The organism is Streptomyces sp. Tu 3180, assembly GCF_009852415.1.
Classification (GTDB): Bacteria; Actinomycetota; Actinomycetes; order Streptomycetales; family Streptomycetaceae; genus Streptomyces.
The window spans coordinates 7,911,128-7,968,798 of the sequence record NZ_WOXS01000002.1 but is presented as its reverse complement, the minus strand read 5'-3'; the positions used below and the strand labels follow the sequence as shown (position 1 = coordinate 7,968,798).

Here is a 57,671-nt window from a genome sequence, read left to right as displayed (position 1 = left end):
GAGCAGGATCGCCGCCGGCACGGCGGAGAGCACGGACGCGGCCATCACCGAGCCCCAGTCGCCGACGTGGGCCCCGATGTACTGGTAGATGCCCAGGGTGATCGGCTTGACGTCGTCCGTGGTGTTCAGGGTGAGCGCGAACATGAAGTCGCTCCACGAGAACAGGAACGCGAACAGGCCGGAGGTGATCAGGGAGTTGCGGCTCATCGGGAGGACCACCCGCAGGAACACCCGGACCGGGCCGGCGCCGTCGATCTCGGCGGCCTCGACGACCTCGCCCGGGATGGACACCATGAACGAGCGCATGAGCACGATGGAGAAGGGGATGCCGAGCGAGGCGTCCGCGAGCATCAGGCCGAAGTAGGAGTTCACCAGGCCCAGGTCGACGTACGAGTTGTAGAGGGCGTTGGCGATGACGATGCCCGGCACCATCTGCGTGATCAGGGTGCCGAACACGATCGTGCGCGAGCCGCGCAGACCGAACCGGGCCAGCCCGTACGCCGCCGGGGCGGAGACGGCCAGGCAGATGGCGACGGCGCCGAAGGAGACCACCAGCGAGGTCAGCAGGTGGCCGCCCTGGTCGTCGAGGGCCTTGGAGAACCCGGACAGGTCGAGGCTGCCGGGCACCGGGTCGACCTGGAGCAGGCCCGACTCGGGCTGGAGCGCGGTGTTGAGCATCCAGTACAGCGGGAAGAGCATCACGCCGAGGACGAGCACACCGGCGACGGTGGAGCCCCAGCGGCGCCGGGACGCGGTGGGTGCGTGGGCGGCCATGTCGGTCACTTCCCCTCGGTGCGGTTGGCCCGCAGGTAGAACACCGCGAACACCGCGGAGATGAGGATGAGCACGTTGCCGACGACCGCGCCGGCGCCGAAGTCCAGTTCCACGAAGGAGTTCTGGTAGGTGAGCGTGCCCAGGGTCTGGGTGGCGTCGGCGGGGCCGCCGTCGGTGAGGGCGAGGATCAGGTCGAGGATCTTGACCGTCGACATGAAGCCGAGCACGAGGACGACCGTGATCACCGGCCTGAGCAGCGGCAGGGTGACGGAGCGGAAGGTCCGCCAGGCCGAGGCGCCGTCCAGGGAGGCCGCCTCGTACAGCTCCCCGGGTATCTCCTGGAGTCCGCCGTAGAGGATGACCATGTTGAACGGGACGCCGATCCAGATATTGACCAGGACCACCGAGAGCAGGGCCATGTCGGGGCTGGTCAGCCACGGGGTGCTGCCGTCCAGGCCGAGTGCGCCCAGGAAGGTGTTCAGCACGCCGGTGTCCTGGTCGAGGATGCGGCGCCACACGATCCCGGACACCACCATGGGCACCAGCCAGGGCAGCAGGATCAGCGACCGCAGGACGCCGTTCAGGGGAACCTGCGGTTGAAGAAGACGGCGAGGGCGAGGCCGATGCAGAACTGGCCGAGCAGGGAGCCGGCGGTGAAGACGAGGGTGTGCCACAGGGCCTTGCCGAACAGGACGTCCTGGAAGACGGACGACCAGTTGTCGGTGCCGTTGAAGGGGGCCTCGCCGGTGAAGAACGTCTTCGGCGTGTAGTGCTGGAAGCTCATCACGACGTTGCGGACGAGCGGGTAGCCGAAGAACAGCAGCATGAAGACGACGGCGGGGGCGACGAAGCCCCACCGGGCGATCCCGCGGCGCAGGCGCTGCCGGGCCGGGTCCGGCGCTGCGGCCTTCCCGGGGGTCCGCGCGGACGCCGGGGCGGTGACGGTGGACGTGGTCATGGGCGCGTACCTCAGTTCCCGCTCGTCGCGCGCTGCTGGGCGCGCTTCAGGGCGGCCTCGCTGGACTGGCCGGTCAGGGCGGACTGGAAGGCGCTCTGCAGGGCGAGCGACACGCCCGACCAGCCGGCGCCGAGCTGGGCGGTGCGGGACCGGGCGGCGGCGACCTGGTCGGCCAGCGCGTCCAGCTCGGGCACCCGCTCGCGCCACTTCGCGGCGGCCTTCTCGTTGGCCGGGACCATCCAGCTGTTCAGGGCGTAGGTGAGCTGTTCCTCCTCGCCCGCCAGACAGGCGACGATCCGGCCGGCCGTCCTCTCGCGCTCCGTGTCACCGGTGCGGGGCACGGTGAGCACCGCGCCGCCGAGCGGTCCCACCGACTCGGCGCCCGCCTCGGGGACGGGGATCTGCGCGATCTCCCAGTGCAGCGACTTCTCGGTGTTGAGGGTCTCGACCTGCCACGGGCCGTTGATCATCATCGCGGCGTTCCCGGCCATGAACTGGTCGTTCACATCGGCCTGCGTCCAGTTGACCGTGGACTTGGACAGCGACCCGTCCTGGAGCAGCGCCTTCCAGTAGTCGAGCGCCTCGACGACCTGCGGGCTGTCGAGGTCCGTCTCGTCACCGCCGTTGGACCACATGAACGGCGTGAACTGGAAGACGCCGTCCTCGGCGCCGCCCGCGCTGAGCGCCAGGCCGTACCGGTTGCCCTCGGTGAGCCTCTTCGCCGTCCGGCGCAGCTCGTCCCAGGTGGTGGGCACCCGCACGCCCGCCTCGTCCAGGATGTCCTTGTTGTAGAAGAGCGCGAGGGTGTTCACGGAGCGGGCCGCGCCGTAGTACGTGCCCTCGTAGGAGCCGAAGTCGACGATGCCCTCGGGGATGCCGTCGGTGGCGAGACCCAGGGTGCGCAGGTCGACGAGCCCGCCGGCGTCGGCGAAGGTCGGCATCTCGGAGGCGTCGAACTGCACGATGTCCGGCAGCGACTTCGACGAGGCCATGCGCAGCGCCTTCGTCATCACCTGGGACGCGGGGACGCTCTGCTGCTCGACGGTCACGCCCAGCCGCTTGCCGCAGCGGGCCATCGCCTCGGCGTCCCAGCGGTGGTAGGTCTCGTCGGTCGAGGAGTTCAGCACGGTGTACACGTCGTCGTCGCGTTGCTGTGCGCAGCCGGCCAGCGCCGCCGAGGAGATCAGGACGGAGACGGCGGCGAACGACGTGGCGGCTCTGCGCGCGCGTCCGCGCATGTGACGTGCGGCAACCGGAGGGTGTGCGGTCACGGTGGGTGCCCTTGCGTGGGACCGGCTCGGCGTGCGCCGGGCCGGTGGCTCTTTCGGGAAGATGGTGAAGCGCTTCGACACAGGGCGGCTCTTGCCTGGGTGTTGCTCGGCGCTGCACCGGGTGTAATTTGTTTTGCCCGATTACTAATACGCCAGCGGGAGCCGGTCGCGCTAGACCCCCGGCCGTACGATCTGCTTGCGCCAGGGCGTGACAGGTTCTGCTGCTCCTGTCATAGTTCCTGGTCAGAGGCTCCCACTCGCGCCTCTGCCGCCCTCCCCCCTCCGAGGAAGACCATGAAGTTCACCGACGGTTTCTGGCGCATCCGTGAGGGTGTCCAGATCTCGTACGCCACTGAAGTGCGTGATGTGCGCTCCGAATCGAAGCGCTTCACCGGTTACGCCGCCGTGAGGAAAGTGACCCGCAGGGGTGACACGCTCAACGCGCCGCTCCTCACGGTCGAGTGCTTCTCCCCCGCCGAGGGCGTCATCGGCGTCCGGGTCACCCACCACGCGGGCAAGCGGCGTCCGGGCCCCGACTTCGCCCTCACCGGCGCGGCGGACGGCGCGGGGACGGTGCGCCGGGACGGCAGCGTCACCGAGCTGACCAGCGGCCCGCTGACCCTCCGCCTCGACGGGGCCGGTCCCTTCGCCCTCTCCTTCCACGACGCGGACGGACGCGAGCTGACCCGTGCCGGCGCCAAGAGCACCGCCTTCGCCACCACCGGCGAGGGAGCGCACCACGTGCTGAGCCGGCTGGCGCTCGGCGTCGGCGAGCAGATCTACGGCCTGGGCGAGCGCTTCACCCCGTTCGTCAAGAACGGCCAGACCGTGGACGTCTGGCAGGCCGACGGCGGCACGAGCAGCGAGCAGGCCTACAAGAACGTGCCGTTCTACCTCTCCTCCCGCGGCTACGGCGTCTTCGTCAACCACCCCGGCGCCGTCTCCTTCGAGATCGGCTCCGAGTCCGTCGGCCAGGTCCAGTTCAGCGTCGAGGACCAGTCGCTGGAGTACTACGTCGTCGCCGGCCCCACCCCGAAGGACGTCCTCACCCGTTACACGGCCCTGACCGGACGCCCGGCCCTCCCGCCCGCCTGGTCCTTCGGCCTGTGGCTCAGCACCTCCTTCACCACGTCCTACGACGAACGGACGGTGACCTCGTTCGTCGACGGCATGGCCGAGCGCGGCATCCCGCTGTCGGTGTTCCACTTCGACTGCTTCTGGATGCGCGAGTACCAGTGGTGCGACTTCCGGTGGGACCCCGACGTCTTCCCCGACCCGGACGGCATGCTGGCCCGGCTGAAGGAGAAGGGCCTGCGGATCAGCGTCTGGATCAACCCCTACATCGCCCAGAAGTCCCCGCTCTTCGACGAGGCCGCCGCCCTCGGGCACCTGGTGCGCCGCCCGGACGGCGACGTGTGGCAGTGGGACCTGTGGCAGGCCGGCATGGGACTGGTCGACTTCACCAGTCCCGACGCCCGCGCCTGGTTCCAGTCGAAGCTCAAGCCGCTGCTCGACCAGGGGGTGGACTGCTTCAAGACGGACTTCGGCGAGCGCATCCCCACCGATGTCGTCTGGCACGACGGCTCCGACCCCGAACGGATGCACAACTACTACACCCACCTGTACAACCGGACGGTGTTCGAGCTCCTGGAGAAGGAGCGCGGGCAGGGCGAGGCGGTGCTCTTCGCCCGGTCCGCGACCGCGGGCGGACAGCAGTACCCCGTGCACTGGGGCGGTGACTGCTGGTCGTCCTTCGAGGCGATGGCCGAGTCGCTCAGGGGCGGTCTGTCCCTGTCCCTGAGCGGATTCGGCTTCTGGAGCCACGACATCGGCGGCTTCGAGGGCACGCCCGACCCCACGGTGTTCAAGCGCTGGCTCGCCTTCGGTCTGCTGTCCTCCCACAGCCGGCTGCACGGCTCCTCGTCCTACCGGGTGCCGTGGGAGTTCGGCGACGAGGCGGTCGACGTCGCCCGGCGGTTCACCCTGCTCAAGCACCGCCTCATGCCGTACCTGTACGGCGCCGCCGTCGAGGCCCACCGCACGGGCGTCCCGATGATGCGGCCCATGGTGCTGGAGTTCCCGCGCGACCCGGCCTGCCGTCCCCTGGACCGCCAGTACATGCTGGGCTCCGACCTCCTCGTCACTCCGGTGTTCAGCGAGGACGGCGAGGTGGAGGTCTACCTGCCGGAGGGCACCTGGACCCACCTGCTCAGCGGCGAACGGGTCACCGGCCCGCGGTGGCGCACCGAACGGCACGCGTTCGACAGCCTTCCGCTCTACGTCCGCGAGGGCGCCGTGCTGCCGCTGGCCGGCGACGACGCGCGGCCCGACGGCGACTGGCTGGACGCGCCGGTCCTGCTCGTGCACCCCCCGGCCGCGCCCGACTACGCGGCCGAGGTCACCGTGCCGGACACGGCGGGGCTGCCGGCCGCGACGTTCCGCGTCCGGCGGGACGGCGACGTCCTGCGGGTCACGGCGTCCGGGACCGACCGCCCGTTCACGGTGCGCGTCGCCGGCGGGGCGGAGGTCCGGGGCGCGGGCGAGGTGGCGCTGCCCCTGGGGTGACCGGGCGGCGGGCCGGTGGTCACCTGGTGTCCGGGTGGCTGCCCGGGCCGTGACCGGGACCGGCGAGGGGGGTCGGCGAGAGGACCGCGGGTTCCTCGCCGGCCTCCAGCAGGGTGTCCGCCGCGCCCACGATCAACGGGTCCGGCTTGCCCAGCGCCCCATGGTCCTTCGCCGGGTAGTCGCAGCGGTCGAGGAGGCTGCGCATCGCCTCGAGCCGGCCCCGGCGCTTGTCGTTGTTCTTCACGACCGTCCACGGCGCGTGCGGGGTGTCGGTCGCGCGGAACATCTCGACCTTGGCGGTGGTGTAGTCGTCCCAGCGGTCGAGCGAGGCCAGGTCCATGGGGGACAGTTTCCAGCGCCGCACCGGATCGACCTGGCGGATCGCGAACCGGGTGCGCTGCTCGGCCCGGGACACGGAGAACCAGAACTTCACCAGCATGATGCCGTCGTCGGTGAGCAGCCGCTCGAACATCGGCGCCTGTTCGAGGAACAGGCGGTACTCGTCCTCCGTGCAGAAGCCCATGACCCGCTCGACCCCCGCCCGGTTGTACCAGGAGCGGTCGAAGAAGACGATCTCGCCGCAGGCCGGCAGATGGGCGACGTAGCGCTGGAAGTACCACTGCCCCGCCTCCCGCTCGGTCGGCTTCTCCAGGGCCACCACGCGGGCGCCGCGGGGGTTCAGTCGTTCCATGAACCTCTGGATGGTGCCGCCCTTGCCGGCCGCGTCCCGTCCCTCGCAGACCACCACGATCCGCTGACCGGTGTCCTTCACCCACCGCTGCATCTTCAGCAGTTCGATCTGCAGGATCCGCTTCGTCCTGTCGTACTCCGCCCTGCGGATCCTGCGGTCGTAGGGGTGGTTCTCCCGCCATGTCTCGATCGGGGCACCGTCGGCGTCGAGGAGGACGGGGCGCTCCGGGCGCCGGTCGTCCACCTCCAGCCCTCGGAGCAGATCGTCCTCGGTCATGTTGCCGTGGGTCCGTTCGGTCTCCGTCCGGACCTCCGGCGCTCCCGTGTGTTCGGCCGTCACGTCGTCTCCCGTTTCTCCGCCCGCTCCGGATGGACCGGGTGACCGGGTCTCACCGGTCATCGTGTACGTGCCCCGAGTGCGCTACAAGAAGCCTATGCCTCCCGGACGGTTCGGGGCGTTCCGTCCGGGAACCGGAGGGAGGGGCACCCGCGGACGAGCGGCGTGCGCGGGCAGACCGGGTACGGGCGGAAGGGACGCACGACGTGCAGATCGATCTGAGGGGCCGCACCGCGCTGGTCACCGGTTCCACCCAGGGCATCGGTGCGGCGATCGCCACCGGGCTCGCGCGGGCGGGCGCCCGGGTCGCGGTCAACGGGCGCTCGGCCGAGCGCGTGCGGGACAGCGCCGCCGCTCTCGAGCGGGAGGTGCCCGGCGCCGAGGTGGTGCCGGTCGCCGCGGACGTGACCACCGAGGCCGGCGCCGGGCAGGTGGCCGAAGCCCTGCCCCGGGTGGACATCCTCGTCAACAACCTCGGCGTCTTCGGGGCCGCGGACCCGCTGGAGATCACCGACGAGGAGTGGCGGCGCTACTTCGAGGTGAACGTCCTGGCCGCCGTCCGGCTGACCCGGCTCTTCCTGCCGGGGATGAGCGACCGCGGCTGGGGGCGCGTCCAGTACATCGCCAGCGACTCGGCGATCGTCACTCCCGCCGAGATGATCCACTACGGGATGTCCAAGACGGCGCTGCTCGCCGTGAGCCGCGGGTTCGCCAAGCAGGCCGCGGGCACGGGTGTCACGGTGAACTCGGTCATCGCCGGCCCCACCCACACCGGAGGGGTGGAGGACTTCGTGTACGAGCTGGTGGACCGTGAGCTTCCGTGGGACGAGGCGCAACGCGCCTTCATGCGCGAGCACCGGCCGCAGTCGCTGCTGCAGCGGCTGATCGAGCCCGAGGAGATCGCCCACATGGTCGTCTACCTCAGCTCCGACCAGGCCTCCGCGACGACCGGTGGGGCCCTGCGCGTGGACGGCGGTTACGTCGACGCGATCCTGCCCTGACCCCGTGGCCGCCCGTCGCGGCCCGGTCGGCGCGGCGACCGGACGGGGCGGCGGTGCCGGTCGTGACGACGGGGGCGGGGCGCCCTGCCTCAGCCCTGCCGGGGGGCCGGGCCGCCCAGCAGTTCCGCTGCCGCCTCGAGCGGGGAGAGGTGGCGCACGGGCGCGGCGGCCTCGGGGTGGGCGTGACAGGTGAAGCCGAGGCGGGTCATGGCCCGGACGACTTCGCCGCTCGTGAAGTCGCGGCGGTCCTGCCGGGTGACGACCTGCCCCACCTGCTTGGCGGGGTAGCGGCGGCGGCCGATGGTCACGGACTCGCCCGTGACCGGTTCGGGCGTGACGCCCTTCATCGACTCCAGGACTCCGGCCTTGGTCAGGTCGAACGGGTAGCGGGCGATGACACAGCGCATGGTGCCTCACAGGAAGGGAAGGAGGACCGGCCGGCCCGGATGGGCCGGTGGTCCGGGGCGGACCGGAGCCGGTCGGGGACGCGGGGCGCCATGGCGGCCGGGGCCGCCTTCACGGTCGTACCGCCATGTCGCGATGTCACCATGTCACTTTCTCGTCATGTCGTCGCGGACCGCGGTGTGTCCTGGGACCTGTCGTGCGGATCACGCCGCGGACGCGGAGCCGGGCACGCCACCGCCGACGCCCTGCGGCCTGATCCGGACGACGGACCCTAGGCCGCGCGGTCCGCGGCCGACTCCTTCCGTGCCCTGCGGCGCGGCGCCTCACCGGCGCGCCGTCCCTGGGCGGTCCGGCCCTGCGCCGCGCGCTCCTCGGCCGAACGGCCCCCTTGGGCGGTGCGGGCCTGCGCGTCGCGCCCCTGCGTGTCACGCCCCTGCCCGGTGCGGCCCTGGGCTCCGCGGCCCTGGGCGGTGCGGCCTCGGCGGCCGCGTGACGACGAGGACGCGGCGCGGCGGGGGCGTTGTTCCGTGACCGGCGCGGCGATGACGACCGGAACGCCCGAGGGGGCCTGGGCACCCGTGATGCGGCTCAGCTCCGCGTCGCCCGACCGCACCTGGGTGATCCGCGGGGTGATGCCCGCCTGCGCCATCAGCCGGCTCATCTCGCGGCGCTGGTCGCGCGTCACCAGGGTGATGACGCTGCCGCTCTCGCCGGCGCGGGCCGTGCGTCCGCCGCGGTGCAGATAGTCCTTGTGATCGCTGGGCGGGTCCACGTTGACGACCAGGTCGAGGTTGTCGACGTGGATGCCCCGCGCCGCGACGTTCGTCGCCACCAGCACCGTCACCTGCCCGTCCTTGAACTGGGCCAGGGTGCGGGTGCGCTGGGGCTGGGACTTGCCGCCGTGCAGGGCCGCGGCGCGGACGCCGCTGCTCAGCAGGTGCTTGGTCAGCTTGTCCACCGCGTGCTTGGTGTCCAGGAACATGATCACTCGGCCGTCCCGCGCCGCGATCTCGGTCGTCGTCCGGCGCTTGTCGGTGTCGTCGATGTGGAGCACGTGGTGTTCCATCGTGGCGACCGCGCCCGCGGACGGGTCGACGGAGTGGACCACCGGATCCGTCAGGTAGCGGCGCACCAGCCGGTCGACGTTGCGGTCGAGCGTGGCCGAGAAGAGCATCCGCTGCCCGTCGGGACGCACCTGGTCCAGCAGCCTGGTGACCTGGGGCATGAAGCCCATGTCGGTCATCTGGTCGGCCTCGTCGAGGACGGTGATGCCGACCTCGTCCAGCCGGCAGTCCCCGCGGTCGATGAGGTCCTTGAGCCGCCCGGGGGTCGCGACGACGACTTCGGCGCCCGCCCTCAGGGCCGCGGCCTGCCTGCCGATCGACATCCCGCCGACGACGGTGGCCAGCCGCAGACTCACGGAGCGGGCGTACGGCGTGAGCGCGTCGGTGACCTGCTGGGCCAGCTCGCGGGTGGGAACGAGGACGAGCGCGAGCGGCTGCCGGGGCTCGGCGCGCCGGCCCGCCGTGCGGGCCAGCAGCGCGAGGCCGAAGGCGAGGGTCTTGCCGGACCCGGTGCGGCCGCGGCCGAGCACGTCACGCCCGGCCAGGGAGTTCGGCAGGGTGGCCGCCTGGATCGGGAACGGCGACGTCACGCCTTCGCGGCCGAGCGTGGCCAGCAGTTCCGCCGGCAGGGGGAGTTCGGCGAAGTCCCGCACGGCGGGGAGGGCGGGGGTGATCGTCACCGGAAGAGCGAACTCGCCCTGGGCCGAGGGCCCTCGGCCCGCCGGGCCTCGGGAGCGGCGGGGAGCACCGGAGCGGCCGGACGCCGTGGCTCCGGTGCGGGTGCGCGTGCGGGCGGAACGATTGTCGGTACGGGCGCGATTCAAGCGGAACCTTCCTTGAAGTGGCACCTGTCAAGGAACGCCCACCGCAAGATGACCCCGGCAGCGGACGGGGCCTGCATCGCTGATGATGCGGGCCCCAGCTGCGAAGTGAACGTCATGAGGAAGAGAGGTGTTCCTGTCACCCCTCGAGCCTTTCGGCTACCACAACTGCAACTGAGCTCACAGTACACGCCCGCGCGCCCCCCGGGTCCGCCCAGGGACCGATCCCGCGCCTCCCGGCTTCCACCGCACCCGCGGCACCTTCCTGCGCGCGCTCGGGGCGGCCCGGCAGCGGATGCCCGCGCGGGCGGGCCCGGCGGTGACCTGCTCCGCCGGCTCCGGGGGGATCGGGCGCGGCGTGCGACGGCTCGGGCCGGCCCGGAGGCAGCCGGCCCGGCATCGGGGTGCGGGTGCCTCGGGGTGGCGGCGGCCGTGTGCGCTCAGGGCCCCGCGGGTGGCGCCGTGCTCGCGCGCGGCACCAGCCGGGTCGGGACCAGCGTCGTGCCCCGGTCGGGGCCCTCCTGGCGCATCTTGCGCAGCACGGCCTGCACACAGAGCCGCCCCACCTCGGCGAAGTCCTGGTGGACGGTGGTCAGCGGGGGCAGGAAGGAGGAGGCCTCGGGGATGTCGTCGAAGCCGATGACGCTGACGTCCTCGGGCACGCGCCGGCCGCGTTCGTGCAGGGCGCGCAACAGGCCCAGGGCCATCTGGTCGTTGGCGGCGAAGACGGCGGTGCAGCCGTCGTGGGCGGCGATTTCGAGACCGGCGCGGTAGCCCGAGTCCGCCGACCAGTCGCCCCGGACGAGGGGCGGAGGAACGCGTCCGGCGTCGACGAGGGCGGCCCGCCAGGCGTCCGCGCGGCGCTGGGCGGCGAAGGAGCCCTCGGGGCCGCCCAGGTGCCACACCGTGCGGTGGCCGAGGTCGAGCAGGTGCCGCACGGCGGCGCGGGTGCCTCCGGCCTGGTCGGTGTCGACGACCGTGTAGTGGTCGCCGGCGTCGGAGTCGACGACCACGACCTGGACGTGCGGGGGCAGCTGGACCGTCGCCGCGTCCAGCAGGTGGACCTCCATGATGACGATGACGGCGTCGACGGCGAGTTCCTCCAGCCGGGAGAACGCACCGCGCACCTCGTCCTGGGTCGGTACGGCGACCGGCAGCAGGGTCACGGCGTACCCCTCGTGCGCGGCGGAGGTGGCGATCGCCTCGAGCGTGCGCACGTTGCCCGTGGTGGACAGGGTGAAGGTGATGACGCCGATGGTGCGGAACTCGCCGCGCTTGAGGGCGCGGGCGGCGCTGTTGGGCCGGTAGCCGAGCTCCTTCATCGCGGCCAGCACCTGGCGGCGGGTCTCCTCGGTCACCCCGGCATAGCCGTTGGACACGCGGGAGACGGTCTGCGACGAGACCCCCGCGAGACGGGCCACGTCCGCCATGGACGCCGTGGCGCGGGCACGGGTGCGCCTCGGAGCCGGGGCGCCGCCGGGCACGTCCCGCTCGGTCCCGGCCGCCTCGGCGGCGGGGCCGGGCGCGTTCGCCGACGTCCTCTCAACCGTGTCCACTCGCCGTCAGCCGCCTTCCTGTCACCGCTCGCGTCACGGTTTCCCCCGGGGACCCTTGACCCTCGTCCTCGGGGCAGTGTAGACATGCCGCCACCGGATGTTTACGTAAACATAACAGCTCCGCGCCTTTTCACGGCGGTTGATGTTTGCGCAAACATCCCGTGCAGGGGGCATGCCGCCCGGCTCCGCGCCGGAGCAGGCCACCGGTTCCGGAACGTTGACGAGCGAGGAACGCCATGACGACGCTGCAACCGCCGGTGGCCGCCGGGCCGCGGCCGGCCCCGCCCCCGGCGGGACGGGACCGCCGCTCCTGGACGGGGTGGGGCTTCATCGGTCCCTTCGTGGCCGTGTTCGCCCTGGTCTTCCTGGCACCGATCGCGTACTCCCTCCACCTGAGCCTCTTCCGCGACCAGCTCATCGGCGGGACCACCTTCGTCGGCTTCGACAACTACCGGCAGGCGCTGCAGGACGACCGCTTCTGGGCCGCCCTCGGCCGGGTCTCGCTCTTCCTGTGCGTCCAGGTGCCGATCATGCTCGGCATCGCGCTGCTGGTGGCCCTGGCCCTGGACAGCGGCCGGCTGTACGGCAAGAACTTCTTCCGGGTCTCGATCTTCCTGCCGTACGCGGTGCCGGCCGTCGTCGCGACGCTCATGTGGAGCTTCCTGTACGGCACCCGCTTCGGCCTCGTCGGCGACCTGAACGACGCCTTCGGCCTGTCGCTGCCCGACCCGCTCTCCCCCGGCCTCGTGCTGGCCTCCATCGGCAACATCGTCACCTGGGAGTTCGTCGGCTACAACATGCTGATCTTCTACTCGGCGCTGCGGGTCATCCCGAACTCCCTCTACGAGGCGGCCGAGATCGACGGCGCCGGCCAGATCCGCGTGATCACCGCCGTCAAACTGCCCGCGATCCGCGGCGCGCTCGTCATCGCGACGATCTTCTCCGTCATCGGCAGCTTCCAGCTGTTCAACGAGCCCAGCGTCATGCAGAAGCTGGCGCCGAACGCCATCACCACCGACTACACCCCGAACTTCTACACGTACTCGCTGTCCTTCTCCGGCCAGCAGCACAACTACTCCGCGACGGTCGCCATCGTCATGGGGCTGATCACCATGGTCATCGCCTATGTCGTCCAGCTGCGCGGCATGCGCAAGGGAGCGTGAGGCAGCGATGACCAGTACCGTCACCCCCGCCGGTTCCGCGGCCGCGTCGTCACCGTCGTCCGGCTCCGCCGTCCGGCTGCGCACGCCCCGGCGTCGGCACTCCCCCGGGCGGCCGCGCCACAGTGTCCTGCTGACCGTGCTCACCGGCCTGGTGCTGCTCTACAGCCTCGTACCGCTGGTGTGGCTGGCCATCAGCGCCACCAAGACCCAGGAGGGCCTGTCCCGTTCGTTCGGCCTGTGGTTCGACGGCGACTTCGCCCTCTGGGACAACATCGCCGAGACGTTCACCTACGACGACGGCGTCTTCACCCGCTGGCTGCTCAACACCCTGCTGTACGTGGTGGCGGGCGCGGGAGGTGCCACCTTCCTCGCGGTACTGGGCGGTTACGCGCTCGCCAAGTTCGACTTCCCCGGACGCCGGGCGGTCTTCGCGGTCGTCATCGGCGCGGTGGCCGTGCCGGGGACCGCATTGGCGGTGCCGACCTTCCTGATGTTCAGCAACATGGGCCTCACCAACACCCCCTGGGCGGTGATCATCCCCTCGCTGATCTCCCCGTTCGGCCTGTACCTGATGTGGGTGTTCGCCGGTGAGGCCATTCCGGCCGAGCTGATGGAAGCGGCCAGGATCGACGGCGCCGGCGAGGTGCGCACCTTCTTCCAGGTCGCCCTGCCGCTGCTGGCGCCGGGCATCGTCACCGTCTCGCTGTTCACCATGGTCGCGACCTGGAACAACTACTTCCTGCCGCTGATCATGATCAAGGATCCGGACTGGTATCCGCTCACCCTGGGCCTGAACAGCTGGAACGCCCAGGCGGAGACCGCCGGTGGCCAGCCCATGTTCCATCTGGTCGTCACCGGCTCGCTGATCACCATCGTCCCGCTGATCGCCGCGTTCCTGCTGCTGCAGAAGTACTGGCAGTCCGGGCTCGCCGCCGGAAGCGTCAAGGAATAGCGCCACTCCCCGTTGTCCGCCGCCGCGCGGCCCGTCCGTCCCGTCGCCACGCCCGGACGGGCGGTGTCCGCGCGGTGGTCGTCCCTGCCCCTCTCCTCCCATCGGTCACGGTTTCGGCCACGAAGAAGTGGAAGCACGACCATGCACAAGCACCCCCGCCGCCTGCTGCGCGGCATAGGCCTCGTCTGCGCCCTCACCCTGGGCGCCACCGCCTGCGGCGGATCCGACGACGAGGGATCCGCACCGAAGACGGTCTCCGAGTCGGACGTCCGGGCCGCGCTGAAGAAGGGCGGCTCCATCACCGTCTGGGCGTGGGAACCCACGCTGAAGCAGGTGGTGGCCGACTTCGAGAAGGAACACCCGAACGTCGAGGTGAACCTCGTCAACGCGGGCACCGGCAACGACCAGTACAAGGCGCTGCAGAACGCCATGTCCGCGAAGAAGGGCGTCCCGGACGTCGCCCAGGTCGAGTACTACGCCATGGGACAGTACGCGCTGACGAAGCAGCTCACCGACCTCAGGGGCTTCGGCGCCGGCAAGCTCGCCGACCAGTACTCCCCCGGACCGTGGAACGGCGTGAAGGCCGGCGGCGAGGGCGTCTACGGCCTGCCCATGGACTCCGGCCCGATGGCGCTGTTCTACAACAAGGAGGTCTTCGACAAGCACAGGATCGACGTGCCCACGACGTGGGACGAGTACGTGGACGCGGCCCGCGCGCTGAAGAAGGCGGACCCGAAGGCGTACATCACCAACGACGTCGGCGACGCGGGCCTCACCACCAGCCTGCTGTGGCAGGCCGGTTCACGCCCGTACGAGGTCGACGGCACCGAGGTGGGGATCGACTTCTCCGACCGGGGCGCCAAGACCTACACCGCCACCTGGCAGAAGCTCATCGACGAGAAGCTGGTCGCGCCCGTCACCAGCTGGTCCGACGACTGGTACAAGGGCCTCGGCGACGGCACCATCGCCACCCTGGCCATCGGCGCCTGGATGCCCGCCAACCTCGCCTCCGGCGTGAAGGACGCCGCCGGTGACTGGCGCGTCGCCCCGCTGCCGCAGTGGCAGGCGGGCGGCAGGGCGAGCGCGGAGAACGGCGGCAGCGCCCTCACCCTGCCCGAACTCGGCGGCGACGAGGCGCTCGCCTACGCCTTCGTCGAGTACGCCAACGCCGGCAAGGGCGTCGACACCCGCGTGAAGGGCGGCGCCTTCCCGGCCACCACCGAGCAGCTGAACTCCCAGGCGTTCCAGAGCACCGAGTTCCCGTACTTCGGCGGACAGCAGGCCAACAAGATCTTCGCCGAGTCCGCCGCGAACGTCGCCGACGACTGGTCGTACCTGCCGTACCAGGTGTACGCCAACTCGATCTTCAACGACACCGTCGGCAAGGCCTACGTCTCGGGCACCAAGCTGGCCGAGGGCCTGAAGAGCTGGCAGGACGCCTCCGTCGAGTACGGCAACGAACAGGGCTTCACCGTCGAGAAGTAGCCGTCGGCAAGCAGCACGCCGGGCGGCGCACACCCGCGCCGCCCGACGGCCCCACACCGGAAGGACCGCCATGATCTCCACCCTCCTGTCCCGCGCCGGCGGGGCGGACGGTGACCCCGCCCCCCGCCTCGTGTACGGCGCCGACTACAACCCCGAGCAGTGGCCCCGCGCCGTGTGGGAGGAGGACGTCCGGCTGATGCGCGAGGCCGGCGTGAACCTCGTGTCCGTGGGGATCTTCTCCTGGGCCCGCCTCCAGCCGGCCGAGGACACCTGGGACTTCACCTGGCTCGACGAGGTCCTGGACCTGCTGCACGAGGGCGGCGTCGGCGTCGACCTGGCCACCGCCACCGCCTCCCCGCCGCCCTGGCTCACCACCGCCCATCCGGAGATCCTGCCGGTCACCGCCACCGGCGAGACGCTGTGGCCGGGGGCACGCCAGCACTGGCGCCCCACCTCGCCCGTCTTCCGCCGGTACGCGCTGCGCCTGGTCCGGGAGCTGGCGACCCGTTACGCCGGCCACCCGGCCCTGGTGGCCTGGCACGTCAACAACGAACTGGGCTGCCACAACGTCTACGACTACTCCGACGACGCGGCCCGCGCCTTCCGGGACTGGCTGCGCGCCCGCTACACCGGGCTGGACGCGCTCAACAGCGCCTGGGGCACGGCCTTCTGGTCCCAGCGGTACACCGACTGGGACCAGATCCTGCCGCCCCGGCTGGCCGCCTCCCACCCCAACCCCACCCAGCAGCTGGACTTCAAGCGGTTCTCGTCGGACGCGCTCAAGGACCACCTGCGCGCCGAACGGGAGATCCTGCGGGAGATCACGCCGGACGTCCCGGTCACCACCAACTTCATGGTGATGGGCGGCACCAAGGGCATGAACTACCCCGACTGGGCCGACGAGATCGACTTCGTCTCCAACGACCACTACGTCCGCCCCGGCCCGCAGGACCGCGACGAGCTGTCCTTCTCCGCCAACCTCACCAGCGGCATCTCCGGCGGACGGCCCTGGTTCCTGATGGAGCACTCCACCAGCGCGGTCAACTGGCAGCCCGTCAACGTGCCCAAGCGCCCCGGTGACCTGGCCCGCGACTCCCTGCTGCACGTCGCGCACGGCGCCGACGCGGTCTGCTACTTCCAGTGGCGGCAGTCGGCGGCCGGCGCCGAGAAGTACCACTCCGCGATGGTGCCGCACGCCGGCGCGGACAGCGACCTGTTCCGCGCGGTGACCGAGCTGGGCGCCACCCTGAAGGCGCTCGCCCCGGTCGCCGGGACCGAACGGGAGCCCGCCCCGGTCGGCATCCTCTACGACTGGGAGTCGTGGTGGGCGAGCGAGCAGGACTCCCACCCCACCTCCCTGCTCGACTACCGGCAGGAGGCGCTCGACTGGTACTCGGCGCTCCTCGCCCTCGGCATCCGCGCCGACCTCGTCACCACCCGGGCCGACCTGCACCGCCACCGGGTGCTCGTCGCCCCCGTGCTGCACGTGGTCCCCGCCGACCTGGCCAAGACGCTCACCCGCTACGCCGAACAGGGCGGCCACCTGATCACCACGTACTTCTCCGGTGTCGTCGACGAGCACGACCACGTCTGGCTCGGCGGCTACCCGGGCGCCCTGCGCGACCTGCTCGGCATCCGCATCGAGGAGTTCGGCCCGCTGCTCCCCGGGGTCGGCGTGGAGCTCGACGACGCCTCGACCGGCACCCTGTGGACCGACCGGATCACCGTGACGGCCGACGGGACCGAGGTCCTGTCCCGCTACCGCACCGGCCTCCAGGCCGGCCGGCCCGCGGTCACCCGCCGGCCGGCGGGCTCCGGATCGGCCTCGTACGTCTCCACCCGGCTCGGGGTCGAAGGGCTCACCGGCCTGCTGCCCCGGCTGCTGGAGCCGGCCGGTGTGGAGAGCGAACTGCCCGTCGAGATCCGCGGGCTGGTCGAACCGGTCGTGCGCCGGGGCGCCGGCGGCCGGTTCCTGTTCCTGGTGAACCGGACCGACGGGACCGTTCCGGTGCGCGGTCCGGCCGGGGACGTACTGCTCGGGACCACCGGTGCCGACGGCGCCCTCATCCTGGGGCCCCGTGCCGTCGCCGTGCTGCGGCAGCCGGCCGCCTGAAAGACCCCGCCACTCCCCGGAACGGCACGCATCCGTTCCGGGGGCCGTCCCCTCCCGCCCGGCAGCGCGTGCGGCGGGAGGGTCCACCAGAGCGCGACCACACCTCACCGTTGGGAGCACACCGATGGCACGCCGCACCCGCGACAGACGGCTGCTCACCGCCGCCGGCCTCACCGCCGTCCTGGCCACCGGGGCCGCCCTGGTCCCCGGCCCCACGTCCGCCGCACAGGCCGCGGACACCCCCTCCGTCACCGTACGCCCCGACCCCTCCTACCGGCAGGAGAGGTTCGAGGGCTGGGGCACCAGCCTCGTCTGGTTCGCCAACGCCACCGGCGACTACCCGCCGGAGATACGCGAGAAGCTCGCCCGGCTCCTCTTCGGCGACGACGGACTCGCCCTGAACATCGCCCGGTACAACATCGGCGGCGGCAACGCGCCGGACGTCAAGGACTACCTGCGCGCCGGCGGCGCCGTCGAGGGCTGGTGGAAGGCGCCCGCGGGCACCACCCGCGAGGACACCGACTGGTGGGACGCCGAGGACCCCGCCGACTGGAACGAGGACGCCGACGCCACCCAGCGCTGGTGGGTGGACCGCATCAAGAAGGACATCACCCACTGGGAGACCTTCAGCAACTCCCCGCCCTGGTTCATGACGGTCAGCGGCTACGTCTCCGGCGGTTTCGACGCCGGCGCCGACCAGCTCGAGACCGGGTCGGTCGACGACTTCGCCGCCTACCTGGCGGGCGCCACCAAGCGGCTGGAGCAGGCCCACGGCATCGAGGTCGACACCGTCGACCCGTTCAACGAGCCGAACACCACCTACTGGAGCACCCGCCTGGGCCCGGGCGGCGAACCCGTCGGCGGACGCCAGGAAGGCGCCCACATGGGCCCCGAGCTCCAGGAGAAGGTGCTGCGCGCCCTCGCCCCCGCGCTGAGGAAGGCGCGGACCGGGGCGGAGATCTCCGCGATGGACGAGACCAACCCGTCCACCTTCGCGCGGAACTGGAACGCCTACTCCCCCGGGGCCCGCGCCCTCGTGGAGCAGATGAACGTCCACACCTACGGCACCGACCGGCGCACCACCGTGCGCGACCTCTCCAAGGCCGAGGACAAACGGCTGTGGATGAGCGAGGTCGAGGGCGACTGGGGCGACGGGCAGAGCTTCACGGACATGCGTCCCGGTCTCGGCCTCGCCCAGCGCATCGTCGACGACCTGCGCGAACTGGAGCCGCGCGCCTGGGTGTTCTGGCAGCCCGTCGAGGACCACGACAACATGAAGCCGGGCGGCGAGTCCGCAGCGGGCGGCAACTGGGGCGAGATCCAGCTCCCGTTCAGCTGTACCGCGCGGGACACCCTGGAGACCTGCCCGATCCGCACGAACACCAAGTTCGACACCGCGCGCAACTTCACCCACTTCATCAAGCCCGGTGACCGGCTGATCAAGGTGAACGACACCTCCAGCGCGGCCGCGGTGACGAAGAACGGCAGGGGCGCCTCCGTCGTCCACGTCAACAGCACCACCTCGGCGCGCGCCGTCACCCTCGACCTGTCCGCGTTCCGCCACGTCAGCCGGAACGCGACCGTCACACCGGTCGTGACCAGCGCCGACGGCAAGCTGGAGCGGCACGCGGCCGTCGGGGTCGCCGGCCGCGAGGCCACGTTCACCGTGCCCGCCCAGTCGGTGACGTCGTTCGTCGTCGAGGGCGTCTCCGGCGTCGCGCAGGACGCGCCGCTGCTGCGCAAGGGCCGCACGTACACCCTGACCGGCGTGCAGAGCGGCAAGGCGGTCACCGTCGCGGACGACGGAACCGCTCTGGTCATCGGCACGGGTGACGGCTCCGCCTCCCAGCGGTGGCGGCTGAGCGCGGTGCGTCCCGACGACGGCGTCCGTCAGCGCTACGAGTTCACCGGCCCGGTGGACGGCAGGCGGCTGGCCGTGCGCAACGACGTCCCGGTGGCCGAACCGCACACCGGCGAACGGGACCCGGCCGCCGAATGGATCATGTCCACCACGGGCGACGGCACCTGGACCCTGGTCAACGCGGCCACCGGACGCCTCCTGGAAGTCGGCGGACAGGCCACGCACGAGGGCGCCGCGGTCACCACCTGGCAGCCCAACTCCGGTGCCAACCAGCGCTGGACGGTCACGGACGTGACGGACTGACCCGTCGGCCCGGCCGCACCGCCCGCCCGGTGGTGCGGCCGGGCCGCCCGCCCGGACCCGGGAAGGACCGGCGGGACCCGACGGCCCCGAGCGCCGAGTACGCCGTCGCACGGCGCGCCGCGAGCCGTGCACCGGCTTCGGACCCAGCCCGGTCGACGCCGTGGAGGACGGCCGGGCGCGGGGGGCGCCGGGTTCGCCGGCCGGCAGGACGCGAGCCAAGAGTTAACGGATCATTGGGCGGCCCGTGGTGTGAAGGGACGGGCACCATGGGCATGATCATTGTCATGAACCTGCGGCCCGGTGGTCGGGCCGCAGTCTCTTGGAGGTGTGGGATGCACCGAAGAATCGCCACCGCACTCGCCTCTTCGGCCCTGGCCCTGGCCGGCGTCGTCGGCGCCACCACAGCCGCCGAAGCCGTTCCCGCCGACAAGGCCCAGGTCCTGGCGAGCTGGACGCAGACCAGCTCGTCGAGCTACAGCCTCTGGAGCGCGGCACGGGCCAACCAGTCCGCCTGGGCGGCGTACGGGTTCAACTGGACCACCGACTACTGCTCGTCCTCCCCCGACAACCCGTTCGGCTTCCCCTTCTCCATGTCGTGCGCCCGCCACGACTTCGGCTACCGCAACTACAAGGCCATGGGCACCTTCGACGCCAACAAGGCGCGGCTGGACAGCGCCTTCCACGAGGACCTCAAGCGCGTCTGCGCCCGCTACAGCGGCGCGACGAAGTCCGCCTGCGACAGCACCGCGTGGACGTACTACCAGGCCGTCAGGGCCTTCGGCTGAGCACACCGACCGCCGAGCCCGGCGCCGCCGGCCCGTCCGACCGGGCCGGCGGCGCGCGACGGGGCCGGACACGACGGCCGCGGTGACCGCGGATCCCGCCGGGCGGCCCCGGTGACGCTCCACGCCCCGGCGGGGGCACCGTCGTCAGAAGGCGTACCGGACGGCCAGCCACGGGGTGTGGCGCGCGACCAGCTCACGCAGGTCCGCGAGCGCCCGGCGCTTGACGTCGTCGCGGTAGCGGAGGTTGAGGCTGCCGTTCTGGGACCGCTTGGTCTGCTGCACCGCGGGCTGCCACAGCACCTCCTCGCCGCGCGGGTGCCAGCGCAGGTTGACCTCGTGCAGGTCGGCGTTGTGCGTGAGCGTGATCACCTCGGCCCCCGCCTGCCGCTTGACGCGCGCCGGCAGCACGTCGTCCATGTGCCGCAGCAGCTCCGCCCAGGCGTCCTGCCAGCCGGGCCGGACGACGACCGGCGAGAGGTTGAAGTGCACCTCGTAGCCGGCGTCGAGGAAGTCCGCGGCGGCGGCGATCCGCCGGTCGACCGGGCTGGTGCGCAGGTCCAGCAGGCGTGAGTCGTCGGCCGGCATCACCGAGAACCGGATGCGGGTACGCCCGCGCGGGTCCAGCTCCAGCAGGTCGGGGTTGACGAACTTGGTCGCGAAGGACGCCTTCGCGGTGGGCCAGTCGCGGAAGGCGCGGACCAGGTCGGCGGTGTTGTCGCACACGAGGGCGTCGACCGCGCAGTCGCCGTTCTCCCCGATGTCGTACACCCACGCCCGCGGATCGCACTGGTTGGGCTCGGGCTTGCGGCCCTGGGCGGCGACGTGGCGTCCGAGGCGGGCGATGATCCGGTCGATGTTGGTGAAGACCGTGATCGGGTTGGCGAAGCCCTTGCGGCGGGGCACGTAGCAGTACACGCAGGACAGCGCGCAGCCGTTGGACGTGCCGGGGGCGATCCAGTCGGCGGAGCGGCCGTTGGGGCGCAGGGTGAGCGTCTTCTTCACGCCCAGCACCAGGGTCCGGCGTTTGATCCGCATCCAGTCGTCGGCGCTGCCCTCGTTGCCGTGCAGCTCGGGGATGCGCCAGTGGGAGTCCACCTCGATCAGCCGGGCCTCGGGGAAGCGGGCGAGGATCTGCCGGCCGCGGGGTGAGGCGGCGGCGGCCGGTTCGGCGTGGATCTCGCGGATCGCGAGGAGCCGGCGCGCCTGCGCGGAGTCGCGGAAGGCGCCGCCGGGCGGGGCCGGCTCGGCCGGTGCGGCGGGTCCCCCCGGCACCTCGTCGAGGCCGAAGAGCGGTTCCTGGGAGTCGTGGGACGGGGCGGGGTGGTGGCGCATGTGCTCGTCGGCTTCTCGGGCGGGGAGGCGGTGCGGAACGCCCGTCGGCCGGGTTCAGCGGAACCGGTGGGCGCGGCCGTCTCCCCACTGTACGGCGGTGAGGCGGCGACCTGCGGCCGGACAGGCCGTGAGGAGGTTCACCGGCGCCCGTCCGCCCCCTCGCGCGGGAGTGCGGGCGCCGGTGACGTGGGCTCCCGCAGCGGCCGCCGCCGTGATCGTGTCCGTGGACCATGTCCGTGGATCACGTCCGTGCGGACGGCCGCGGCCGGGCGTCAGGCCCGGGTGGTGAAGCGCTCCCAGACCCGGTGCGAGCCCAGCAGCTCACGGACCCGCTCGAGGACGGCGGGGCCGGAGTCGGCGACGACGACGCCGGGTGCGTCGGTGGGGACGGCGGCCGCCTCGAGGGCCGCCTCGCCGCCCGCCCACGCGCCGATCGCCTTGCCGTGCCGGAACGCCTCGGACAGCAGCAGGCCGATCCGCGGGTCGGTCGCCATCCGCGGGTCGGTCGTCGTCCGCAGGGCGGTCGACGGCGCTCCCTTGGCGTCGCGCGCGCCGTACGCGTCGTCGCCCACGGCCGGCACGCCGGCCAGCAGCACGGCGTCGAACTCGACGGAGCGCGCGGTGACGTAGCTGCGCTGTGCCGTCAGCGCGCCCGCGCCCGTGCCGAGCGTGCCGCCGGTCGGCGCGACGACCAGGGGGACCATGCCGGCCTCGAGCACCGCCTCGCGCACCGCGTGCACGCCGTCGAGGTCTCCGTCCGGGCCGGCCACGATGCCGATGATCCGGCCGTCCACGGGCCAGGTCCTCCCGATCTGCGAGAGGGCCGGGCTCGGTTCGACGTCGGCCAGGGGCACCGTCGGCTGCGGGGCGGGCAGGCCGAGGCCCTCCGCGACGCCCGCGCACAGCTCGGGGTCGATGTTGGCCAGGACCTGGAGGGTCCGTTCCTTGATGGCCTGTTCGTAGCACTTGCCCAGCTCGAAGGTGTAGGCACCGATGATGTGCTCGCGCTCCACCGGGCTCATGCTCAGCCAGAACCGCCTGGGCTGGCTGAAGTGGTCGGCGAACGACTCCGGGGCCTCCCGCACCTTCCTCGCCTCCGGCACCCGCACCGGCGTCTCCATGTACGCCGAGGTGTCCGCGCCCGCGGTGAACGGGCAGCCGCCGTCGAGGGAGTTGGGCCGGTAGGGCGCCACGCCCCGGTGCACGGCCGTCTGGTGCATGCCGTCGCGCAGCATGTCGTTGACCGGCGCGTGCGGCCGGTTGATCGGCAGCTGCGGGAAGTTGGGGCCGCCCAGGCGCGTGATCTGCGTGTCCAGGTACGAGAACAACCGTCCCGCGAGCAGCGGGTCGTCGGTGACGTCGATACCGGGCACGAGGTGACCGACGTGGAAGGCGACCTGCTCCGTCTCGGCGAAGAAGTTGGACGGGTTGCGGTTGAGGGTCATCAGCCCGACCGGCTGCACCGGGGCGAGCTCCTCGGGAACGATGTTCGTCGGGTCCAGCAGGTCGATGCCCTCGAAGGTCTGCTCCGGGGTGTCGGGGAAGGTCTGGATGCCCAGCTCCCACTGCGGGTAGGCGCCCGCCTCGATGGCGTCGGCGAGGTCCCGGCGGTGGAAGTCCGGGTCGACGCCGTTGATCAGCTGCGCCTCGTCCCACACCAGGGAGTGCACCCCCAGCTTCGGCTTCCAGTGGAACTTCACCAGCGTCGTGGCGCCCTCGGCGTTCACCAGCCGGAAGGTGTGGACGCCGAAGCCCTCCATCATCCGGTAGGAGCGCGGGATGCCGCGGTCACCCATGAAGAAGATGGTGTGGTGGGTCGCCTCGGTGTGCAGCGAGACGAAGTCCCAGAAGGTGTCGTGCGCGCTCTGCGCCTGCGGGATCTCCCGGTCCGGGTGCGGCTTCGCGGCGTGGACGACGTCCGGGAACTTGATGGCGTCCTGGATGAAGAAGACCGGGATGTTGTTGCCGACCAGGTCGAAGACGCCCTCGCCGGTGTAGAACTTCGTCGCGAAACCACGGGTGTCGCGCACGGTGTCCGCGGACCCCCGCGAGCCGACCACCGTGGAGAACCGCACGAACACCGGCGTCTCGACGTCCGGGGCGAGGAACCCGGCCTTGGTCACGGAGGCCGCCGTGCCGTAGCTCCGGAAGACCCCGTGCGCGCCCGCGCCTCGGGCGTGGACCACGCGCTCCGGGATGCGCTCGTGGTCGAAGTGCATGATCTTCTCGCGCAGGTGGTGGTCCTGGAGCAGCACGGGACCACGCGGGCCCGCCTTGAGCGAGTGGTCGGTGTCGTACAGCCGCGTCCCCTGCGCGTTCGTCAGACGGCTCCCGGACTGCGCCGCCCTGGCCTGGTCGGCTCCCGTCGGCTGACCGGTGGGCGAGACGGTGTCCGGGCCGCTCTGGTCCGGCTTCGGCGGCAGCGGTTCGCGGGGCTCGGTCGGCTCGGCCACGGCCGGCGGCACGGGGCCCGGCCGTCCGGGAATCCCGTCGGCCGGGGCTGATACGGCGTCCTGCAGGCTTTCGGCGATCTTCTTCGCCGCCCGCTTGACGGGATTGGCCTCGCTCATAGAGGTGACACTCCTCCGCTTCAGACCGGCCACGAACAGGTGGCCGTGCGTTCAGTTGCCGACTGCGGACGGTCGAATGGGACGAAGGGCCTCGACGGGGCATCCGGTGCCGCCGACGTCCCACGGCGGGACCACCCCCGCGGCGAGCATCCCCGATGGGGCGCCCCCCGCCCGAAGCGCTCGCGTCCCGCACTTCCCTCTCCGCCCTCCCCCACCGGATCCGACCGCCCCGCCCGCGTACCCCCCGGGCCGGGAGTCAAGGCATGCGGATTCGGCGCGGCGCCGCCTCCTCCCGCGGGCGCCCGTTCACCAATTCGCGTCCAGGGGCTTGCCCGTGTGATGTCTCACCACTTAAATCAAAGCCTGAACTAAGCGGCCGTGCGGTCGTTCCCGCCCTTCGGCACGCCCTCGCACGCGGAGAGCCGCGCCCTCGCACCGTCCACCGCGCGGACCGCTCGGCCCGCGCGCATGCGGGCTCGCCCCACCCCCACATCGCACCAGCAGAAGGCTGACGCATGAGACACATGAAGCACTCGAACCGCTTGAGACGCAGAGCTCTCGGTGCGGCGCTCGTCGCCACGGCGGCACTCGTCACCCTGCCCGCGGCCCAGACCCCGGCCGCGGCGGCCGAGACCCTCCTGTCCCAGGGCAGGACGGCCACCGCCTCGTCGACCGAGAACGCCGGAACGCCCGCGAGCGGCGCCGTGGACGGCGACAGGGGCACCCGGTGGTCGTCGGCCGCCGGCGACGACCAGTGGTTGCAGGTCGACCTGGGCGCCACGGCGTCCGTCACCCGAGTCGTCCTCGACTGGGAGGCCGCCCACGCCAGGGACTACAGGATCCAGCTGTCGCAGGACGGCGGCAGCTGGACCGACGCCAGGACCGTGACCGGCGGCGACGGCGGCGTCGACACGGTGGACGTGTCGGGGCAGGCCCGCTACGTCCGGATGCAGGGCCTGGACCGGGCCACCGCATGGGGCTACTCCCTGTGGGAGTTCCAGGTCTTCGGCACCGGCGGCACCCCGCCCGCCTCCTGCGGCACGGCCAACTCCGCCCAGGGCAGGCCCGCCACCGCCTCCTCCACGGAGAACGCGGGCACCCCCGCCTCCGCCGCATTCGACGGTGACACCGGCACCCGCTGGTCGAGCCAGGCCTCGGACCCGCAGTGGGTGCGGGTCGACCTGGGCGCGGTGCGCGACCTGTGCAAGGTGGACCTGAACTGGGAGGCCGCTCACGCCAGGGACTTCCGGATCGAGGCCTCCGCCGACGGGCAGAACTGGGACACGCTCACGTCCGTCACCGGCGCCACCGGCGGCCGGGCCTCCTACGAGGTGAGCGGTTCGGGCCGGTACGTACGCGTCTTCGGCACGGCCCGCGCCACCGGGTACGGCTACTCCCTGTGGGAGGTCGCCGTGCACACCTCCTCGGGCGGCACCGGCCCGATCGAGGGCGGCGGCGACCTGGGGCCGAACGTCATCGTCGTGGACCCCTCCACGCCGGGCCTGCAGCAGAAGTTCGACCAGGTCTTCGCCCAGCAGGAGAAGAGCCAGTTCGGCAGCGGGCGGTACCAGTTCCTGCTGAAGCCGGGCACGTACAACAACATCAACGCCCAACTCGGCTTCTACACCTCGGTGTCGGGGCTGGGTCTCAACCCCGACGACGTCCAGCTCAACGGCGACATCACCGTGGACGCCGGCTGGTTCAACGGCAACGCCACGCAGAACTTCTGGCGTTCGGCGGAGAACCTCGCCATCAGCCCCGCCAACGGCACCAACCGGTGGGCGGTCGCCCAGGCCGCTCCGTTCCGCCGGATCCACGTCAAGGGCGGTCTCAACCTCGCCCCCAACGGCTACGGCTGGGCCTCCGGCGGCTACATCGCCGACTCGAAGATCGACGGCACCGTCGGCCCCTACTCCCAGCAGCAGTGGTACACGCGCGACAGCTCCGTCGGCGGCTGGACCAACGGCGTGTGGAACATGACGTTCACGGGTGTCCAGGGCGCTCCGGCGACCAACTTCGAGACCGGCCCGTACACCACGTTCGACACCACCCCGATCTCCCGCGAGAAGCCGTTCCTCCACCTGGACGGCGACGACTACAGGGTGTTCGTGCCCGCCAGGCGCACCAACTCCCGCGGTGTGTCCTGGCCGGCCAACGCGGGCGGCACCTCGCTGCCGCTCGACCGGTTCTACGTGGTCAAGCCCGGTGCCACGGCCGCGACCATCAACGCCGCGCTCGACCAGGGCCTCAACCTGCTGTTCACGCCCGGCGTGTACCACATCGACCAGACCATCCGGGTCGACCGGGCCGGCACCGTGGTGCTCGGCCTCGGCCTGGCGACGATCGTCCCGGACGGCGGCATCGACGCCCTGCACGTGGCGGACGTCGACGGTGTCCGGCTGGCCGGCTTCCTGATCGACGCGGGACCGCAGAACTCGGACACGCTGCTGCGCATCGGCCCGGAGGGCTCCTCCGCCGACCACTCCGCCAACCCGACCACCGTGCAGGACGTGTTCGTCCGCATCGGCGGCGCGGGTCCCGGCCGCGCCACCGACTCCGTCGTCGTCAACAGCGACGACGTGATCATCGACCACACCTGGATCTGGCGCGCCGACCACGGCGAGGGCGTCGGCTGGGAGACCAACCGCGCCGACTACGGACTGCGCGTCAACGGCGACGACGTCCTCACCACGGGCCTGTTCGTCGAGCACTTCAACAAGTACGACGTGTTCTGGAGCGGAGAGCGCGGCCGCACGATCTTCTTCCAGAACGAGAAGGCCTACGACGCCCCGAACGAGGCCGCCATCACCCACGACGGCATCGTCGGGTACGCGGCCTACAAGGTCGCCGACTCGGTGAACGAGCACGAGGCCTGGGCGCTCGGCAGCTACTGCAACTACACGTCCGACGACACCATCGTGCAGCACCACGGCTTCCAGGTGCCGGTGAAGCCCGGCATCAGGATGCGGCACATGATGGTGATCTCCCTCGGCGGCAAGGGGCAGTACCGCCACGTCGTCAACGACACGGGACCGCCCACCTCGGGGACGGACACCATCCCCTCCAAGGTCGCCCGGTTCCCCTGAGCGGGACGCCCCGCTCCGGGCTCAGAACAGCCGCCCCTGCTCGGCGGGGGCGGTCCGGCGCGGGGCGCGGGGTGTTCCGGGGCGCCGCGCCGGGGTCTCCTCCCCGAACAGCGGCGCCGTGCCGTACTCGTCCGGCTCGGCCGGCACCGGGACGGGACCGGTCCCCACGTTGAGGCACAGCGGAGCGTCGCGGTCGAAGTCCCCGGGCGTCATGTCCGTCCAGTCGCGTTCCCGACGCTCACTCACCGACGCTCCGCTCCCCGTCCACGCGGCCAGGTTATCGCTCGTCCCGTGCCCCGCGAACGACGCGCTGCACGGCGCCGTCGGGCGGAGAGACGTACGTCACACCCGCGTTCCTGTCACATCGCGTGGACCCGGTTCGTCAGTGAGGTGCAACCACCCGACGGACCAAGGAGATCCCCATGACCGCGCGTGTCGACGTCTTCGCCAACCCCCTCGCCGCCAAGGTGATGAAGCACCTCAACTCGGCGGGCAGGGCGGTGTCGGAATCCGGACTGCCGGCCGCCACCCAGGAACTGGTGAAGATCCGCGCCAGCCAGATCAACGGCTGCGGCTTCTGCACCGACATGCACACCAAGGACGCCGCCGCCGCCGGGGAGACCTCGCTGCGCCTCAACCTGGTGGCCGTCTGGCGGGAGGCCACGGTCTTCACCGAGGCGGAGCGCGCCGCGCTGGAGCTGACCGAGCAGGGCACCCGGATCGCGGACGCGGCCGGCGGGGTCAGCGACGAGGCCTGGGCGAACGCCGCGAAGCACTACGACGAGGACCAGCTCGTCGCCCTGATGTCCCTGATCGCCATCATCAACACCTACAACCGCATCAACGTCATCAACCAGCAGCCGGCCGGCGACTACCAGCCGGGCCAGTTCGGCTGACGTCACGGCGGCCCGGTCCCGGCCGTGGGGGCCGGGACCGGGCCGCCGTGACGTGCCCGCGGGGCGCCGTGGGTCAGGCCTCCGCCCGCTTCGGCAGACGCCAGCCGGGGCGCACGAAGTGGCAGGTGTAGCCGTCCGGGTAGCGCTGCAGGTAGTCCTGGTGCTCCGGCTCGGCCTCCCAGAACGGGCCGGCCGGCGCGACCTCGGTCACCACTTCTCCCGGCCACAGCCCCGACGCGTTCACATCGGCGATCGTCTCCTCGGCGATGCGCTTCTGCTCGTCGTCGAGGTAGAAGATGGCGGAGCGGTAGCTCAGGCCGATGTCGTTGCCCTGACGGTTCTTCGTGGTCGGGTCGTGGATCTGGAAGAAGTACTCCAGGATCGTGCGATAGTCGGTGACCGCGGGGTCGTACGTGATCTCGATCGACTCGGCGTGGGTGCCGTGGTCGCGGTAGGTGGCGTTGGGCACGTCGCCGCCGCTGTACCCCACCCGCGTGGTCAGCACGCCCGGGAACGTGCGGATCAGCTCCTGCATGCCCCAGAAGCAGCCGCCCGCGAGCAGCGCCCTCTCCTCGGTCCTCGTCATCTCGTCTCGCCCTTCTCCCACGTATCCGGCTGGTTCACCCGGCTCGCGCCGGACGCGCTGTCGACCGTCATCGACCACCGCTGACCATGTTCAGCAACGACAACCCCGTCGCGGACATGATTGTTCCAGCACGTCCACCACCGGACCGCACGTCCTGCGGGCAGGCCGGCAGCCCCATCGGCAGGATGACGAGCGAGGGGCGGGGGGCGCCGGCGCCGGTTCCGTCGGCACGGGGCCGGCCGTCCCGGGGCGGGTTCGGCCGGCAGGCGGACGCGGCAGCGGCGCGCCTCGCGGGCGCTAACCGGCCGCCGGGGCGTCGAGGAGGGAGATGCGGGCCGTGACGCACTTGCCGGCGGGTTCCTGCCGGACGTCCAGACTCCGGGCGACGGCCGTCACGATCTCCAGTCCGTGCTGGCCGATCCGGCCCGGGTCCGCGGCCCGGGCCACCGGCAGCGCGGGATTGCCGTCCCGGACGCTCACCTCCAGGGCGTCGCCGAGGACGCGCAGGTCCAGCCGGACGGGACCGGGTGCGTACTTGCGGGCGTTGGTGACCAGCTCGCTGACCACGAGCTGGGTGATCTCCACCGCGCGGGTCGAGACCGGCAGGCCGTCCTCCGCACGCGCCCGTGCCAGGAAATCCGCGGCGAGGCGGCGGGCCTGCGCTATCCACGCGCCGTCACCGTCCAGGGCGTAGGAAGCCCGCAACCGCGGTACGTCCGGCGCCGCGGCCTCCTCGTCGACAGGAACTGGTTCCATCCGGTCCGCCCTCACTCACCGATCACACCCGCGCGCCTACCCGCGCCGCTCCCCCACACGCCCCTGAAGTGTGACAGGTGCCTGTGACACCGCCCGGACGGCCCCGGCACCTCCGGCGACCGGTCCGGCTCCGTGACCCGTGCGCACCCGGTTCCCCGCCCCGGCGACCGGCCACCCGCCCGTCAGGCCCCCTCACGGCCCCGGTCCGTCAGGTGGCGCTCCATCCAGTCGGCCGCGGTCCGGCGGAACAGGCGGCGGTTGTCGGCGCGGCGGAATTCGTGGCCCTCGTGGCGCAGGAGGAGGAGTTCCGCCTCCAGTCCGCGCTCCCTGGCGGCCCGGACGAACTGCTCGGACTCGCCCGGGGGCACGTTGGTGTCGTGCTCGCCGTGGACGGCCAGGAACGGGACGCGCAGCGCCTCGATGCGGCTCATCGGGGACAGTGCGCGCAGCAGGTCGTGATCGCGGTCCGGATGCCCGTACTTGTGGGCGGCGGACTGGGCGATCCAGGGTTCGGTCCCGGCGAAGAAGGTGGCGAAGTCCGACATGCCGCAGACCGCGACACCGGTGCGGAACAGCTCCGGATGCCACACCAGGGACGCCATCACCAGGTAGCCGCCGTACGAGCGGCCCATCACGGCCAGCCGCCGGGGATCGGCCAGGCCCTGCACGACCGCGTGCGCCGCGCAGTCCGCGACGTCGTTGATCGCGTCGAAGCGCCCCTCGCCCAGGTCCGCGTCGACGAAGGAGCGGCCGTGCCCGCCGGAGCCCCGCACGTCGGGCGCGAAGACGTCCAGCCCCCGGGCGAGCAGCTCGAGGTAGAGCGGTTCGAGGACCGGGCGTTCCTGTTCCTCCGGCCCGCCGTGCAGGTGCAGGACGCACGGCGCCGGCTCCCCCGGTGAGCGGCCCGGCGCGCGGTAGTACCAGCCGCCGAGGGTGAGCCCGTCCCGGGCCACGGGACTCATGGGCATCGGCCGGACGGGTGTGCGGCCCGACGGGGCGGTGTCCCCGTCGCCCATGTCCCGCGAGGACCACGGCGTGCGCAGCGGCAGCCCGTGGGGCAGCCACCACACGCCGGGAAGCCGCCGGGACCCCGCCAGCGCCACGACGGGGGCGTCGGGGTCGGCGGTGGGCTCGACGCGCGTGACCACCTCGTGGGGCAGCGCGACGGTCCGTCCGGCGCCGGCCGAGGCGGGGGCGGTCCCGGACAGCGCGGTCCCGGGCAGCGCGGTCCCGGGCAGCGCGGCGTCGACCGGTGCGCCGTCGGCCGGCGCGGCGCCGGGGGAGGCGGCGGTGTCCGGTCCGCGGCCGGGTGTCCCGGCCGCGGTCAGACCGACCATCTCCAGCTCGCTCACCCCGCGCACGTTCCACGCCAGCACCGCGCGCCGCGCGTCACGCCCGAGGGCGAGCAGCTCGAGTTCGCAGTCCGGTCGCTGAGCCACCACCGTGGTGCCGAGCAGCTGCCCCCGCGGGTCCAGGCGGGCGGCGACGAGGGCGGCGTACTCCCGGCCGCCGTCGCTGCGCAGCCACAGCGTGCCCGCGTCCGGGGAGAAGCCGCCGATCCAGGGGTCGCCGTCGGCGACCGGCAGCGCGCAGGTCACCGACCGGTCGCGGGTGCGGACGACGAGGGCCTCGCGGCGTCCTCGCGGTCCCCGGTAGAGGAGGGCGAACCGGCCGTCCCGGCTGAGGTCGCACACGCGCAGGGTGGACGCGCCGCGCTCGCTCGCGAGCAGCACGGGCGCGTCGATCCCCTCGGGGTCGACGAGGTACGCGGAGAGGGTCCTCGGTTCCGGTTCCTGGACGGAGGCGACCTCGTCCGCGGGGCCCCGCCCCGCCGTGTGCCCGGGCGCCGGGGCGTCCAGCAGGACGGCGCGGCCGTCGCGGTGGGCGCTGCCGGGTGCGCTGAGCGGCTCCGGTGCCGTCGGGCCGGCGTGCGCGGAGCGCGGCGGGACGGGGTCGGTGACCGTCACCGCGACCGCCGAGCCGTCGTGCTGCCAGCAGCCCAGGAGCGCGGAGGTGCCCGGCTCGCCGCCGGCCAGCAGATGCCGTCCGGTGCCGTCCGGGCGCACGCACAGGACGCGGGTGAGCTCGCCGCCGCCCGGGGCCGTGGTGTAGGCGATCCAGCGGCCGTCCGGGGACCAGGACACCTCGATGACCGGATGCGGGTCGGCGTCGAGCAGGTGCACCTCCTCGCTGTCCACCGGCCCGGCCCACAGCTGCGGCACCCCGGCCCGGTCGCAGACGAAGGCGACGTGCCGGCCGCCCGGGTCCGCCGAGGGGTACCAGCAGCCGTGGGCGGGCTCGAGCGGCGCGCCGTACGGCGCCGGGGTGTCCGCGAGGAGCAGGGCCTCCGGCGCGTGGTGCACGGCCGAGGCACCGGCGTCGGCCCCCGGCCGCGGGACGCGCGGGGTGCTGCCGTTCAGGGTGACGGATGCGGCGGGGGCGGTGGGTGCCGCGGAGGCCGCGGCCGCCGTGGTCCGCCCCGCACCCGTCAGCGGATTCCGTGCGTCTGCAGCCATATCTCCAGCAACGCAATCTGCCACAGCGCGTTCGCTCCCCGCCTGGTGCGGTGCGCGTCGGGTGCGGTGAGCAGTTCGGTGACGTACTCCTCCCGGAAGACACCGCGGGCCCTGGCCTCGGGGGCGTTGAGGGCCTCGCGGACCCGTTGGAGCACGGGGCCGGCCATGTGCTTGATCGCCGGGACCGGGAAGTAGCCCTTGGGCCGGTCGACGACCTGGCGCGGGAGGACCTTGCGGCCGGCGGCCTTCAGGACGCCCTTGCCGCCGTCGGCGAGTTTCAGCTCCGGCGGGCAGGCGGCGGCCAGCTCGACCAGTTCGTGGTCGAGGAACGGCACCCTGGCCTCCAGGCCCCAGTCCATCGTCATGTTGTCGACGCGCTTGACCGGGTCGTCGACCATCATCACGTGCGTGTCCAGGCGCAGGTCGGCGTCGAGTGCCGTCTCGGCGCCGTCGGCCGCCATGTGGGCGCGCACGAACTCGGCGGAGGCGTCGCGGCCGGGCAGCAGGTCGGGGCGGAGCACCCGGGCGAGGTCGGCGTGCGAGCGGTCGAAGTAGGTGTCGATGTACGCCTCGGCGGCGTGCGCGCGCGGCACCCCCGCCATCGCCGGGTACCAGTGGTAGCCGGCGAACACCTCGTCGGCGCCCTGGCCGCTCTGGACGACCTTGACCTCCTTGGCCACCTGCTCGGAGAGCAGGTGGAAGGCCACCACGTCGTGGCTCATCATGGGCTCGCTCATGGCCAGGACCGCCCCGTCCAGGGCGCCGGCGACCCGGTCGGAGGGGACCATGAGCTGGTGGTGCCGGGTGTCGAAGTGGCGGGCCACGAGGTCGGAGTAGGTGAACTCGTCGCCCTCCTCGTCCCCCTCGGACTCGAAGCCGACGCTGAAGGTCGCGAGGTCGTGCTGGCCCTCGTCGGCCAGCAGGGCCACGATGAGGCTGGAGTCCAGGCCGCCGGAGAGCAGCACGCCGACGGGCACGTCGGCGACCATCCGGCGGCGCACGGCGGTGCGCAGGGCGTCCAGGACCGCGTCCGTCCAGTCGTCGGCGCCGAGACCGGCGTGTTCGGGGCGGCGGGTGTAGGAGGGCTGCCAGTAGCAGCGGTCGTGGTGGCTGCCGTCGGGCTCGACGACCCGCACGGTGGCCGGGGGCAGCTTGCGCACGCCGTTGAGGACCGTGTGGGGCGCGGCGACGGTGGCGTGCCAGCTGAGGTACTGGTGCAGGGCGACCGGGTCGAGCGAGGTGTCGACGTCGCCGGCCGCGAGCAGTGCGGGCAGGGAGGAGGCGAACCTCAGGCGCCCGGCCGACCGGGACAGGTAGAGCGGCTTGATGCCGAGCCGGTCGCGGGCCAGGACGACGCGTCCGGTGTCCTGTTCGACGATCACGAAGGCGAACATGCCGTAGAAGTGGTCGACGCAGTCGGTGCCCCACTGCTGGTAGGCCTTGAGCACCACCTCGGTGTCGGACTCCGAGAAGAAGCGGTGGCCGAGCGCGTGCAGTTCGTCGCGCAGCTCGCGGTAGTTGTAGACGCAGCCGTTGAACACGCCGGCGATCCGGGCGCCCGGGTCGGCCATGGGCTGGGCGCCGCTGTCCGACAGGTCGATGATCTTCAGCCTGCGGTGCCCGAGGGCCACGGGGCCCTGCGACCACAGGCCGCGGCCGTCGGGGCCGCGCGGCGCGAGCCGGTCGGTCATGCGCTCCACCGCCGCGATGTCCGGGCGTCCGCCGTCGAAACGTACCTCACCACTGAGCCCGCACATCAGAGGGCCCTCCTTCCCCCGGAGGCCGCGCCCCGGCAGGGCGGCAGCACACAGCCCTGGGGCCGGTGTCCGCGTCCCGGTGCGGGCACCCGCCCGGTGGACGGGCGCGGACCGTCGCCCTCCGGGGACGGATCCGGGGCCTGGCGGGTGGACGTGTGCGTACTGGACATGACGGTGTGACACTCTCCTCGGTCGGCTGTGCGCAGGGACGCGCGTGAGGGTGGGAAGGGCGGCCGCGAACCGGCGGCGCGCCGGGTCAGCCGGTCGGACCCGGCGCCGCGGGCGTGCGGACGTAGGCGTGGGTGGTGCGGGAGACGGCCGGCCGGGCGGAGGGGCGCCGGGAGCGGCGGCCGGAGCTGCGGGGCGCGGGGCGGCCGCCGCGGGTCTCGGCGACCATCAGGTCGACGCTGGCGAGCAGGTCCTCCTCCTGCGCCGTCCGGCGCAGGCGGTGCGCCGCGCTCCCCGTGACGAGGGCCTCCTCGAGCAGGCCGCGGACGGTGTCCCAGTCGCCGGACGCCTCCAGGGCCGGACGCAGCCGGTTCAGCAGGCCGTGCAGCACCACCGGGGCCGGGGCGGCGCGGCGGGTCGCCGGGTCGACGAGCTGTCCTTCGAGGCCCGAGCGCGCGGCGCGCCAGGTGGCCGCGCGCAGCCACTCGTGGTGTCCGTCGCAGCGGGACCCCTCGCCGCGCTCCAGGCGGCCGAGGGCGTCGCGCACCAGCGCGCGGAAGAGCCCGGCGACCAGCACCACGGTCTCGGCGCGGGGGCAGGCGTCGCAGATGCGCAGTTCCAGGGTGCGCTGGTGGGCCGAGGGCCGGACGTCGTGGTAGAGCATCCCGGGGTCGCTGATGACGCCCGAGCTGATCAGCTCCTCCACGGCGGCGTCGTACTCGGTGGCGCTCTCGTAGCAGCCGACGGGGCCCGCGGTCGGCCAGCGCTGCCATAGCATGGTGCGCCAGCTGGCGTAGCCGGTGTCGGAGCCGAGCCAGAACGGTGAGCTGGCGGACAGGGCGAGCAGCGGCGGCAGCCAGGGCGAGACCAGGCACATGGCGCGCACGGCGGTGTCCCGGTCGGGCACGTCGACGTGGATCTGCGCGCTGCAGATGAGCTGTTCGTCGGCGACCCGGCGGTAGTCGTCGACCATGCGCCGGTAGCGGGGGTCCGCGGTGACGTCCCGGGAGGTGACGCGGGCCAGCGGGACGGTGCCGGCGGCCACGACGGCCAGTCCGACGGAGGAGGCGGCCGCGTCCAGCCGGCGCCTCGCCCCGGCCAGGTCCGCGTAGAGGTCGTCGAGGGTGTCGTGGACCCCGCTGTTGCTCTCCACCACCGACTGCTGCAGCTCGTGTGTGAAGCCGGCTCTGCCGAGCCGTCCGAGCAGCGCGCCGGCCCGTGGCACGAGCCGGCCGCTCTCCACGTCCAGTACGTGAAATTCTTCCTCTGCTCCGATACGCACCGTCACCGCTCGTCCCCTTGCCCGTAGTCGTGTGCCGTGCCGGCCGGGGCTCGAGGTCACCCGGCTGGCGGATCGGCATATTCCGGGTTCCCGGATGCGCCGTTCGCACGCCCGGGGATCGCGATCCGGTGGCCGCGCCGGTGCCGTGGGCTGGGGTTTCCCGCGTCGGGGCGCCCGTCAGGGGCCGGTGAGGGAGCGCGGGCCGTCGCGCATGTCGAACACCTGGTCCAGACCGGTCATGCGCAGCAGGCGCCTCGTGCCGGCCGGCACGGCCACCAGGATCATCTCGCTCCCGGCCGCGACGGCCTGGTTACGCACGGCGATCAGTGCCGTGATGCCGCTCGAGTCGCAGAACCCCAGTTCGCTCAGGTCGACCACGAGGCACCGGCCGGGCGGGAGCACCGCCTCCTGCGCGGCGTGGCGCAGCCGCTGCGCGTTGGTGTAGTCGAGGTCGCCGGTGACCTCGAGGGCGAGGCCGGCGGGCACGTGCGACGTGGTGATCGTCAGGGGCTTCATGCGGGTGTTTCGGATCCGGTGTCGGTGTGGGCGGGGAGGCCGAGTGCGAGCAGGGCGGTGTCGTCGACGAGTCCGTCGCCGAAGCCCCGCAGCAGCGCTGTCAGGGCGTCGACCGCACGGCCGGGAGGGGCGGGGGCGAGATCGGCGGCGAAGGACTCCAGGGCCTCGTCACCGTACAGTTCCCGGTCCTCGCCGACACGGGCCTCGGTGAGGCCGTCGGTGTAGAGCAGCAGCGTGTCACCCGGGTGCAGGGTGGTGCGGACGGAGACGAACTGCGCCGCGGGCAGCGCGCCGATCAGCATGCCGCCCCGGGTGGAGAGGTGGTCCACCCGCCCGTCCCCGCGCAGGACGAGCGCGGGAGGGTGGCCGCCGGAGGCCAGGTGGACGTGGGTCGCGCCCCCGGCACGCTCCAGCACCCCGACCACGGCGGTGCAGTACCGCGGGTCGTCACCGGTGTACCGGTCCAGCAGGGTGGTGTTGAGGATGCGCAGGTTGGCGGCGGGATCGGGGTCGTGGAGCGCGGCGGCGCGCAGGGTGTAGCGGGCGAGGGAGGTGAGCGCGGCGGCCTGCGGTCCCTTGCCGCACACGTCGCCGAGGAAGAAGGCGAACCGGTCACCGTCGAGCGGGAACAGGTCGTAGAAGTCGCCGCCCAGCTGGACGTCGGAGGCGGTGTGGTAGTGGCAGGCGGTCTCCATGCCGGGGATGTCGGGCAGGACGGCCGGCAGCAGGCTCTGCTGGAGCACGGCCAGCGCCTCCCGCAGCCGCTCGCGGTCGGCCTCGGCCTGCCGGCGGGCCTCGTCGGCCGCGCGGCGGGCACGCAGCAGCTCCTTCTCGTAGGCGCGCCGGTCGGTGGCGTCGAAGACGGTGGTCCTGACCAGCAGGGGCTCGCCGCCGTCGCTCGTCTTGACGACGGAGGTGACCAGCACCGGAAGCCGGGGGCCCGCCGCGGTCCTCATCTCCAGGGCGATGCCACTCAGGTGCCCCTGCATGCGCAGCAGCGGGGCGAAGTGCGTCTCGTGGTAGAGCCTGCCGCCGACCGTGAGCAGGTCGCTGAAGCGCATCCGGCCCACCACCTCCTCGCGGGACAGGCCGAGCCAGCCCAGCAGAGTGGCGTTGATCTTGGCGATGGTGCCGTCCATCAGCGTGGACAGGTAGCCGCACGGCGCCGACTCGTACAGCTCCTCGGCGGAGTCCTCCAGCAGCGCGCTGAAGGCCGCGTCCGTGCCCGGTATGCCCCTGCCGGAGTCGGAATCGCCTGGACCGCGGCTCATGGGGTGAGATCTGACACGAAGGCGGAGATCGCCGAGGCGGTGGCCTCGGGGGCGCTGAGCTGGGGGCAGTGACCGGTGGCGTCGAGGGTGACCAGCCGGCTGCCGGGGATCGCGGAGTGGACGTACGCGCCGACCTCCGGGGGCGCGATGGCGTCCTGCGCGCACTCCAGGATCAGCGTGGGCGCGGTCACCCCCCGGAGGTCCTTGCGGCTGTCGGACAGGAACGTGGTGCGCGCGAACACCCGGGCGATCTCCGGGTCGGTGGCGCAGAAGCTGTTGGTGAGCTCCTCACCCAGCTCGGGCCGGTCCGGGTTGCCCATGATGACGGGGGCCATGGCCGCCGACCAGCCCAGGTAGTTCGACTCCAGCGACTCCAGCAGCTCGTCGATGTCCTGCGCGCTGAAGCCGCCGCGGTACCCGTCCTCGTCGATGTAGCACGGGGAGGGGCACACCATGACCAGGGAGCCGATCCGTTCCGGGGCAGCGGCCCGGGCCAGCACGCCGACCATCGCGCTCACGGAGTGGCCGACCAGGACGGCGTCCCGCAGGTCCAGCGCCTCGCAGACCTCCACCACGTCGCGGGCGTAGCCGTCGAGGGAGGAGTAACGCGCCTCCCGCCAGGCCGAGAGGTCGGAGCGGCCGGCACCCACGTAGTCGAAGAGCACCACCCGGAAGTTCTCGGCCAGGACGGGCTCGACCAGGCGCCACATGTTCTGGTCGCAGCCGAACCCGTGCACCAGGACGACCGTGCGGCCGGAGGCGCGTCCGGTGACACGGACGTTGTTTCTGCGAAGGATGCTCACTCAGCCCATGCTCGCACGCCCGGCGGGAAACCGGCCGTCCGGCCGGGTTCGGCCCGACGTCAGGACGTCAGGCTTCTCCGCCCGCCGGCTCGCCGGAGCGCGCGCCGTCGGTCCTGGCCTCCAGCGCGCGCAGCACGGCCACCATGTCCTCCTGGCCGTGGCCCCGGGTCACGGTCTCGTCGAAGAGGGTGTGGCAGACGTCGAGGAGCGGGGAGGCCACCCCCGTCCTGCGGGCCGCCTCGGCGATCAGGCGGTTGTTCTTCAGCACGTCCGCGGCGGCGGCCTGGACGGCGAAGTCGCGGGCGAGCAGCTTGGGGGCCTTCATGCGCGAGACGGCGCTGGCCATCGGGCCCGCGTCCAGGACGTCGAGGAAGCGGCGGCGGTCGAGGCCGTGCCGGTCGGCGAAGTGGAACGCCTCGGTCAGCCCGGTGACCTGGGTGATCAGGAACAGGTTCACCGAGAGCTTCATCAGCAGGGCGTTCGGCACCGGGCCGCAGTCGAACGTCTCGCGGCACATCGGCGCGAGCAGGGGCCGCACCGACGCCGCAGCGGGGGCGTCGCCCGCCAGCATGGCGACCAGGTGCCCCTGCTCCGCCGGGACCCGTGATCCGGAGACGGGGGCCTCCGCGTACGCGCCGCCCGCGGCACGGACGGCGGCCTCCAGGCCGGCCGAGTACTCCGGCGACGTGGTGCCCATGTGGACGACGGTGCGCCCGGCGACGCGGGCGGCGAAGTCCGGGGTGCCGCGGGCCAGCACCGCGTCGGTCGCCGCCTCGTCGGCCAGCATGAGGAACACGGCGCCGGCCCGTTCGAAGACCTCGGCGGGGCCCTCGGCGACCTCGGCTCCGGCGTCGCGCAGGGGTGCGCACCGCTGCGGGGTGCGGTTCCAGACGACGAGGGGCGTCCCGGCGCGGACGAGGTTGAGCGCCATGGGCCGGCCCATGACCCCGAGCCCGATGAAGCCGACGTACACGACGCACCGCCGTTCCCGGCCCGCGCCGCGGTCGGGGCGCTGCCGCACTCGTGGGCGCCGGCGGGTCCGCGGGACGCCGGCGCCATCCCCTATGACCGTTGTCATAGTAGCGGCCGTCATGACGGCGGTCATAGAGTCGGGAGGAAGGATCCGGTGGCGGGAGGTCGGGATGGCGGTGTCCGGACGAGGGCCGCGTGAGCGGATGGTCTTCAGCGCGGCCCAGCTGATCCGGCGCGACGGGGTCACCTCCACGGGGATGCGTGAGGTGGCCGCGCACGCGGGGGCGCCGCGCGGATCGCTCCAGCACTACTTCCCCGGCGGCAAGGAGCAGCTCGTCGACGAGGCGGTGGACTGGGCGGGCCGGTACGCGGCCCGGCGCGTCGACCGGTTCCTCGCCGCGCTGCCCGAACCGACGCCCGCCGGGCTGTTCGCGCAGATGGTCCGGCAGTGGACCGACGAGTACGAGACGGCGGGCTTCGGCGGCGGCTGCCCGGTCGCCGCCGCCACCGTGGACCGCGCAGAGTCCGCCCCGTCGACGCGGAAGGCCGCGTCCGCCGCCTTCGCCCACTGGACCGGCGCGGTGGCCCGTGCCCTGGCCGGCATGGGCGTCCCCGGGGAACGCGCCGAGCCGCTCGCCACGCTCATGATCAGTTCCCTGGAGGGGGCGCTCCTCGTGGCCCGCGCCGAGCGGGACGTCCGCGCCCTGACCACGGTGTCCCGTGAACTCGGCCCCCTCCTGGACGCGGCCGTGGGGGACACCGGCCCACGGTGACGCCGGGTTTGATTACAGTGACTGCGCCAGATCCATCCCGGTGATCCATGGACCAGTGAGGTAATCGCGAACCATGCCGACCGAAACGTTTGAGTTCCAGGTAGAGGCCCGTCAGCTGCTCCAGCTGATGATCCACTCGGTCTACTCGAACAAGGACGTCTTCCTCCGCGAACTCGTCTCCAACGCCTCCGACGCGCTGGACAAGCTGCGGCTGGAAAAGCTGCGGGACGACTCGCTCGACGCCGACGTCTCGGACCTGCACATCGAGCTCGAGATCGACCGGGACGCCCGCAGGCTCACCGTGCGGGACAACGGCATCGGGATGTCGTACGACGAGGTCGGGCAGCTCATCGGCACGATCGCCAACTCGGGCACGGCCGAGTTCCTGCGGGAGCTGCGCCAGGCGCAGGACACGGCGGGGGCGGAAGGGCTGATCGGCCAGTTCGGCGTCGGCTTCTACTCCGCCTTCATGGTCGCGGACGAGGTCACCCTGCTGACCCGGCGCGCGGGCGAGCAGCAGGGCACGCGCTGGACGTCGCGCGGCGAGGGGACGTACACCCTGGAGCGGGTCGACGACGCGCCGCAGGGCACGTCGGTCACGTTGCACCTCAAGCCGGCCGACCCCGACAACCAGCTCCACGACTACACCTCGGCGTGGAAGGTCAAGGAGATCGTCAAGCGCTACTCGGACTTCATCACCTGGCCCGTCCGGCTCGTCGGCGAGAAGGACGGCGACGGCGAGGCGGCCGAACCCGAGACGCTGAACTCGATGAAGGCGCTGTGGGCGCGCTCGCGCGACGAGGTGTCCGAGGACGAGTACCACGAGCTGTACAAGCACATCAGCCACGACTGGCGCGACCCGCTGCAGACCATCCAGCTCCAGGCCGAGGGCACCTTCGAGTACCAGGCCCTGCTGTTCCTCCCGTCGCACGCGCCGCACGACCTGTTCACGCGGGACTTCAAGCGCGGGGTGCAGCTGTACGTGAAGCGCGTGTTCATCATGGACGACTGCGAGGCGCTGCTGCCGCCGTACCTGCGCTTCGTGAAGGGCGTCGTCGACGCGCAGGACCTCTCGCTCAACGTGTCCCGCGAGATCCTCCAGCAGGACCGGCACATCCGCATGATGCAGCGCCGTCTGACGAAGAAGGTGCTGTCCTCGGTCAAGAGCATGATGACCGACGACGCCGAGCGGTACGCCACCTTCTGGCGGGAGTTCGGCACCGCGCTGAAGGAGGGGCTGGTCACCGACTCCGACCACCGCGACGCCATCCTCGCGGTGGCCTCGTTCTCCACCACGCACGGCGACGAGGAGACCGTCACGCTGCAGCAGTACGTGGAGCGGATGCGCGAGGGGCAGGAGGACATCTACTACATCACCGGCGAGTCCCGGGAGAGCATCGACAACTCCCCGCACATGGAGGCGTTCCGGGAGCGGGGCATCGAGGTGCTGCTGCTCACCGACCCCGTCGACGAGGTGTGGGTCGACGCCGTGGGCGAGTACGAGGGCAAGCGTCTGCGGTCGATCGCCAAGGGCGAGATCGACCTCGGCGCGCAGGGCGACGAGAAGGCCGGGGAGGACCGGGAGAAGCAGGCCGAGGAGTACGCCGGTCTGCTCGACTGGATGCGGGAGCGACTGGACGAGGACGTCAAGGAGGTGCGCCTGTCGACGCGCCTGACGGTGTCCCCCGCCTGTCTCGTCGCCGACTCGAACGACCTCACCCCGGCCCTGGAGAGCATGTACCGGGCCATGGGCCAGGAGGTGCCGCGCACCAAGCGCATCCTCGAACTCAACGCGGACCACGCCCTGGTGAAGGGCCTGAACCAGGCCTACCGGGAGCGCGAGGACCGCTCGGAGCTCACCGAGTCCGCCGAACTGCTGTACACCTTGGCCATGGTGGCGGAGGGCGGCCGGCCGAAGGACCCGGCGCGCTTCGTGCAGCTGATGGCGGACCGGCTGGAGCGCACCCTGTGACGCGACGGCGGGCGGTCGCGCTCATCCGCGGGCCGGTTCGGCGGTCCCCGGCGGCCGGGCGGCGGCCCGCAGGCGGCGGCCGCGGCGGGTCGGGCCCCAGGGCTTGAGGATCGAGAGCACCGTCATGAAGACGTAGGCGGACAGGGAGACGACCGGTCCCATCAGGACGTCGCCCCCGTCGGGAAGGGGGTGACCGGCGGCCACGGCCGTGGCCGCCGCGTCCACCCCCGGCCGCAGCGCGAACGCCGTCGCGGTGGTCGTGGCCAGGGTCAGCCAGAACTTCGTCCAGACCCACCGGTGCCTCGCCAGTCCCCATGGCGTGCCCAGCGACAGCACAAGGCCGCTGAGGAGCGTCAGGAAGGCGACCGGGAGCAGGAGCAGGTCGGCGAACAGCTTCATGGTCCGGACGGACGCCTCCACGGCGGCCGCGGGTGCGCTGGTGTTCGCGGTGGTGCCGAGCGCGAGCAGCCCGAGGGTGAGCCCGAGCCAGCTCGCGGAGGCGACGACGTGGACGGCGAGGAGGGCCCGGCGTGCGGGGCGGTCGAGTTTCACGCCCACCACGGTGCCGGGCCCGCGCGGCGAGGGCGTCCGGCGGCGGGAGTAACCGCGTGTACCGACGCCGGCGTACGCCGGACCGGGTCAGCGGTCGCGTAACCGGCCCGCCTCCGCCAGGACGCGCCTGGCCGCGCCGGCCAGCCGGGGACGGCCGCGCACGAAGCGGTGGACCGCCCTCCCCGGCTCCCGGCCCAGCCGGTACGCGGCCCCGCCCGGCCCCGGCCGCACCACGGCCCCCGCGTAGACCCGCAGCTCACGGGTCTTGAGCGAGTCCTTGTAACGGGCCGGTCCGCTGCCCAGGTCGACCGTGCGGACGCCGTCGGCGGCAGCCGCCTCCAGCATCCGCAGGTGCAGCACCAGTCCGGGTGAGTACTTGCCGTAGGCGCGGTCGTACGCCGGGAACCACCAGGACAGCACCGTGGGCGAGCGCAGCCCGAAGTGGGCGGCCACGGGGCGGCCGCCGGCGTACAGCACGGAGAGCAGTCCGCGGCACTCGGGGTCGTCGCCGTGCGCGAGCAGGTCCACCAGCCGCGTGATCCACTCCTGCGCGAACCGGTCCCGCCGGCCCGTCCGCCGGTACTGGGCGGATTTCCAGCGCATCAGCGCGCGCAGCGCCTCCGGGTCCCGGGCGTCGTGGACGTACCGCACCTCGCCCACCTGCCTGGCGAGCCTGCGTTCCTTGGCCCGGGTCTGTTTGAGGAAGCCGGGTGAGCTCGCGCGCAGCCGGTCGGTGTAGTGCGCGAACCCTCCGTCGAGGTCGACCACCGGGCTGGCGAGTTCCTCGACGGCGTGCGGGACGAAGAGGTGCTGGCCGGCCTCCAGGTTGTCGAACTCCCAGGACGAGAGCCCGCAGGCCGCCAGCAGGGTGCGCGGGTCGAGCCGGATGCCGGGGTGCAGGACGGCGCCCTGACTGTCCGAGACCCCCGCGCCGATGGCCCGGCCCCGTCCCCACCGCCCCTTCTCGTACGGGAAGAAACCGACCGGCGTGCCGTCCTGCTGCAGCACGGCCACCCGGGCACCCGGTTTGACCTGTCCCACCGCCGTGGCGAACACCGGGTCCAGGAACGGGTTCTGCGGCGCGCCGGAGTCGATGCGCAGATGTCTCCACGCCTTGTGCTCGTCCGGGCCCAGTTCGTCCGGCCGCATGACGAGAATGCGCTTTCCCTGCATGTGTGCCTCCTGTGTCGTCACGATCGCGGGACGCGCGAAGGCCTGCTCGTCACGGTGTGCCGGCACCGGTCACCAGGCAGGGTCCGGGCCGCACGGCGCAGGCCTCGGGCGGTACTGCCGTCGCTCAGCAGCGGAATGTCTGCAAGGTGCTGGCCGTGCGGGCCGCGTCGTCCGGCCCGCGGCGCTGTGGTGGTCGGGCCGGACGGGAGCGGAGAGCGGTCCGCGGCTCCGCGGCCGCCGACGGGGTGCCCGGCGCCGGAGGGTGGACCCCGGCCGCCCCCGGGTGCCTCGGCGAGCGGGCGGCGAGGCGGTGGAGCGGGGCGTCCTCCCCGCCCGGGGAGGGTGCGAAGACGCCCTCGGGTGCGGCCGGTGCCGCTTCGCCGCGCTCATCGCACTCGCCGCGTTCGCCGTGCCCGTCGCCCTCGCCGTGCCCGTCGCACTCGCCGCGTTCGTCGCGCTCGTCGTGCCACGACGCCGCGGGGCGGGCCGTTGCGCGCGGGTCGGCCGCGAGCGCCGGGACGCACAGGTGCAGGAGCAGCATCGAGGCCAGCACGACCACTGCCGCTGCCCGTCGAGACCGCACCGGTCACCCTTTCGCCGTGCATCCCAGCGAGGGGTGGGAAGAGCGGGGCGGCGCCGGGCGGGCCCCCCTCGCACGTGCGCCCGGCACGTCTTCCAGTAGCGCCGAGCACGTCCCGTCCCGTCAAGACCTCCTCGTCACCGCACGGCGCACCCGGTCCGCACCCGGCGCGGGGCACCACGGGTGTCCCGTCCCTCACCCCGGGACCGGTGTCCGTCCGGTCGGGCTCCCGCCCCGGACCGGGCCGCACCCGGCGCGGCGCGCACGGGCGGGGACCGGCGCGGCGCACCGGTCCCCGCCCGCGGCGCGGCGGTCAGCCGGACAGGGTGAACGTCTGGGCGTCCGATCCGTTGCAGGGCTGCTGGGACAGCCGGGCCCCGTCGGCGGTGGAGGCGTTGTCGACGGTCAGGCACTTGCCGCTGTGGCGGGCGACGAAGCGGTACCGGCCGCCGGTGCCGACGCTCTCGGGGCGCCACTGCTGGTTGGTGCCGCGCACGTACTCCCACAGGTGCACCCTGGTGCCGTCGGCGGTGGCGCCGGGGCCGCCGTCGACGTCCCACGCCTTGCCGTTGTGGCGGTTGACGACCTGGTGGTGGCCGTCGCCGGTGGGCCGGAACTGCCAGGACTGGTTGGCGCCGGTGCCGCAGGACCACTGCTGCAGCGCGGTGCCGTTCGCGGTGCCCCAGTCGGCGGCGTCGAGGCAGGCCCCGCTGCCCGCGTTGACGACCCGGTACCAGGCGGCGGGGTCGATCGGGCCGGCCGGGGTGCCGTTCCAGGTGAAGGTGGCGACGGCGCCGGCGGGCAGGGTGTGGGCGAGGGACTTGCCGTTGTCGGTGAGGGAGAAGCGCTGGGCGCTGCCGGAGGTGTTGACGACGTAGGCGGCACGGGAGCCGTCGGGGTTCTCGAAGGCGACGTTCCGGACGCCTCCGGCCCCCTGGCTGGTGGAGCCGATGCGGGTGGCGCCGGGCTTGACGAACTTGGTGACGTGACCGAGCACGTAGTACTCGGCGTTGCGCGTGACCTCGCCCCCGGCGATCTCGACGACGCCGTTGCAGCGGTCGGCGCAGTGCCCCTGGTGGGGGCCGCCGTTCCGGTCGAGGGCGAGGTTCCAGGTGATGACGGTCTCGCCGCCGTTGCGCATGTTCCGCACGACGAGGTTCTCGGCGTGCCAGCGCAGGGTGTCGCCGAAGGTGGTGGCGGGGTCGGCGCTGTCGGTGCCGGAGCACTCGGTGAAGAAGACCCGCTTGCCGGCGTCGACGATCCGCTGCTGGGCGTCGGCCTGGCCGCCGTAGCAGTGGAAGGCGGCGCCGATGACGCGGTCGATGCCGGAGGTGCGGGAGAAGACGTCGAGCGGGTAGTCCGGGTGGTCCCAGTTGTGGTCGTAGGCCAGGATGCCGGTCGGCAGTCCGGCCGCGGTCAGCTTGGGGTCGAGGACCTTCAGGAAGTCGGCCTGCTGGGCGGAGGTCATCGACATCGACGGGTAACTGGTGGCGAACTCGGGCTCGTTCTGCACCGTGAGGTCGGTGAGGGTGATGCCCTCCTGCCCGTAGGCCCTGATCGCCTTCACCAGGTAGTCGGCGTACGCCCCGTAGTGCTCGGGCCTGAGAGCGCCCCCGTCGAGGGAGTTGCCGGTCTTCATCCACGCGGGCGGCGACCAGGGTGAACCCATGAAGCGGATCGAGGGGTTGAGGGCGGTGGCCTGCTTGAGGACGGGGATGATCTCGGCCCTGTCCCGGTCGATGGAGAACCGGCCGGGGGTGTCCTCGTAGGTGTGGGGGTCGTCCGTGGCGTCGAAGTCGGTGCTGCCGAGCGGCTGGCGCAGGTAGGTGAGGCCGATGCCGTCCCCGGTGGTGGAGAACAGCGACCGCATCAGCTCGTCGCGCGTGCCCTGCGGCAGGCTCTGGACGAGGTGGGCGGACGCGCCGGTGACGGAGGCCCCGGCGCCGGTGAACCGCTGTCCCCTGCTGCCCGCGTCGATGCGGATGTCGATGGACTGCGGGGTGCCGGTGAACGGGACGGAGCCCTCGGCCGACAGCTTCCTGGCGCCGTCCGGGGTGGTGACCCACACCTGGGCGGTGGGGTCGGCGGCCCGGGCGGTCCCGGCGCCCGTGAGACCGAGTCCGGCGACGGCCAGGGCGAGGGTGAGCCCTGCGGTGCGCAGCCCGCGCGGACGGATGCGGCTGCTTCTGCGGGACGGCAGGGACGACAGGGGCGGCCGGGGCGACAGGGGCGGCCGGGGCGACAGGGGCGGCCGGGACGGCAGCGGGAGGAACGGCGGGGACGGCACGATGCGGCTCTCCTTCGTCGGGTGGCGCGTGGGGTACGCCGGTCCGCGCCCGGGAATGCGGCGGGCCGGGGTGCGAAGGGCGGTGCGCGGGGCCGGACGGACCGGCCCCGGAAGCGTCGCTTCCGGCCACGGCGGTGGCGTCGCGGTGGAACGACGGCGCCATGAAAGCACACCCACTAAGTGGTCAGTAAGTGGTCTGCGTCACAAATTCCCGCCCCCGTCCGGTCCGCCGGTGAAGATCGACAACGGTGCGACCGGCTCCGCCGTAAGCTGTCGCGGGTGAGTGACCAGTCGGCGGGCCGGCCCGCCCGCAGGACCAAGGCCGCCCCCCGCACGCCCCGCAGCCCGGAAGCACGGCGACGGCAGCAGGACATCCTGCACATCGCCATGGACACGTTCGCCGCCCGCGGCTACAACAACGCCTCACTCGCGGAGATCGCCGAGCGCGCCGGGCTGACCCAGGCCGGCGTCCTGCACTACTTCCGGTCCAAGTCGCTGCTGCTCACCAGCGTTCTCGAACTGCGCGACCGGACCGACATCGGCCGGCCGGGGTCCGAGCGCCCCCGGGGGCTCGCCTTCCTGCGCCATCTCGTCGACACCGCCCACCGCAACGCCGAGCGGGAGGGCATCGTCCGGCTCTACGCCGTCCTGTCGGCGGAGTCCGTCACCGACGACCATCCCGCGCAGACGTACTTCCGTGACCGCTACACCGGACTGCGCGCCTTCGTCGCCGACGCGCTGGTCGAGGCGTGCGGGCTGCCCGAGGCCGCCACCGGACGCGCGCACGACGCGGCGAACGCGGTCATCGCCGTCATGGACGGCCTGCAGGTCCAGTGGCTGCTGGCCCCGGACTCCGTGGACATGGCCGCCTCGACGGACCTGGTCATCACCTCGCTGCTGGCCGCACTGGCCCCGGACCGCTTCGGCCCCGGGGACGGGCGGGCACCCTCGGACGACTGAGCGCCTTCCCGAGCCGTGGTAACGCGGACCGGCACCGCGCCGCCGGTCCGCGCCGTTCCCCACCCGCCCGCATGGACCGTCGCCGACTCCCTCTGCCGGAAGGGCCTTCGCCCACTCCCCCGCACGCATCCGGCGGAAACGGATCGCACATTGGCATAGACCTGACAGCGTCGGGTCGCTAAGCTCTGGCCGACTCCACTGAGAGCGCTCTCGCACTGCGGTTGTTCCACCCCCACCTTGCTGGAACGACGAAGGGCATCCTCCATGAGACGCACCAGACTCACCCATGCCGGCGTGGCAGCCCTGCTCATGATCGGCAGCTGGACCGCCGCCGGCACCCTGCCCGCCTCGGCGAACGACGCCCCCGCCTCGCCCCCCTCCGCCTCGTCCACCGGCTCCGCACCCGCCTCCGCCGGCCTGGTGCGGGCGATGCAGCGGGACTTCGGCCTGTCCCGCGCCGAGGCCGAGGACCGGCTGGCCGCCGAGCGCGCGGCCACCGGACTCGTGCCCGAGGCCCGCAGGACCGCCGGATCCGCCTACGGCGGCGCCTGGTTCGACGCCGGGAGCGGGAAGCTGACCGTCGCCGTCACCCCGGACGCCGGCTCCTCGACCGTCAAGGCCCTGCGGGACTCCGGCGCCAGGGTCCGCACCGTCGAGCACAGCGCACGACGGCTCGACGCGGCCAAGTCCCGCATCGACCGCCTCGACGCGCCCGCGGGCGTCAGCAGCTGGTCCGTGGACCCGGTCGCCAACTCGGTCGTCGTGAACGTCGTCAGCGGCGAGCGGGCCGACAACGATGTCCGCCGGTTCGTCGACCGGGCCCGCGCGGCCGGTCCGGTCACGGTGCGGACCGTGCCGGCCGCGGCCCGCACCTTCGCGGCGGGAACGGTGGGCGGCGACCCCTACTACACCGGCAACGTCCGCTGCTCCATAGGCTTCTCGGTCCACGGGGGATTCGTCACCGCCGGGCACTGCGGCGGCGCCGGCGCCGGGGTCAGGGGCTGGGACGGCTCGTACATCGGCAACTTCCAGGGCTCCTCGTTCCCGGACAACGACTACGCGTGGGTCAACGTGGGCAGCGGCTGGTGGACGGTCCCGGTGGTGCTCGGCTGGGGCACGGTCCCGGACCGGCTGGTGCGCGGCTCGGCGGAGGCGCCGGTCGGCGCCTCGATCTGCCGGTCCGGCTCCACGACCCGCTGGCACTGCGGCACCGTGCTGGCGAAGAACGAGACCGTCAACTACAGCCAGGGCGCGGTGCACCAGATGACGAAGACGAGCGTCTGCGCCGAACCCGGCGACTCGGGCGGCGCGTTCATCAGCGGCGACCAGGCGCAGGGCGTCACCTCCGGTGGCTGGGGCAACTGCTCCGGCGGGGGTGAGACCTGGTTCCAGCCGGTCAACGAGATCCTCAACCGCTACGGGCTGACCCTGCACACGGCCTGAGCGGACACACCGACAGCGAGCGGGCCCCGCCGGGCGACCGGCGGGGCCCGCTCTCGCGCACCGGGCGCCGACGGTCCCACGAATAGTTACCGGTCCGTGACTCACATGTATGTTACCGCCGGTAAGTAAGCGGTGCTAGTTTCCGGTTCACTTTCTTGAACGGAGCGAGGAGCGAGCCGTGAGCCGTCTGAGCAGTGTGCTGACCACCGTCGTCGCCACGACCGCCTGCATGTGCGCGACCGCCCCGTCGGCCGCCGCGAGCGACCCCGTCGTGTCCCGCGGCGTGACCGTCCCCGCCTTCTACACCCCGCCCGCCGAGCTGCCGTCGGCCGACGGCGCGCTGATCCGGCACGAGCCGCTGCGCCTCGGCCTGAGCCTGCCCGGTCTCGACGGCCGGCCGCTGCCCGGCACGGCCACCCGCCTGATGTACACGTCCACCGACTCGTCCGGGGAGCGGGTCGCGGTGACCGGCGCCTACATCGAGCCGTCCGCGGACTGGAGGGGCGACGGCCCCCGGCCCCTGGTCGTCGTGGGCTCGGGAACCATGGGTCAGGGCGACCAGTGCGCGCCCTCGCTCGCGCTGGAGCACCCGCTGGCCCTCGGCGGGGGGAGCGTGTCGGTCGGGTACGACAACCTGGCGGTCTACCGCCTCCTGGCCACCGGTGCGGCCGTCGTCGTCACGGACTACGTCGGTCTCGGCGCGACCGACCGGCTCCACACCTACGTCAGCCGCGTCGACCAGGGCCACGCCATGCTGGACGCCGCGCGGGCGGCGCGCGCCGTGCCGGGTGCGTCCGTCACGGCCGCCTCCCGGGTGGGGATGTACGGCTACAGCCAGGGCGGCGGCGCCAGCGCCTCCGCGGCCGAGCTCCAGCGGACGTACGCGCCCGAGGTGAATCTCGTCGGCACCTACAGCGGTGCGCCGCCCGCCGACCTGGCGGAGGTCATGAAGGGCGTCGACGGCAGCGCCCTGGCCGCCGCGCTGGGCTGGGCGATCAACGGTTTCGCGCAGGCCGAGCCCGGCCTGCGCGACGTCGTCGAGAGGAACGTCAACGCCACGGGACGGGCCGCGCTGGAGGACGTCTCCACCGCCTGCGTGGGTGACGGGATCTTCGGTCACGGCTTCACCAGGAGCACCGAGTGGACGTCGAGCGGCAGGAGCCTCGCGGAGGTCATGGCCGGCGAGCCCCGCGCCCGGGCCGTCCTCGACAGGCAGCGCCTGGGCGCGCTGAGGCCCACGGGACCGGTCCGGCTGACCACCGGCGTCCAGGACGACATCGTGCCGCACGCGCAGTCCCGGCAACTGGCGGTCGACTGGTGCCGCAAGGGCGCCGACGTCACCTACAAGGCCGTCGTCCTGCCGAACCTCGGCGACAAGCTCCTCACCAACCACCTGGCACCGCTCCTCACCGACCAGGGCGACGCGATCTCCTGGCTGGCCGACCGGCTGGCGGGCGAGCCGGCCGCCTCCAACTGCCGGAGCATGCCGCTGCAGCCCTGAACCGCCCGTCAACGGCACGAACCCCCGTCCCGGGGTCCCGGGACGGGGGTTCGCGAGGGAGCGCCGGGCAGGCCTTGCACCTGCATCTCCCCGCAGGAAGCGGGGCGTCTTTCCTTGGACCACCAACGCACGGGCGGGTTCCGGAGGTCTCCGGTGCCTCGTCCTGGCTCCACTGTAGCGGCAATCGCCTCAGTAGTCACATCAGTCACATGAGCACCAGGCCGAGCGTCCCGTGCGCGGGGCCGTACGGTCGGTCAGTCGCCGACCAGGACGGCCGGACGCGGCGCCGGCACCGGCGTCCCGGCGGCGGCCGCTCCGGCGAAGTTCTCCTCGACCTCCGCCCTCTCCGCCGCGTTCGGGTAGGGGTTCGTGCACGAGGTCCCCGCGCTGGAACCGGACATCAGACTGGAGCAGGGGCCGGGCTTGCGGTCCGGCAGGCCCAGGATGTGGCCGAGCTCGTGGGACGAGATGCGGACCGTGTTGTAGCCCTGGTTCACGGCCTGGCGCCCGATGTAGACGGTGCCCTTGCCCAGGGAGGTGGGCAGGGCGCGCGGCCAGCCGTTGTCCGCCAGCACCCGGATGTCGGCGCGCTGCCCGGACGCGGCCGGGCGCAGCTCCACGGCGTCCACGCTCTCGTTCCAGATCGCCGCGCCCCGGGCGACCGCGGACGCGAACTCCGCGGAGCCGCTGGCGTCGTAGGTGAGCACCCGGGCGGCGGCCGGAGGGCCCGCGGTGTCGTCGGACGGGGCGGCCGCGGCCTGACCGCCCAGCAAGGGGAAGGACATCACCAGAGCCGCGGCCAGGCCGCCGGTCAGTGTACGGACGTTCATGGTCGACCTCCTCGTGGGGGAAGGGCAGTCGTGTTCATGACACTCCCTGCCTCCCTGCCCACGGGGCACGGCCGTCAATCCGTCGTTCCGGCCGGCCCCGGCCCGAAATCCGCGATTCAGAAGCGGCGCCGCTGAATCCCATGGAAAGGATCGGTTGGACTTCCCGATCACTCGGGGGGCACTGTGGCAAGGATCCACACCATCCCACGGGACCCCCCTGATCGCACCACCGGAGACGACCCGATGAACCACGTCCCCCATCCCGAGCGCTACGACGGCACCATGCGCTACCGGCGCACCGGCCGCTCGGGGCTCGACCTCCCCCTGCTGTCCCTGGGCTACTGGCACAACTTCGGCGACGACCGGCCCTTCGAGACCCAGCGCGAGATCGCCCTGCGCGCCTTCGACCTCGGCATCACCCACCACGACCTGGCGAACAACTACGGTCCGCCCTACGGCGCCGCCGAGATCAACTTCGGCCGGCTGATGAAGCAGGACCTCGCCCCGTACCGGGACGAGCTGGTGATCTCCACCAAGGCCGGCTGGGACATGTGGCCCGGCCCCTACGGCCAGGGCGGCGGCTCCCGCAAGTACCTGCTCGCCTCGCTGGACCAGTCCCTGAAGCGCATGGGGCTGGAGTACGTGGACATCTTCTACTCCCACCGCCTCGACGCCACCACTCCGCTCGAGGAGACCATGGGCGCGCTCGACACCGCGGTCCGCCAGGGCAAGGCGCTCTACGTCGGCATCTCCTCCTACGACGCCGAGCGCACCCGCGAGGCGGTGGGCATCCTGCGGGACCTCGGGACCCCGCTGCTGATCCACCAGCCGTCGTACAACATGCTGAACCGCTGGATCGAGACGGAGGGGCTGCTGGACGTGGCCCAGGAGGAGGGCTTCGGGATCATCGGCTTCACCGCGCTCGCCCAGGGCCTGCTGACCGGGCGCTACCTGGACGGCGTCCCGCGGGACTCGCGGGCCGCGGCGGGCAAGTCGTTCGACACCGCCTGGCTGACGGACGACATGCTGCGCCGCCTCCGCGCCCTCGACGGCATCGCATCCCGTCGCGGGCAGACCCTCGCCCAGATGGCGCTGGCCTGGGCCCTGCGGGACCCGCGCGTGACCTCGCTGGTCATCGGCGCGTCCCGCACCGAGCAGCTGGAGCAGAACGTCGCCGCGCTGGAGAACCTCGACTTCAGCGACGAGGAACTGGCCGAGATCGACACCCACGCCACCGACGGCGGTGTCGACCTGTGGCGTGAGGCGAGGCTGGGCAACCTCGGCTGACCCGCGCGGGTGTGCGCCGCCGGAGAAGGGGAACCACGTGCGGTGAGCCTCGCTCCGAGGCCACGGCACCCTCCACCGTCCGGACGGCCCCATGCAGACGTTCCTGCCGTATCCCGACTTCTGCGCGTCGGCCCTGGTGCTCGACCGGCGCCGGCTCGGCAAGCAGCGGGTCGAGGCGCTCCAGGTGCTGCGCGGTCTGACCGTCCCCGGCTACGGCTGGCGGCGGCATCCGGCGGTGCGCATGTGGACCGGCTACGAGGAGGCGCTGGTGCGCTACGGCCTGGAGATCTGCCGGGTCTGGCGCGACCGGGGCCACCAGGACAGCTGCGCCGCCACGCTCGTCGCCGATCTCGCCGCCGTCCGGCCCGGGCTGCCGGTGCGCGACCAGCCGGAGCTGGACCGGGCCGGTGAGCTGCCGCCCTGGCTCGGGGACGACGCCCTGCACCGCAGTCACCGCTCGGCGCTGGTGCGCAAGGACCCGGCCTTCTACGGGGAGCTCTTCCCCGGTGAACCGGACGACCTGCCCTACGTCTGGCCGGCGTCCGACCGCGACCCGGAGGCGGTGGCCGACTGACCCCTGGGCACGGGCCGGGCCCGGTCCCCGCCGAAGCGGGAGACCGGGCCCGGCCGGCGCACCGGCGGTTCGTCAGCCCTGGCGGGCCTTGAAGCGCGGTTCCTTCTTGTCGATCACGAAGACGGTGCCCCGCCGGCGCACGATCTGCGCCCCGGGCCTCGACTTCAGCGAGCGCAACGACGCGCGCACCTTCATGGCCGTGCTCTCCTCGGGATCGGGGGTGGACCGGGCGTCCGCGGGTCAGCGGGTCTCGCGGAACACGACGTGTTCCCGGGCCACCGGGTCGTACTTGCGCAGGACCAGCCGGTCGGGGTCGTTCAGGCGGTTCTTCCGGGTCGTGTACGTCACGCCGGTCCCCGCCGTCGACCTCAGTGTCACGACCGGGCGCGCACCCCTGTTCGTCATGGACGGTCTCCTTCCGTGGCACCCGGACATCCACCGGTTGTTGGTGGCATGTCACTCACGGGGAGTGCAACGCCGGGGCGGAGCGGCGCATTCCCGGCCCTGCCCGCCCGCCCCTCGGCGCTCGCGCAGGGCCGCCGGGGCGGCGTCCAGGTCCGCCGTGCGCGGCCGGTCGCGGGGCGGCCTTCCGAGCAGGACCGCCATGCCGCACGTGCCGGTGAGCGCGGAGAGGACCGGACCGGCCGCGGCACCGGCGGAGAGGAGCCGGGAGGCGGGATGGACGAGGAGACCGAGGACCAGGCCGAGGAGGACCGGCGCGCCGGCGGTGAGGCGGACCTGGCGTTCCAAGCTCCAGCGGCGTCGCGCAGTGCGGGCAGGGCTCGCCGGACGCGGTCGAGGGGGAGGTTCAGGGCGCCGGGCAGACGACCGGAGGCGTACTCGCCGGGCGTGCGCACGTCGACGACGGTGAGTTCGTGCAGCCGGGCGCCGGCCCGGTCGGTGCCGAGGGCGGTGGGGGTGAGGGGAACGGTCACGGCTGATGCGATCCTTGATCCTTGCTGGTCGACGCCGTCCCGCAGCGGGACGCACCATACCCCGAGGGGTATTCACCGAGGAGTGGTCGTGGAGCTGGAGCTCGAGGGTGCGAGTCTGAAGGCCGTGCTGAACCGGCTGCGCCGGGCGCAGGGCCAGATCTCCGGGGTGATCCGGATGATCGAGGAGGGACGCGACTGCGAGGAGGTCGTCACGCAGCTCGCCGCCGCCTCCCGCGCGCTGGACCGGGCCGGGTTCGCGATCATCGCCACGGGACTGCAGCAGTGCGTGGCCGACATCGAGTCCGGCCGCGGGAACGGCGAGGACGCCGAGGAGATGCGCGCCCGGCTGGAGAAGCTGTTCCTGTCGCTGGCGTGAGGACCCGGACGGCGGGTTCGCCCTCCGGTGCGCATCACACCACCGCCTCGATCAGCACGAACGCGGCCACCACCGGCAGCAGCACGGTGAAGACGCGCCGCAGTGCCGCCCCGGACCCCTCGGCCGACAGGCGTCCGCCGTCCCGGGCGCCGAGGACCGCGGCCCCGGCGAACGGCCCGAGGACCGCCCGGTCGAGGGTGTGACCGTGCCGGCGCGCCGGGTGAGCGCGGCGAGCGCCGGGCGATCCGGCCGCGGGCCGTGCGCGCGAACGCCCCGGCGTCCCCCTCTCGGGTTCCGCCGGGGCGTTCCGGTCGCGCCGTTCCCCCTACCGCGAGGACAGGTACTCCTCGACGCCCGGGGCCGTGTGCGCGTCCTCGGCGTTCACCACGCCGCCGACCGCCTTCGCGTCGGGCTTGAGCACATACGTCTCGACGCTCGCGGGCCGGTCGGTGTCGGAGAAGTTCTGCGCCGTGCCGAGGCCGGTGTCGGCGTTCTTCTGGGAGCGGTGCGCCTTGACGACGTCCTCACGGGTGAGCCCGCCCGCCTCGCAGGCCTTCTTCAGGCCGGCGCCCATGAGCTGTGCGGCGTTGTAGCCGGACAGCACGCCGGAGTCGACGGGCGAGCCCGGGTACTTCTTCTCGTACGCCGCCACCATGCGCTTCACGCCCGGCAGTTCGGAGCTGACCGCGGGCGCGGCGCTCACCACGTTCAGCATGCCCGCCAGGGCCGGCGCCGCGGGGGTCTTCATCAGCTGGGGCGCGAAGCCGGGGGCGCTGCTGACGACCGGGACGCGCAGGCCGCGGGAGGCCGCGACGCCGACCAGGGAGGCCGTCTGCGCGGGACCGGCGCTGATCAGGACGGCCTTCACGCCTTCCTTGCGCAGGGCCGAGACCTGCGCGGACAGGTCGGTGTCCGTCGCCTTGATCTTCTGGCCGACCACCTTCAGGCCCGCCTTCCGCGCCGCCCAGGTGGATCCCTCCAGCGCGTTGGCGCCGTAGTCGCCCTCGAAGTAGACGTGGCCGATCGTGTCGCCCTTCTTCAGGCCCTTCGTCCGGGTGAGGAAGTCGACCGCGGCGATCATGTCGACGTCGTAGGTGGTGCCCAGCACCTGGATGGCGTCCTTGCCGAGCAGGGAGGCCGCCCAGGCCTGCGGGAAGGTGAGCATCCCGTCGCGCTCGATGTCGTCCAGCAGCGCCGCGACCACCGGGGACCCGATGACCTGGGGCAGGGCGACCACGTCGGGGGCGATGTCGGCGTAGGCGGTGACCGCCTTCTGCACGTCGTAGCCGTGGTCCTTGACGACGATCTCCACCTTGCGGTCGCAGATGCCGCCCTCGGCGTTGACCTCGTCGGCCCACATCTGCTGGGCCTGCACGATGCTCTTGCCGAGGGTCGCGTAGGGGCCGGTCAGGTCGGTGAGGGCGCCCAGTCTGATGGTGTCGGCGCCGACGCCGGGGCCGGTGCGGACGCCGTCGGCCGAGTCGCCGCCCCCGTCGCCGCCCTCCGCCTTGGAGCTGCATCCGGTGGCCGCGAGCAGCAGGGCGAGGGTGCCGGCGAGGACGGTCCCGGTGGTACGGCGCCGGTTGCGGCGGTTGTGGTGCGTGGTGTTCACGGGGTGTGCTCCTTGGGTCGTGCGGCTGCGTCCGGTTGCGGGGGCGCGGGGACGGGATCGGTGGCGGGGGTGCGGGGCCGGCGGCGCCGTGCGCGGTCCCGGGCCCGGCGGGCCAGGCCGTGCAGGCCGTCGGGCGCGTACAGCAGGACGAGGACGATCGCGGCGCCGTAGAGGTAGCGGGCGGCCTCGGTGGGGCCCACGGCGCCCTCGGCCGACCCGGGCGCGGTGACCAGCGGGAGCTGGTCGGCGTAGCGGGTCATGAGCAGCGGCAGCGCGGTGACGAAGACGGCGCCCGCGGTCGCTCCGGCGGCCGAGCCCAGGCCGCCGATGACGATCATGGCGAGGTAGTCGACGGAGAGTGCCAGGGAGAAGTAGTCCGGGACGACGCGGCGGAAGGCGAGCGCCAGGAGCACTCCCGCCAGCCCGGCGTACATGGACGACACCACGAAGGCCGCCGAGCGGTGCCGGGCGACGTCGACGCCCATCACCGCGGCCGCGGTCTCGCTGTCGCGCAGGGCGGCGAGTGCCCGGCCGGGGCGTGAGCGCAGCAGGCCGCGGGCGGTGAACCAGGTGAGGGCGAACAGCGCCAGGCCCAGGAACCACAGCCGTTCCTCCGCGCCGAACGGCACGCCGAGCACGGTCAGTCGCGGGTCGTCCGCGCCGAAGGTGAAGCCGCCGAGGGTCAGCGGGGGCACGGAGCGGCCGTTGAAGCCGCCGGTGACGGAGTCCGTGGTCAGCAGCACGTGGTGGCCGAGGAAGACCAGCGCGAGGGTGGCGATGCCCAGGTAGATGCCCTTGACCCGGGCGGCGACGGGGCTGAACAGCCCGCCCGCCGCTCCGGCGAGCAGCACCGCGAGGACGGCGGCGACGGCCGGTGGCAGTCCCGGTCCGGGCTCGCCCGCCAGATAGGCGTAGCCGTAGGCCCCCACGGCGAGGAAGAAGGCGTGGCCGAGGGAGAGCTGCCCCGCGGTCCCGGTGAGCAGGGCGAGGCCGACGGCGCCGATGGCCGCCGCCATGGAGAACAGGCCGATCCGCAGCCAGAAGGCGTCCAGGTAGAACGGCGGCAGGCACAGCACCACGGCGAGCAGCGGGATCGCGGCCCGGCGGCGCGTCAGGGCGCCGGTGAGACGGTCAGACACGGGCCGCTCCCTTCGCGCCGAACAGCCCGGTGGGCCGCACCAGGAGCACCAGCAGCATCACGGCGTACGGGGCGACGTCACCGAACCCCTCGCCGAGGACGTGCAGGTCGGACTGGTGACCGACGACGAGCGCCTCGGTGAGGCCGATGAGCAGGCTCCCCGCGAGGGCGCCGGCCGGGGAGGCCAGTCCGCCGAGGATCGCGGCCGGGAAGGCGTTCAGCGCGATCTGGCCGGTGGTGCGCTCCAGTCCGGGCGCCGGGAACGCGGCGAGGAACACCGCGGCCAGCGCGGCGAGCGCGCCCGCCAGGCACCAGGCGCCCGCCCGCACCCGCCCGAGCCGTACGCCCATGAGGGCGGCGGCCTCCAGGTCCTCCGCCGCCGCCCGCAGGGACAGCCCCCAGGAGGTGAAGCGGAAGAGCGCGAACACCGCGCCGATGACGACGGCCGACACCACGATCGCGGCGAGCCGGCTGTCGGCGACGGTCACCGGCCCGAGCTCGGTCACCGAGTCGCCCCAGGGGTCGCCCAGGGACAGCAGGTCGCCGCCGATGCGCCGGGCCAGATCGGTGAACAGGACGATGTCGACGCCGATGGTGACGATGGTCTGCACGTGGGCGGAGTGCGCGTCCTGGCCGCCGCGTTGCAGCAGGAAGCGGTCGAGGGCGCCCGCGAGGGCGGCCGTGGTGAGGACCGCCAGCGCGAGCGCTCCGGCGAAGCCGAGGTCGTCGTGCAGGACGGCGATCAGGTAGCCGCCGAGCAACAGCAGGGAGCCGTGGGCGAAGTTGAGGACGCCGGAGGCCTTGAAGATGACGACGAAGCCGAGGGCGACGAGCGCGTAGACCGCGCCGAGCGCCAGGCCGCCGAGGACGTTGTCCAGGAACCCGGTCATGCCGCCTCCTCCCCCGGGGTGCCGGTGCCGAGGTAGGCGCGCAGCACCTCGGGGTCCCGGCGGACCTCGTCGGGGGTGCCGTGGGCGATGGGCCGGCCGAAGTCGAGCACGGTCACGTCGTCGGCGAGGCGCATGACCAGGCCCATGTCGTGTTCCACCAGGACGACGGACAG

At 72.8% G+C, this 57,671-nt stretch carries 47 protein-coding genes and 2 pseudogenes (2 of these 49 running past the window's edge); 18 read left to right on the top strand and 31 right to left on the bottom strand.

Annotated features, from left to right (window positions below):
• From GL259_RS35850 to GL259_RS35840, 3 genes and pseudogenes are all read right to left on the bottom strand, one after another.
• Positions 1-774, bottom strand: partial view of a carbohydrate ABC transporter permease gene (locus GL259_RS35850; protein ID WP_159537769.1) — the 5' portion only. Its footprint begins 54 nt before the window's first position; 774 of the gene's 828 nt are visible here — the first part of the coding sequence; the start codon lies at positions 772-774; its stop codon lies off the left edge, out of view.
• Between the two features lie 5 nt (positions 775-779).
• Positions 780-1,732: pseudogene (locus GL259_RS35845) on the bottom strand (sugar ABC transporter permease).
• 11 nt (positions 1,733-1,743) lie between these two features.
• Positions 1,744-2,970, bottom strand: coding sequence for a sugar ABC transporter substrate-binding protein (locus tag GL259_RS35840; RefSeq protein ID WP_166461607.1), 1,227 nt, complete (start codon positions 2,968-2,970; stop codon positions 1,744-1,746).
• 327 nt (positions 2,971-3,297) lie between these two features.
• On the opposite strand from GL259_RS35840, the gene yicI reads away from it, so the two are divergent.
• Positions 3,298-5,568: an alpha-xylosidase gene (yicI, locus tag GL259_RS35835; RefSeq protein ID WP_159537765.1), complete on the top strand. Its 2,271-nt coding sequence runs from the start codon at positions 3,298-3,300 to the stop codon at positions 5,566-5,568.
• A gap of 19 nt (positions 5,569-5,587) precedes the next feature.
• Here yicI and ppk2 read toward each other — a convergent pair whose 3' ends face one another.
• Positions 5,588-6,535, bottom strand: coding sequence for a polyphosphate kinase 2 (ppk2, locus tag GL259_RS35830; RefSeq protein ID WP_159539227.1), 948 nt, complete (start codon positions 6,533-6,535; stop codon positions 5,588-5,590).
• 266 nt (positions 6,536-6,801) lie between these two features.
• On the opposite strand from ppk2, the gene GL259_RS35825 reads away from it, so the two are divergent.
• Positions 6,802-7,596, top strand: a complete 795-nt coding sequence (locus tag GL259_RS35825; RefSeq protein WP_159537763.1) for an SDR family oxidoreductase — start codon at positions 6,802-6,804, stop codon at positions 7,594-7,596.
• A gap of 89 nt (positions 7,597-7,685) precedes the next feature.
• On the opposite strand, the gene GL259_RS35820 is transcribed toward GL259_RS35825, so the two are convergent.
• From GL259_RS35820 to GL259_RS35810, 3 genes are all read right to left on the bottom strand, one after another.
• Positions 7,686-8,003, bottom strand: a complete 318-nt coding sequence (locus tag GL259_RS35820) for an SCO5918 family protein (RefSeq protein WP_159537761.1) — start codon at positions 8,001-8,003, stop codon at positions 7,686-7,688.
• Between the two features lie 269 nt (positions 8,004-8,272).
• A complete protein-coding gene (locus GL259_RS35815) occupies positions 8,273-9,889 on the bottom strand; it encodes a DEAD/DEAH box helicase (RefSeq protein WP_159537759.1) in 1,617 nt (538 codons plus the stop codon).
• A 437-nt stretch (positions 9,890-10,326) separates the two neighbouring features.
• Positions 10,327-11,316, bottom strand: coding sequence for a LacI family DNA-binding transcriptional regulator (locus GL259_RS35810; RefSeq protein ID WP_159539226.1), 990 nt, complete (start codon positions 11,314-11,316; stop codon positions 10,327-10,329).
• Positions 11,317-11,678: 362 nt separating this feature from the next.
• On the opposite strand from GL259_RS35810, the gene GL259_RS35805 reads away from it, so the two are divergent.
• The 6 genes from GL259_RS35805 to GL259_RS35780 all read left to right on the top strand — a co-directional run bounded on the left by GL259_RS35805 (position 11,679) and on the right by GL259_RS35780 (position 20,104).
• Positions 11,679-12,605, top strand: a complete 927-nt coding sequence (locus GL259_RS35805) for a sugar ABC transporter permease (protein ID WP_159537757.1) — start codon at positions 11,679-11,681, stop codon at positions 12,603-12,605.
• 7 nt (positions 12,606-12,612) lie between these two features.
• Positions 12,613-13,557 (top strand): carbohydrate ABC transporter permease, encoded by a 945-nt coding sequence (locus GL259_RS35800; RefSeq protein ID WP_159537755.1) that lies wholly within the window; start codon positions 12,613-12,615, stop codon positions 13,555-13,557.
• Positions 13,558-13,698: 141 nt separating this feature from the next.
• A complete protein-coding gene (locus GL259_RS35795) occupies positions 13,699-15,042 on the top strand; it encodes an extracellular solute-binding protein (RefSeq protein WP_159537753.1) in 1,344 nt (447 codons plus the stop codon).
• Between the two features lie 70 nt (positions 15,043-15,112).
• Entirely contained in the window at positions 15,113-17,155 is a 2,043-nt protein-coding gene (locus tag GL259_RS35790; RefSeq protein WP_159537751.1) for a beta-galactosidase, read from the top strand.
• Positions 17,156-17,279: 124 nt separating this feature from the next.
• Positions 17,280-19,319 (top strand): RICIN domain-containing protein, encoded by a 2,040-nt coding sequence (locus tag GL259_RS35785; protein ID WP_159537749.1) that lies wholly within the window; start codon positions 17,280-17,282, stop codon positions 19,317-19,319.
• Between the two features lie 332 nt (positions 19,320-19,651).
• The gene (locus GL259_RS35780) at positions 19,652-20,104 is read left to right on the top strand and encodes a phospholipase (protein ID WP_159537747.1); all 453 of its coding nucleotides are present in this window, start codon (positions 19,652-19,654) and stop codon (positions 20,102-20,104) included.
• Positions 20,105-20,248: 144 nt separating this feature from the next.
• Here GL259_RS35780 and GL259_RS35775 read toward each other — a convergent pair whose 3' ends face one another.
• On the bottom strand, positions 20,249-21,436 hold the full coding sequence (locus GL259_RS35775) for a spore photoproduct lyase family protein (protein WP_159537745.1): 1,188 nt from the start codon (positions 21,434-21,436) through the stop codon (positions 20,249-20,251).
• Positions 21,437-21,708: 272 nt separating this feature from the next.
• Positions 21,709-24,006 (bottom strand): catalase, encoded by a 2,298-nt coding sequence (locus tag GL259_RS35770; RefSeq protein ID WP_159537743.1) that lies wholly within the window; start codon positions 24,004-24,006, stop codon positions 21,709-21,711.
• Between the two features lie 542 nt (positions 24,007-24,548).
• Here GL259_RS35770 and GL259_RS35765 point away from each other — a divergent pair.
• Entirely contained in the window at positions 24,549-27,092 is a 2,544-nt protein-coding gene (locus GL259_RS35765) for a discoidin domain-containing protein (RefSeq protein WP_159537741.1), read from the top strand.
• Positions 27,093-27,113: 21 nt separating this feature from the next.
• Here GL259_RS35765 and GL259_RS35760 read toward each other — a convergent pair whose 3' ends face one another.
• Positions 27,114-27,338, bottom strand: coding sequence for a hypothetical protein (locus GL259_RS35760; RefSeq protein WP_159537740.1), 225 nt, complete (start codon positions 27,336-27,338; stop codon positions 27,114-27,116).
• A gap of 176 nt (positions 27,339-27,514) precedes the next feature.
• Between GL259_RS35760 and GL259_RS35755 the strand changes: the two genes are divergently transcribed.
• Entirely contained in the window at positions 27,515-27,988 is a 474-nt protein-coding gene (locus GL259_RS35755; protein WP_159537738.1) for a carboxymuconolactone decarboxylase family protein, read from the top strand.
• Positions 27,989-28,061: 73 nt separating this feature from the next.
• Here GL259_RS35755 and msrA read toward each other — a convergent pair whose 3' ends face one another.
• The 9 genes from msrA to GL259_RS35710 form a co-directional block, all read right to left on the bottom strand.
• On the bottom strand, positions 28,062-28,574 hold the full coding sequence (gene msrA, locus GL259_RS35750; protein WP_159537736.1) for a peptide-methionine (S)-S-oxide reductase MsrA: 513 nt from the start codon (positions 28,572-28,574) through the stop codon (positions 28,062-28,064).
• Positions 28,575-28,871: 297 nt separating this feature from the next.
• A complete protein-coding gene (locus GL259_RS35745; RefSeq protein WP_159537734.1) occupies positions 28,872-29,330 on the bottom strand; it encodes an ATP-binding protein in 459 nt (152 codons plus the stop codon).
• A gap of 182 nt (positions 29,331-29,512) precedes the next feature.
• Positions 29,513-31,846: an alpha/beta fold hydrolase gene (locus GL259_RS35740; protein ID WP_159537731.1), complete on the bottom strand. Its 2,334-nt coding sequence runs from the start codon at positions 31,844-31,846 to the stop codon at positions 29,513-29,515.
• Positions 31,819-33,603 (bottom strand): N-acetylglutaminylglutamine amidotransferase, encoded by a 1,785-nt coding sequence (locus tag GL259_RS35735; RefSeq protein WP_159537729.1) that lies wholly within the window; start codon positions 33,601-33,603, stop codon positions 31,819-31,821. The genes GL259_RS35740 and GL259_RS35735 overlap by 28 nt, the downstream gene beginning before the upstream one ends.
• 256 nt (positions 33,604-33,859) lie before the next feature.
• Positions 33,860-35,059, bottom strand: coding sequence for a glutamate--cysteine ligase (locus GL259_RS35730; RefSeq protein WP_159537727.1), 1,200 nt, complete (start codon positions 35,057-35,059; stop codon positions 33,860-33,862).
• A gap of 171 nt (positions 35,060-35,230) precedes the next feature.
• A complete protein-coding gene (locus GL259_RS35725) occupies positions 35,231-35,569 on the bottom strand; it encodes an STAS domain-containing protein (RefSeq protein ID WP_159537725.1) in 339 nt (112 codons plus the stop codon).
• Complete coding sequence (locus GL259_RS35720; protein ID WP_159537723.1) at positions 35,566-36,840, bottom strand: SpoIIE family protein phosphatase; 1,275 nt, start codon at positions 36,838-36,840, stop codon at positions 35,566-35,568. Before GL259_RS35720 ends, GL259_RS35725 begins: the two co-directional genes overlap by 4 nt.
• On the bottom strand, positions 36,837-37,643 hold the full coding sequence (locus GL259_RS35715; RefSeq protein ID WP_159537721.1) for an alpha/beta hydrolase: 807 nt from the start codon (positions 37,641-37,643) through the stop codon (positions 36,837-36,839). Before GL259_RS35715 ends, GL259_RS35720 begins: the two co-directional genes overlap by 4 nt.
• 67 nt (positions 37,644-37,710) lie before the next feature.
• Positions 37,711-38,616 (bottom strand): NAD(P)-dependent oxidoreductase, encoded by a 906-nt coding sequence (locus tag GL259_RS35710; RefSeq protein ID WP_159537719.1) that lies wholly within the window; start codon positions 38,614-38,616, stop codon positions 37,711-37,713.
• A gap of 169 nt (positions 38,617-38,785) precedes the next feature.
• Between GL259_RS35710 and GL259_RS35705 the strand changes: the two genes are divergently transcribed.
• Together GL259_RS35705 and htpG are read left to right on the top strand one after the other, a co-directional pair.
• Positions 38,786-39,388 (top strand): TetR/AcrR family transcriptional regulator, encoded by a 603-nt coding sequence (locus GL259_RS35705; RefSeq protein ID WP_159539225.1) that lies wholly within the window; start codon positions 38,786-38,788, stop codon positions 39,386-39,388.
• Positions 39,389-39,461: 73 nt separating this feature from the next.
• On the top strand, positions 39,462-41,360 hold the full coding sequence (gene htpG / locus GL259_RS35700) for a molecular chaperone HtpG (RefSeq protein ID WP_159537717.1): 1,899 nt from the start codon (positions 39,462-39,464) through the stop codon (positions 41,358-41,360).
• A gap of 21 nt (positions 41,361-41,381) precedes the next feature.
• Here the strand turns inward: htpG and GL259_RS35695 are convergent, their stop codons facing one another.
• The 4 genes from GL259_RS35695 to GL259_RS35680 form a co-directional block, all read right to left on the bottom strand.
• A complete protein-coding gene (locus tag GL259_RS35695; protein WP_159537715.1) occupies positions 41,382-41,912 on the bottom strand; it encodes a DUF2269 domain-containing protein in 531 nt (176 codons plus the stop codon).
• An 87-nt stretch (positions 41,913-41,999) separates the two neighbouring features.
• Positions 42,000-43,085, bottom strand: coding sequence for a GNAT family N-acetyltransferase (locus GL259_RS35690; protein ID WP_159537713.1), 1,086 nt, complete (start codon positions 43,083-43,085; stop codon positions 42,000-42,002).
• A gap of 124 nt (positions 43,086-43,209) precedes the next feature.
• Positions 43,210-43,668, bottom strand: coding sequence for a hypothetical protein (locus GL259_RS35685; protein ID WP_159537711.1), 459 nt, complete (start codon positions 43,666-43,668; stop codon positions 43,210-43,212).
• A 310-nt stretch (positions 43,669-43,978) separates the two neighbouring features.
• Complete coding sequence (locus GL259_RS35680; RefSeq protein WP_208026649.1) at positions 43,979-45,799, bottom strand: RICIN domain-containing protein; 1,821 nt, start codon at positions 45,797-45,799, stop codon at positions 43,979-43,981.
• A 432-nt stretch (positions 45,800-46,231) separates the two neighbouring features.
• On the opposite strand from GL259_RS35680, the gene GL259_RS35675 reads away from it, so the two are divergent.
• The 3 genes from GL259_RS35675 to GL259_RS35665 all read left to right on the top strand — a co-directional run bounded on the left by GL259_RS35675 (position 46,232) and on the right by GL259_RS35665 (position 49,856).
• Complete coding sequence (locus GL259_RS35675) at positions 46,232-46,912, top strand: TetR/AcrR family transcriptional regulator (RefSeq protein WP_279578642.1); 681 nt, start codon at positions 46,232-46,234, stop codon at positions 46,910-46,912.
• Positions 46,913-47,176: 264 nt separating this feature from the next.
• Positions 47,177-48,355 carry a S1 family peptidase gene (locus tag GL259_RS35670; protein WP_159537709.1) on the top strand — a complete coding sequence of 393 codons (1,179 nt, stop codon included), beginning with the start codon at positions 47,177-47,179 and terminating at the stop codon, positions 48,353-48,355.
• A 178-nt stretch (positions 48,356-48,533) separates the two neighbouring features.
• Positions 48,534-49,856, top strand: a complete 1,323-nt coding sequence (locus GL259_RS35665) for a lipase family protein (RefSeq protein WP_159537707.1) — start codon at positions 48,534-48,536, stop codon at positions 49,854-49,856.
• Between the two features lie 254 nt (positions 49,857-50,110).
• Here the strand turns inward: GL259_RS35665 and GL259_RS35660 are convergent, their stop codons facing one another.
• Positions 50,111-50,686 carry a snapalysin family zinc-dependent metalloprotease gene (locus GL259_RS35660; RefSeq protein ID WP_159537705.1) on the bottom strand — a complete coding sequence of 192 codons (576 nt, stop codon included), beginning with the start codon at positions 50,684-50,686 and terminating at the stop codon, positions 50,111-50,113.
• Between the two features lie 243 nt (positions 50,687-50,929).
• Here GL259_RS35660 and mgrA point away from each other — a divergent pair, with 243 nt between their 5' ends.
• Both mgrA and GL259_RS35650 read left to right on the top strand, forming a co-directional pair.
• Complete coding sequence (mgrA, locus tag GL259_RS35655) at positions 50,930-51,973, top strand: L-glyceraldehyde 3-phosphate reductase (RefSeq protein WP_159537703.1); 1,044 nt, start codon at positions 50,930-50,932, stop codon at positions 51,971-51,973.
• A 91-nt stretch (positions 51,974-52,064) separates the two neighbouring features.
• Positions 52,065-52,547: an MSMEG_6728 family protein gene (locus tag GL259_RS35650; protein WP_159537701.1), complete on the top strand. Its 483-nt coding sequence runs from the start codon at positions 52,065-52,067 to the stop codon at positions 52,545-52,547.
• 72 nt (positions 52,548-52,619) lie between these two features.
• On the opposite strand, the gene ykgO is transcribed toward GL259_RS35650, so the two are convergent.
• From ykgO to GL259_RS35635, 3 genes and pseudogenes are all read right to left on the bottom strand, one after another.
• Entirely contained in the window at positions 52,620-52,742 is a 123-nt protein-coding gene (gene ykgO, locus GL259_RS35645) for a type B 50S ribosomal protein L36 (RefSeq protein ID WP_159537699.1), read from the bottom strand.
• 45 nt (positions 52,743-52,787) lie between these two features.
• Entirely contained in the window at positions 52,788-52,952 is a 165-nt protein-coding gene (gene rpmG / locus GL259_RS35640; protein ID WP_159537697.1) for a 50S ribosomal protein L33, read from the bottom strand.
• A gap of 51 nt (positions 52,953-53,003) precedes the next feature.
• A pseudogene (locus tag GL259_RS35635) lies at positions 53,004-53,482 on the bottom strand (rhodanese-like domain-containing protein).
• Positions 53,483-53,570: 88 nt separating this feature from the next.
• On the opposite strand from GL259_RS35635, the gene GL259_RS35630 reads away from it, so the two are divergent.
• Positions 53,571-53,858 carry a metal-sensitive transcriptional regulator gene (locus GL259_RS35630; RefSeq protein ID WP_159537695.1) on the top strand — a complete coding sequence of 96 codons (288 nt, stop codon included), beginning with the start codon at positions 53,571-53,573 and terminating at the stop codon, positions 53,856-53,858.
• Between the two features lie 325 nt (positions 53,859-54,183).
• Here GL259_RS35630 and GL259_RS35625 read toward each other — a convergent pair whose 3' ends face one another.
• The 4 genes in view from GL259_RS35625 to GL259_RS35610 are tightly spaced (each overlapping or abutting the next) and all read right to left on the bottom strand, a layout consistent with a single transcriptional unit that may run on beyond the window.
• On the bottom strand, positions 54,184-55,470 hold the full coding sequence (locus GL259_RS35625) for an ABC transporter substrate-binding protein (protein ID WP_159537693.1): 1,287 nt from the start codon (positions 55,468-55,470) through the stop codon (positions 54,184-54,186).
• Complete coding sequence (locus GL259_RS35620; protein WP_159537691.1) at positions 55,467-56,609, bottom strand: branched-chain amino acid ABC transporter permease; 1,143 nt, start codon at positions 56,607-56,609, stop codon at positions 55,467-55,469. The genes GL259_RS35625 and GL259_RS35620 overlap by 4 nt, the downstream gene beginning before the upstream one ends.
• On the bottom strand, positions 56,602-57,498 hold the full coding sequence (locus GL259_RS35615; protein ID WP_159537689.1) for a branched-chain amino acid ABC transporter permease: 897 nt from the start codon (positions 57,496-57,498) through the stop codon (positions 56,602-56,604). The genes GL259_RS35620 and GL259_RS35615 overlap by 8 nt, the downstream gene beginning before the upstream one ends.
• Positions 57,495-57,671, bottom strand: the 3' portion of a protein-coding gene (locus GL259_RS35610) for an ABC transporter ATP-binding protein (RefSeq protein ID WP_159537686.1). 627 nt of this gene lie beyond the right edge of the window; the window shows 177 of its 804 coding nt (coding positions 628-804); its start codon lies off the right edge, out of view; the stop codon is at positions 57,495-57,497. The genes GL259_RS35615 and GL259_RS35610 overlap by 4 nt, the downstream gene beginning before the upstream one ends.

Excerpts from the sequence above, each read along its gene's own strand:
- rpmG (WP_159537697.1), bottom strand. The coding sequence starts at position 52,952 with ATGACGAACAGGGGTGCGCGCCCGGTCGTGACACTGAGGTCGACGGCG.
- GL259_RS35660 (WP_159537705.1), bottom strand. The coding sequence starts at position 50,686 with ATGAACGTCCGTACACTGACCGGCGGCCTGGCCGCGGCTCTGGTGATG.
- htpG (WP_159537717.1), top strand. The coding sequence starts at position 39,462 with ATGCCGACCGAAACGTTTGAGTTCCAGGTAGAGGCCCGTCAGCTGCTC.
- ppk2 (WP_159539227.1), bottom strand. The coding sequence starts at position 6,535 with ATGACCGAGGACGATCTGCTCCGAGGGCTGGAGGTGGACGACCGGCGC.
- GL259_RS35705 (WP_159539225.1), top strand. The coding sequence starts at position 38,786 with ATGGCGGTGTCCGGACGAGGGCCGCGTGAGCGGATGGTCTTCAGCGCG.
- GL259_RS35780 (WP_159537747.1), top strand. The coding sequence starts at position 19,652 with ATGCACCGAAGAATCGCCACCGCACTCGCCTCTTCGGCCCTGGCCCTG.
- GL259_RS35670 (WP_159537709.1), top strand. The coding sequence starts at position 47,177 with ATGAGACGCACCAGACTCACCCATGCCGGCGTGGCAGCCCTGCTCATG.
- GL259_RS35810 (WP_159539226.1), bottom strand. The coding sequence starts at position 11,316 with ATGGCGGACGTGGCCCGTCTCGCGGGGGTCTCGTCGCAGACCGTCTCC.
- GL259_RS35735 (WP_159537729.1), bottom strand. The coding sequence starts at position 33,603 with ATGTGCGGGCTCAGTGGTGAGGTACGTTTCGACGGCGGACGCCCGGAC.
- GL259_RS35790 (WP_159537751.1), top strand. The coding sequence starts at position 15,113 with ATGATCTCCACCCTCCTGTCCCGCGCCGGCGGGGCGGACGGTGACCCC.
- GL259_RS35720 (WP_159537723.1), bottom strand. The coding sequence starts at position 36,840 with ATGAGCCGCGGTCCAGGCGATTCCGACTCCGGCAGGGGCATACCGGGC.
- GL259_RS35770 (WP_159537743.1), bottom strand. The coding sequence starts at position 24,006 with ATGAGCGAGGCCAATCCCGTCAAGCGGGCGGCGAAGAAGATCGCCGAA.
- mgrA (WP_159537703.1), top strand. The coding sequence starts at position 50,930 with ATGAACCACGTCCCCCATCCCGAGCGCTACGACGGCACCATGCGCTAC.
- GL259_RS35800 (WP_159537755.1), top strand. The coding sequence starts at position 12,613 with ATGACCAGTACCGTCACCCCCGCCGGTTCCGCGGCCGCGTCGTCACCG.
- yicI (WP_159537765.1), top strand. The coding sequence starts at position 3,298 with ATGAAGTTCACCGACGGTTTCTGGCGCATCCGTGAGGGTGTCCAGATC.
- ykgO (WP_159537699.1), bottom strand. The coding sequence starts at position 52,742 with ATGAAGGTGCGCGCGTCGTTGCGCTCGCTGAAGTCGAGGCCCGGGGCG.
- GL259_RS35805 (WP_159537757.1), top strand. The coding sequence starts at position 11,679 with ATGACGACGCTGCAACCGCCGGTGGCCGCCGGGCCGCGGCCGGCCCCG.
- GL259_RS35690 (WP_159537713.1), bottom strand. The coding sequence starts at position 43,085 with ATGCAGGGAAAGCGCATTCTCGTCATGCGGCCGGACGAACTGGGCCCG.
- GL259_RS35775 (WP_159537745.1), bottom strand. The coding sequence starts at position 21,436 with ATGCGCCACCACCCCGCCCCGTCCCACGACTCCCAGGAACCGCTCTTC.
- GL259_RS35615 (WP_159537689.1), bottom strand. The coding sequence starts at position 57,498 with ATGACCGGGTTCCTGGACAACGTCCTCGGCGGCCTGGCGCTCGGCGCG.
- GL259_RS35840 (WP_166461607.1), bottom strand. The coding sequence starts at position 2,970 with ATGCGCGGACGCGCGCGCAGAGCCGCCACGTCGTTCGCCGCCGTCTCC.
- GL259_RS35740 (WP_159537731.1), bottom strand. The coding sequence starts at position 31,846 with ATGGCTGCAGACGCACGGAATCCGCTGACGGGTGCGGGGCGGACCACG.
- GL259_RS35650 (WP_159537701.1), top strand. The coding sequence starts at position 52,065 with ATGCAGACGTTCCTGCCGTATCCCGACTTCTGCGCGTCGGCCCTGGTG.
- GL259_RS35795 (WP_159537753.1), top strand. The coding sequence starts at position 13,699 with ATGCACAAGCACCCCCGCCGCCTGCTGCGCGGCATAGGCCTCGTCTGC.
- GL259_RS35785 (WP_159537749.1), top strand. The coding sequence starts at position 17,280 with ATGGCACGCCGCACCCGCGACAGACGGCTGCTCACCGCCGCCGGCCTC.
- GL259_RS35820 (WP_159537761.1), bottom strand. The coding sequence starts at position 8,003 with ATGCGCTGTGTCATCGCCCGCTACCCGTTCGACCTGACCAAGGCCGGA.
- GL259_RS35755 (WP_159537738.1), top strand. The coding sequence starts at position 27,515 with ATGACCGCGCGTGTCGACGTCTTCGCCAACCCCCTCGCCGCCAAGGTG.
- GL259_RS35745 (WP_159537734.1), bottom strand. The coding sequence starts at position 29,330 with ATGGAACCAGTTCCTGTCGACGAGGAGGCCGCGGCGCCGGACGTACCG.
- msrA (WP_159537736.1), bottom strand. The coding sequence starts at position 28,574 with ATGACGAGGACCGAGGAGAGGGCGCTGCTCGCGGGCGGCTGCTTCTGG.
- GL259_RS35725 (WP_159537725.1), bottom strand. The coding sequence starts at position 35,569 with ATGAAGCCCCTGACGATCACCACGTCGCACGTGCCCGCCGGCCTCGCC.